The following is a 56,399-nucleotide window of genomic DNA, read 5'->3' on the forward strand; positions in this document are numbered from 1 at the left end:
GGCACCACGGTCGGGGGAAGAAAAAGCGCCCAGGGGATGTCGTCTGACTGCGAGGCGGGGGAAGCAGCAGCGGCACCCTGGGCGAAGGGGAACGCGGTATCGGTGGGGCATGGATCAGCCCCGGCCTGAATGTCGGCGGCGGTGACACGGCGATAGGTGCCATCGGTGTAGCAAACAAGGTTCCAGGTCCGGGCAGGGAAGACCCGATAGACGACCTTGGCGGCGGGCACAGTAGGCACGGGCTCAGGCGATGCGCATTCAGGAGTGAACACGAGATCGCGGGAGCCGTTGCCCTGGCTGGGGTCATTCCAGGTGCGCTGATCGATCAGCACGCGAGCCAGTGGACGCTGAAAGTCGGTGTCGCCCAGTAAGCGGCGATAGAAGGTGCTGGCGCAGGGCGAGTTGACGATAGCCCGAGCGCGAGACCTCAGTTGCCGGTAAGCCAGACGTAGAGCAAGCCGAGACACAAGACGTAGGGCAGCGGATCGATCAGCGACGACGACATGGCCGCGAGCCTCAAGAAAACGGGTAGGGCGCCAGAACGCGCGATGGAAGTCGACGGCGTGGGCTGCCGTGGGGGCGGTGTGCTTACGGATGACCCCCGCGAACTCGCCGTCGAGGTAAAAGGCCGTGCCCTTGGCTGGGTCATCAGCGACGAGGTTGGCGAACGTGACCTGGATCATCCCCAGTCATCCCCTTCCAGCAGCTCGGCCTGGAGTAGGGCGATGTTGATCATGCGGTGGCGGCCCAGCTTGTAAGAGGGCAGGTAACCACGGCGCAAGTGCCCCTCGATGATGTCGATGGAGAGGCCCGTGAGTAGCGAGAAGCGCTCTTTGGTCATCAGGGGCACGATGGCCGGGACCTGGGGCGATTTGCTGGGTTCCATTGTCGTAAGCCGCCTTTGTTGGTCTGTGATAGGCTTTTTTTGATGAGAGAAGGTGGGTTACGCAAGGTTGCGTAGCCTGTAAAGCTGAATCTACGCAGGGTTGCGTATAGTGTCAACCGACATTGGCGAAAAAATTCGGGGAATCCGAGAAGCTGAGGGGCTGAGCAGGAAGGAGTTCGCAGAGGCTGCGGGTATCAACGCGCGGTCACTTGAGAGAATCGAGAATGGTGGTAGCTGTTCGAAGGAAAACCTATTGGCGGTGTTGAAGCGGTTTCCTCATTACGCGGCTTGGTTGGCAGGTGCCGACATGAGCGAGGAAATCGTGCAGACCACGCCTGAGCTAGAGAGAACACGAGATCGGCTGAAGCCGACCGGAACGGATACAGAGTCGCGAGACAGGTAACGGCGCGCTGGTACCGGGGAACAGGGAATTAGTGTTGGGCGGGGAAAGGATAGCTAATAAAAGTCATTGTGTAGGGGTGAGCTGTGGCCGGCATAAATAATGTCATAGGGAGTGGTTTGTTCTCAGGCTACTTTTCAATTATTGGAGTGGTTGTTTCTGTCATTGGCTTTGCTTGGACGGTAGCTGTCGCGCTCGCATCAAAAGAAGCTGCACAAAGAGCCGAGGCAGAAATAAAAGAAACTGCAGGTAGAGTGACAAGTAGGCTTAAGGAAAGTGACTCTGCAAGTGACCTGGGTATGATTATAGGGGCTCTCAATGAAATAAAAGGGTTGCATGGTGTTAAAGATGTTTCTTATGAGCTGGTTTTGTTTAAGTATACAATGCTTAGGGCTAAGTTGGTAACTCTGATGTCTGGAGATATAGTTTCGGTATTAGAGGATGAGAAGTTGAAAGTGCAGGAAATAATAGCTGAGATAAGTTTGTTGGAAAGGTTGGTGAGCACTAAGGTAGTGAGGAACACTGATTTAGATGCAAAAGAGCTGGCAATTGAGGATTTGGTTTCTAGAAACCCCGCGCTGGCCGATCACGTAGACGCACTAAATGGTATTTTGACAAGGATTAAACAATCCGGAGGTGGTGGTAATGTCGGATGAAAAAATAAAGGCGATTGTGGACTCTTTGGTTGGAAAAACAGAGTCAGGTTTGGTTGCTTGGAAAGAAGTTGGAGGGACGCTGAAGTCAAACTCCTTTAAGGTTTCTTTTCCGAAAAGCACGGTTATAATTGAGGATATTAGCACTGATAACATGTTCGGAGTTGCCATTGCTAGAGCGGCTATGCCTTCATATAGGGTGAGTGTTCTTAACTGGAAGGGCGAAGAAGTAGATGGAGCCAAAGACACTGAATTGAACGGTGCCCCTCAAGGTTTGAATTTAAAGCCAAATGAATATACTGATAAGCTCGCGAAGCTGTTTGAGATGGCTCGTAGACAGGCTATGGGAGTGGATGATACTTTAGACGATATTTTGAAAGAGCTGAATAGTAGGGAGTTCTAAAAGAAGAAAAAAAGGTTGAAAATTACTCTTGAACAGGGTGTTGCAGGAATGTGGCCTGAGCCTAAAGATTTAGCTTTCGTGGTTGCTGCAGTCGTGGCTGGATTGTTTAGTTATATAGTTTCGCTAAACTCAAAAGACTCTGCTATTACAGATATTAGGGTGAAGTGGCTAGAAGAGCTAAAAGAAGAAACTGCTCAATTGATATCTTATTTCTATGCCCAGAGGCGTTGTAAAAGGGCTATATCTATAAACCTGGAAAAGTTAACAGGGGCGCGTAGGGAAGGCCTTTCAGAGGAAACTAAAAATGGGTTTCGAGAGGAGGTTAAACGAGAGAAAGATATAAAAAGGCAAAATCATAGAGAGCTTGTTAAGCGCTGGCACAAACTAAAGATTGAGCTCAATTCAAGAGATGAATGCTTTGCTATGCTTTTGAAGCATATTTCAAAGCTTGTTTCCTATATGGAGATTGGAGACTCTAAATATGACAAGGATGTGGCTTATAGGGCGAGGTGGAAGAATCGGCATATCACAAAGCTTTCAAGAATCGCATACAAGAATGAGTGGGAGAGGATAAAGCAAGGGGATGCTAAAATTGCGGCCAGTAGGAAAAGGGCTTACTGGTACATCACAGGCTTGGTGTTTTTATACTCTGTTTATATTTTTGTCCATGCGGCTTTCTTGAGCTCAGATGCCAAGGGTGGTGTTTTTTTTATGATTTTTGGCTGAGTTTAATATAAACCAAGTTGGTTCTTGGTTTGAAGTGTCGTTTTGGCTTTTCTTACTTGAAAGAAGAGTTGCACCTGCTGCAAGAAAATGCAGTGCTATACAATGTGTTGCAACTTCGAAGGTGTCAACCAACCGTCGACGGCATTGATGCTTAGAGACGTGTGTTGACGGTTTAAGAGCTACGTAAGTGGCTGTTTTTTGAGGCATAGACAGCCACTGACGTTCTCGCATTCGAATTCAAAATCAGCCGGTTTACATCTCTATCATCATGGGGGTCCTACCTGTAGACGTGTCAACCAACTGTCAACGGCGTTGACGCCTATAGACGTTCGTTGACGGTTTCAGTTTTCCTAACTGACTGTTTATGCTGATAAAGACGGCCAGTGACAGGCTTTTTACAGCTCTCATAATCCCTCGGCTCATGGGCTCTATCTTTACCGAGCCCGACATCGGATCGGTGATATAGCGCTTCCCGATACGGCTCTCTGCTACCCTTCCAGGCATTGCCTACACCTGTTCTTCGCGTGATTCCACCTACCCAATGGCAGCCACGCGCCGCAAACAGTGACTCAGTTGATCGGCGCTAATCCAATGCGTTTTATTTCTCCGAAGCCCATACCGCACTCATGTGTCCTTGGGATACCGATACCGACCAGGCTTCGCTTCCAACTCCTGCAGTCTATGGGCGGGCCTGGCGCGAGTGATGCTCAGTTTACGGGCGGCTTAGGAGACACGCCGCCTTAGGCACTACTCGCAAGAGAGCCCTGTTTACGGCGTTATCAGCGGTGTGACGTGTGTCATAGATCATGGGCAGTGGATGCCGAATGGTTCAAGACATCGGTCGCTTGGCTAGGCGCTTCCATGGAGTTGTACCTGGAGTTTGCCGGTCTCGCGGGGAGATCAGTCTTGTTCGTCGTCGTCATAATGGATGATGGATAGCAGCTGCAGAGGGACTTCATGCAGTTTCTCCGGCCCATGAGGGACTGCGGCATCGAAAGCCAGGCTGTCGCCTGGCCCCATGTCGTAGAACTGCTCGCCGTGACGATAGGTCAGCCGGCCCTTAAGCAGGTAGATGAACTCGTGGCCGGCATGGCTGAAGTTGGGGAAGACTTCGCTGGCGTCGTCCATGGTGATCAGGAAGGGCTCGTAGCGCTTCTTGGGTCCCTGGAGATAGCTAAGCAACTGGTAGGTATGCCCCACTTCGGTACCGGTACGGACGACTTCCATGCCTTCGCCGGCCTTGACATGCTGGGCGCCTCGCCCGACCTGGTCATAATCGCTGAACAACTTGGAGATGGGTAAGTCGATGGCGTTGCACAGCCGGCTCAGGGTATCGAGGCTGGTCGACACCTGGGCGTTTTCGACTTTGCTGATCATGCCCTGGCTAAGCCCTGCAATCCTTGCCACATCGGAGATCTTGTATCCCTGCGAGATACGCTTCTGCTTGAGTGCTCGAGCGATATGTTCTTCTAGACGCAGGCGGGTCTCGCGCCTGTCGGTGGTGATGGAATCGCTCATGACGGTCATGGCCTCGTCGACATTGGGAACTCCGTCAATTGTGCCAGAGGTAGGCCCAAAGCGGGACCTGAAGCGCCCGGTGCCTGATGATGGACACCGGGCAAAGGGCGCAGTCAGTCGGATGTGCAGGCTGCGGACAGAGCGGCAAGGCCTAGTGGACCGCCGTCAAACTCCTGCATGGCATCGAGCAGGGCCGGCCATAAATAGGCCGCCGAGGCACTATCCATCAGCAGGTGCAGGCAGGGCAGCTCGCCCAAGGCATCGCGGATGACGATGGCATCGATTCGGGCCACCGAGGTCTGGGCGATATGCCCTGCCGGGAACGCCGCTGCATCGAGATCGACGCCGCATAGCTTGGCCATCACCCTGGCGGTACTGGCACCGGTGAGCACCAGCCAGGCGTGGCTGTCCTGACGCGGTAACGGATAACAGCCGGGGGGCAGCGTTGCCCAATCTTGCGCGGTCATGGACACGCGCTGGCCAGCGTCCGTGAGGCTGCCCAGCAACAGATACTCGGTGGAGGAGAGTCGGGCCAGCCGGCTGCCGTCGTCCTGAATCCGGCAGCGATTGGGCTCATCGGGCAGGCGATAGCCGCGTTCTGCCAGTGCGGCGGCGGCCTGAGGGCCGCGCAGGCCGAAGCGCGGCAGCGCCGAGAGGTCAGCCAACCCGCAGTGGTCCAGGCGGAAGCCTTCGTCGGTTGGGCCGGAGAAGCGTGCCGGGGTCTCGGCATCGTCCAGCTGCTTCCACTCGACGCGAGGGCGCTCGGCATGCAGGCCATTGAGCGGAGGGCGCGATAGGCCAGTGGTCGCGTTTTGTGTGGTCATCTCAGAGCTCCTGGCGAGTATTGTCGGGGTCGAAGAAGGGTAGGGCGACCACCTCGGCGGTGATCTCCTGGCCGCCGTCGACGCGCAGGGTAATCTGGCTGCCGGGCGCGGCTTTCTCCGGCGCGGCATAGGCCAGGCCGATGACTGCGCCAAGCGTGGGCGAATATTCGCAGGAGGTGACGTTGCCGGTGATGGTCTCGCCTTCCAGCACCAGTTGTCCCTCCCGGGGCTTGGCGCTGGACGCCGGCAGCCGGAAACCGACCAGTCGGCGTTTCTGTGGTTGAGCGGCAAGAATGTCCACGGCACGGCGGCCGACGAAGAACGGCTTCTTGCGGTTGACTGCCCAGCCCAGCCCTATCTCTTCTGGATGGCTCATGCCGTCGGTGTCCTGACCGATGATCACGTGGCCCTTTTCCAGGCGCAGCAGGCGCTGGGCCTCGACGCCGAACGGCCGCAGGCCGAATGCGGCGCCGGCTTCCATCAGCCGGTCCCAGAGGGCCTCGCCGTAGCGCGAAGGCACATGGATCTCGTAGCCCAGTTCGCCGACGAAGCCGACCCGCAGCAGGCGTGCCGGAATGCCGGCAACATGGCCGGTGCGCAGCTCCAGATAAGGAAAGGCCTCAGCCGAGAGGTCAACGCTGTCGCACAGCGTCTCCAGCACCTGGCGCGACAGCGGCCCGGCCAGGTTGATGGCGGCGAACGCCGAGGTGACGTTGGCGATATCCACGTCGAGGCGCCAGCGGGCGTTCCACTGCAGCATGCTGCGATGGACGTTGGTCACGCCGCTGGTGGTGGCGGTCACGTAAAAGTGATCCTCGGCCAGCCGGCACGACACGCCATCGTCGATCACCACGCCCTGCTCGCTGGTCATGACCGCGTAGCGAGTGCGGCCCACCGGCTGCTTGAGAAAGCCGAAGGTATAGAGCCGGTTGATGAACTCGGCGGCGTCCGGGCCGCGGATCTCGAGCCCGCCAAGCGTCGAGACGTCGATCATGCCGACCTTCTCGCGCACCTGGCGCGCCTCCTCCTGCATGCAACGCTCCCGCGCCAGGCTGCCGTCGGTGGCGGGGTAGTAGGCGGGCCGGCGCCAGTGGCCGGCCGGCATCATGTGCGCACCCAATGCCTCATGGCGGCGGTGCATCGGTGTCAGGCGGAAGGGATCGAAGCCGCGCCCGGCGAGGTGGCCGAGGGTCTCGGCGGTGAACGGTGGCCGGGCGGTGGTGACGCCGGTTTCGCTGACGCTGCGGTCGGTGGCCCGGGCGACCAGTCTGGCGGTGGGCAGCGCCGAATGGCGCCCCTGCGAGGGCCCCATGCCCACCGTCGAGAAGCGCTTGACCAGTTGCACGTCCCGGTAGCCATGGCGGGTGGCGTTGAGGATGTCCTCGATCTGCAGATCCTCGTCGAAGTCGACGAAGGCCTTGCCCTTGGGATGCGGAAAGATCGGCCAAGGATGATTGACCCGCCGCGGGGCGGGCGCGGAGCGCTGCGGCATCGGGACATCATGGCCCAGCGCGCGCAGCGCCTCGGTGGCGGCACATACGCCATCCTCGCTGACGCGGTCGAGGTCGTGCAGCGCGTTGACCGAGCCTGCGATGTGCAGGTGGGCGGGCAGGCCGCTGATCGAGAATTCGGCGGCCTCGTCGTCGTAGCGCAGCCGGCCGCCGGCCTGGCACAGCAACTGGTAAACCGGCATGTAGCCGGCGGTCATGCAGAGCAGGTCGCAGTCGATCCGCTGGCCCTGGTCGGCCACATCGCCGGTGCCGACGATGCGCCGTAGCTCGACGCCGGTCACCCGGTGCAGGGACTTGTCGTGCAGGGCCTCGTAGACCGTCTGCTCGGCCCGCACGGGAATGCCCACTGCGGCGAGAGCCTCGGCCAGGGCCGGGTTCTCGGGCGACGGGCGCATATCGGCCAGGGCGGCCACCTCGACGCCCTGCTCGTGGAGGTCGAGTGCCGCCAGGTAGCCGTCGTCGTTGCCGGTCAGTACCACCGCCCGCCGGCCCGGCTTGACCGCATAGTGACGCATCAGCCGCTGGGCGGCACTGGCCAGCATCACCCCCGGCAGGTCGTTGTTGCGGAAGATCGCCGGCTGATCGAAGCTGCCCGAGGCCACGATGCACTCTTTGGCACGCACCTTGAACATCCGGCGACCCTGGATCACCGGTAGGTAGTTATCGGTGAACCAGCCGTTACAGGTGGCGTCGCACATGACGCGGATGCTGGGGTGGCGCGCCACCACACTCACTAGCTCGTCGCGCAGGCGCTCGCCGCGTCTGCCATCGATATCGAAGCGGGCATAGGTCAATGAGCCGCCGAGTTGCGGCTGCTGTTCGACCAGCAGCACCCGGGCACCGCCTTCGGCGGCGGTGAGCGCAGCGCTCAGCCCCGCCGGGCCACTGCCCACCACCATGACATCGGTGAACAGGTAGGCCTTGTCGTGATAGCCGCCGCGAGCGTCGAGGTCGAAGCGCCCGAGACCCGCCTTGCGGCGGATCAGCGGCTCCCAGCGCTTCCAGGCGCCCCTGGGCTTGTAGAAGGCGCGGTAGTAGAAGCCTACCGGCATGAAACGGGCGAACTTGCCGAGTCTCATGTCGCGGTCATGATCGAGGCTGCCGCTGTAGTTCTGACCCGTGACTGACAGGCCGTCCTCGAGACGGCGCGCGTCGGCCAGTACGTTGGGTTCGTCGGGCAACTGCACGAGGGTGTTGGCGTCCTGCCCGGCCAGGGTCAGCGCGCCCCGGGGGCGGTGGTACTTGAACGAGCGCGACAGTACCAGGCGCCCGTGGGCGGCCAGGGCGCTGGCGATGGAATCGCCGGCGAAGCCGCGATAGGTCTCGCCCTCGAAGGTGAAGCGCACCGGGCGTTCGCGGTCGATCAGGCTGCCCATCGGGGCGGGGAGGCGTGACGCGACAGCGTCGGCGGCGTCATCCAGGGGTTCGTAACGGCTCATGAGGGGGTCTCCGCGTGGGCAAATTCGACGCGTTGGCGGAACAGTTCGCCTGGGTCGAAGGTGCGTAGCACTTCATCGGTCAGGGTGTGGCGCTCGGCCAGGAACCAGTAGCCGCTGGCGCTGTGAAACCACCATTCGGTGACCACCGCCGGCAGGTTGTCGTGATAGAAGACGTAGTCGGCCCACTCGCGGTCGCTGCAGGTGGCTGGGTCGGGCATCGTCTTCAACTCCCCGCCGTAGATAAATTCACTGATGTTGCGTGGCCCGTTGAGCGGGCAGTGGAGGATCTTCATGGTGTGATGTCCCGTTCGGTCTGCAGTGAAGCGTCAGTGGCTGGCCGCCGTGGCGCCCATCTCGTTGACCTGCTGGAAGTTGGCGAAACGCGCCAGATGGAACGGGCGGATCAGTTCCGGCACCTTGCCCCCGCCGGCGATCAGCTCCGCCATGGTCTGGCCGCAGATCGGCGTGGCCTTGAAGCCCCAGGTGCCCCAGCCGGCGTCGAGGTAATAGTTCTCGACGGGGCTCTCGCCCATGATCGGGCTGTAATCCGGGGTCATGTCAGTGATCCCGCCCCACTGACGCATCAGCCGGGCCTTGGCCAGGAAAGGAAACATCTCGACGGCGCTGGCGATCAGGCTCTCTTTCAGCTCCAGCGTCGAGCGGGTCGCATAGAGCGGGTAGGGATCAGAGCCGCCGCCGAAGACCACCTCGCCACGGCTGGTCTGCTGTACGTAGCAGTGCAGCGCCGATGAACTGACCAGCGGGTCGAGGAACGGTTTGACCGGCTGGGTGACCATGGCCTGCAGCGGGTAAGAAACGATCGGCAGGCGAAAGCCGGCCTTGGCGGCCAGCACCGAGCTGTGGCCGGCCACGGCCTGTACCGCGCAGCCGCAGCGCACCGTGCCGCGGTTGGTCTTGACGCCGGTGAGGCGCCCGCCTTCGATGATCAGGTCTTCGACCTCGGTCAACTGATGAATCTCCACGCCGCGCTTGGCCGCCTCCTTGGCGTAGCCCCAGGCCACGGCGTCATGGCGTGCGGTGGCGCCATCCCGGTGCCAGAGACCTTCGAGCACCGGCAGATGGCCCGGGTCGAGGTTGAGCGTCGGCACCAGCTCGGCGATCTGCTGGCGGTCGATCATCTCCGTGCGCCCCCCGAAATGCTTGTTGACCTCGGCCCGCTGGCGGAAGGCGCGCACCGTGGCATCGGTGTGGGCCAGGGTGAGCTGGCCGCGTTCCGAATACATGATGTTGAAGTCGAACTCGTGGGAGAGGTTCTGGAACAGCTTCACCGACTCGGCATAGAAGCGGACCCCTTCAGAGGTCAGGTAGTTGGAGCGGATCACCGCAGTGTTGCGCGCGGTGTTGCCGCCGCCGAGGTAGGCCTTCTCCAGCACCGCGACTTTGGTGATGCCGTGGTACTTGGCCAGGTAGTAGGCAATGGCGAGGCCGTGTCCACCGCCACCGATGATCACCACGTCATAGCTGGCGGCGAGCGCCTTGGGCGGTGGCAGATCCTGTTCGGCGGGATAGTCGGACGACAGACCGTACTTCAGTAAGGCGAAAGGCATGGGGGACTCCCAGGAGATGGTCGCTCAGGCCGGTTCTGCGGCGGACGCCTGGTGGCGCTGTAGCCGCGTGGCGGTGACGGTGTTCTGCATCAGGTAGGCAATGGTCATCGGCCCGACCCCGCCGGGCACCGGGGTGATGGCGGATGCCACCTGGCTCGCGGCGGCGAAGTCGACATCACCGACCAGGCGCGTACGGCGTTCGCCGCCGGTCTCGGACTCGATGCGGTTGATGCCCACATCGATGACCACGGCGCCGGGCTTGAGCCAGTTGGCATCGACCATCCCGGGGCGCCCCACGGCGGCGACGATGATATCGGCCTGGCGGCACAGGGCGGCGGCGTCGCGGCTCTTCGAGTGCAGCAGCGACACCGTGCAGTCGGCATCGAGCAGCAGCGCGGCCATGGGTTTGCCGACGATGTTGGAGCGGCCGATCACCACCGCGTGCTTGCCGGTCAGCTCGCCGCAGGTCTCGCGCAGCAGCCGCAGGCAGCCGGTGGGCGTGCAGGGCGCCAAGGAGGGCAACCCCTGCCAGAGCCCACCGGCGTTCTGGCGATGAAAGCCGTCGACGTCCTTGGCCGGCAGAATGGCCTGGATCACCGATGCCTCGTCGATATTTGCCGGCAGCGGCAACTGCACCAGGATGCCGTTGACCTCGGGGTCGTTGTTGAGCTGGGCGATCAGCGCGAGCAGTTCCGCCTGGGGCAGGGTGTCGTCGAAGCGGTACTCCAGCGAACGGATACCGACCGCTTCTGCCTTGCGGATCTTGTTGCGCACATAGATCTGGCTGGCGGGATCCTCCCCCACCAGTATCACGGCCAGGCCGGGGATGATGCCTTCGTCGGCGAGACGGGCGACGTCGTCGGCGACCTCGTCGAGCACGCGCTCGGCACAGGCCTTGCCATCGATGGATGTCGTCAGGGGCGTTTCGGGCGTTGTCGTACTCATCGGAAGATCACCGTCTTGTTCTGGTCGAGAAAGACACGATGCTCAAGGTGGTAGCGGACCGCCTGGGACAAGGCGACGGTCTCGGTATTGCGGCCGACCGCGACCAGGTCCTCGGGGCGATAGGTGTGATCGACCCGCTGGACCTCCTGCTCGATGATCGGGCCTTCGTCGAGGTCCGAGGTTACATAGTGGGCGGTGGCGCCGATCAGCTTGACCCCGCGTTCATGGGCCTGGTGATAGGGCTTGGCGCCCTTGAAGCCGGGCAGGAAGGAGTGGTGGATGTTGATCGCGCGGCCGGAGAGCTTCTGGCACAGGTCGTCGGAGAGGATCTGCATGTAACGAGCCAGCACCACCAACTCGGTGCCGGTTTCCTCGACGATCTCCATCAGCGCCTGTTCCTGGCGCGCCTTGGAGTCCTGCGTGACTGGCAGGTAGACGAAACGGATGCCTTCACGCTCCGCCATCGGGCGCAGATCAAGGTGGTTGGAGACGATGGCGGTGATCTCCATGTCCAGCTCCCCCTTGCGCTGCCGGTACATCAGGTCGCCCAGACAGTGGTCGTACTTGCTGACCATCAGCAGCACGCGCATGGGTTGGGCATCGTGATAGATGGCCCACTCCATGTCGAAGTCCTCGGCGACGCCGGCGAAGTCGCCCTTGAGTGTCTCGATATCGCCCTTCACGCCGTCGTTGAAGCGAAACTTGGCGCGCAGAAAGAAGCGGCCTAGCGCCTCGTCGTCGTATTGGGCGAGCTCGCTGATATAGCACTGTCCCTCGGTGAGAAAGCAGGTCACGGCGGCGACGATGCCGGAAGTGGCGGGGCAGGAGATCTTGATGATGTAGCTGTCGTCTGTCGGGACCATGTGTTGCCTTCCTCTTGTCTTGGGCGGGACGTGGCCGGGGTGTCGGTATTGGCGCCCCGGCAGTGGATATCGGGCTCGGCCCTTGGCGATGCGCTCGGGTGTCTCGGTGATCTCGAAGGGCTCTCCGGGCCAGATGATGCGGTAATCGAGTTTTCCTGAAAAGAAAAAAAGATTCCCTTTAGTCAAGCAACAAGCTTGCCAGTTTCGTCGTGCCATATCGTTGGGTGTATACCGGAAACGCCCGTTAATCCCTGATAAACAAGTAGTTGCGGTTTTCATTCGGCCGATGAGGCACGTCTCCCTGGGCCGGAGGACGAGAGCGTGGGGCCTCGGCTTGAGCGATAAGGGTGCGTCAGGGCGCTGCTTGCACCGTCGTGAGGCGATGGCGAGGTCAATGCAGGTGGCAGAGACAGGAGAGCGAGAGCAGAGACGACCGCCAGAACCCACAGCAGAAACTTTTTACTGCCTGTAAATCAGGTTCCTAGCGGCCCTACCGTGAATTTTATCGGGCGCCGCAGCGGTTCTGGCATGCAAGGTGCTTTCTTAAAGAGAAATAAAATTTCTTGATGGGAATTGGGTGCGTGGCGTAGCCTGCATGGCGTCGGCAAAGTCCGATGGCTCAGGAGAGCGCCATGTCGTTCCCGGTACTCGCCACGCATGAAGGAGACCTGACATGACGCCTGAAGCCGCCAAGCAACTACTCGAGGAGCACGATGTCCGCTACCTGCTCGCTCAGTTCGTGGACATCCACGGCGCTGCCAAGACCAAGTCGGTGCCGGCCAACTGCCTGATGGATGTGGTCGAGAAGGGCGCCGGCTTCGCCGGTTTCGCGGTCAGTGGCCTGGGCATGGAGCCCCACGGACCTGACTTCATGGCCCGTGGCGATCTCGCGACCTTGTCGCTGGTGCCCTGGCAGCCGGGATACGCGCGATTGGTCTGCAACGGTCATGTCAACGATCAGCCCTACGAGTACGACAGCCGCGTGGTGCTGCTCAAGCAGCTGGAACGACTGGCAGAGAAGGGCTGGACGCTGAACACCGGGCTGGAGCCGGAGTTCTCGCTGTTCAAGCGTGGGCCGGAGGGTGAGCTGTTGGCGGTCGACGATAGCGATACCCTGGCCAAGCCCTGTTACGACTACAAGGGACTATCGCGTTCCCGCGAGTTCCTGGAACGCCTGGTGGAGGCGCTCCAGGCGGTCGATTTCGACGTCTACCAGATCGATCATGAGGACGCCAATGGCCAGTTCGAGATCAACTACACCTACAGCGATGCGCTGACCTCGGCGGACCGCTTTACCTTCGTGCGCATGGCGGCCGGCGAGATCGCCAACGATCTCGGCATGGTCTGCTCCTTCATGCCCAAGCCGCATGCCGATCGCCCAGGCAACGGCATGCACTTCCACCTCTCGATCAGCGATGGCGACGGACACAACGTCTTCGGTGACGACAGCGATCCCCAGGGGCTGGGCCTGTCGCGCACCGCCTACCACTTCCTGGCCGGGCTGCTGCATCACGCACCGGCGCTGTGTGCCTTTGCTGCGCCCACCGTCAACTCCTACAAGCGGCTGGTGAACGGCGGCTCCAACAGTGGCGCGACCTGGGCGCCGGTGTTCATCGCCTATGGCGACAACAACCGCTCGGCGATGGTCCGGGTGCCCTACGGCCGCCTGGAGTTCCGCCTGCCCGATGCCGGCTGCAACCCCTATCTGGTGCACGCCGCCTTGATCGCCGCCGGCCTGGACGGTATCGACCGCCAACTCGACCCCGGCAAGGCGCACAACATCAACCTGTATTCGCTGAGCGCCGAGCAGTGCCGGGAGGAAGGCATCGGCATTCTGCCCCAGTCGCTCAAGGAGGCCATCGACGCCCTGGCGGAGGACACCGTTCTGCGCGAGGTGATCGGACCTGGCTTGGTCGACGAGTTCATCGCCGTCAAACGCGAGGAGTGGACCGCCTATAGCCGCCAGGTCTCGGCCTGGGAGATCGAGCGCTACGCCGAATTCTTCTGATCAACGATAGACCCGAACTCGCCGCGAACGGCGAGCGCAGAGAGGACAATGCTATGTGTGGAATCGTGGGGCTCTACCTCAAGAACCCGTCGTGGGAGAGCCGCCTGGGTGCGCTATTCGAGCCGATGCTGGTCGCCATGACCGAGCGCGGGCCGGACAGCGCCGGCTTTTCGATCTACGGCGACGAGTACGACGCCGGCATCAAGCTGACGCTGCAGAGCGATGACGCCGACTACGACTGGGCCAATCTGGCCGACCGGCTGGGCGCGGCTTTTGCTGGCGTCGACGACTGGTATCGCAACGCCAGCGTGGCGGTCTTCAAGCTGGCCGCCCCTGAGGCCGAGCTGCGCGCCTGGCTCGCCGAGCAGGCGCCCGGGGTCCGGGTGCTGAGCGCGGGCCAGAGCATCGAGATCCTCAAGGGCGTGGGACTGCCAGCTACCATCGCCGAGCGCTTCAACCTCAAGGGCATGAAGGGCAGCCACGCCATCGGGCACACCCGCATGGCCACCGAGAGTGCGGTGACGCTGCAGGGCAGCCATCCCTTCTCGACGGGGCTCGATCTGTGCCTGGTGCACAACGGCTCGCTCTCCAACCACAACCGTCTGCGCGACAAGCTCCGGCGGGAAGGAATCGTCTTCGAGACCGATAACGACTCCGAGGTGGCGGCGGGGTATCTGACCTGGCGTCTGGCCAAGGGAGACTCCCTGAGTCAGGCGCTCAAGGGGGCCCTGAAGGATCTGGATGGCTTCTTCACGTTCGCCATCGGTACCCGTGACGGCTTCGCCGTGGTCCGCGATCCGATCTCCTGCAAGCCAGCGGTGATCGCCGAGACCGAGGACTACGTGGCCATGGCATCGGAGTACCGCGCCCTGGCCGGGCTGCCGGGTATCCAGCAGGCCCGGGTCTGGGAGCCCGAGCCGGCCACGATCTATGTCTGGGAACACGATGGCGCCAAGGTGGAGGCTGCATGATGATGAAGACCGTTGATCTTGCCGAACAGAGCCTGCGAGCGCTCAACCAGTCGCTGCACGATGGTGAGATGCTCAGCGACATCCGCGAGTGGCGGGTCACCAATACCGACGGTGCGCACAACATCGCCTGCGGGCTGAACGACGACATCAGTGTCGATATCGATGGCCATGCCGGCTACTACTGCGCCGGCATGAACCAGCGTGCCAGCGTCACGGTGCATGGCAACGTTGGGGTCGGCGTGGCGGAAAACATGATGTCCGGCACGGTGCGCGTCACCGGCGATGCTTCCCAGTCGGCCGGGGCCACGGCACACGGTGGCCTGCTGATCATCGAGGGCAATGCCGCAGCGCGCTGCGGCATCTCCATGAAGGGGGTGGACATCGTGGTCAAAGGCAATATCGGCCCGATGAGCGCCTTCATGGGGCAGGCCGGGCGTTTGGTGGTGTGCGGCGATGCCGGCGATGCACTGGGGGATTCGATCTACGAGGCGCGTCTCTACGTCAAGGGCCGGGTCGGCACGCTCGGCGCCGACTGTATCGAGAAGCCGATGCGCGCCGAGCATCAGGAGGAGCTGGCCGCGCTGCTCGAGCAGGCCGGTATCGACGAAGATCCCGCCGACTTCCGGCGCTACGGGTCGGCTCGCGAACTCTACCACTTCAAAGTCGACAACGCCTCGGCCTACTGATCAGGAGCCTGCCATGACCGATTACAGTTCCAACCCCACGCTGCGGGAGTCGGCCACCTACGGCCGAGACGTCATCCACGAGATCCAGCGCGCCGCCGAGACCGGGATCTACGATATTCGCGGCTGGGGCGCCAAGCGCAAGGTGCCGCATTTCGACGATCTGCTGTTCCTCGGCGCCAGCATGTCGCGCTACCCCCTCGAGGGCTATCGCGAGAAGTGCGACACCCGGGTCACGCTCGGCACCCGCCACGCCAAGAAACCGCTGGTCATCGAGACCCCGGTGACGATCGCCGGCATGAGCTTCGGGGCCCTGTCCGCCCAGGCCAAGGAGGCGCTGGGCCGCGGCGCCTCCGAGGTCGGTACCTCGACCACCACCGGCGACGGCGGCATGACCGCCGAGGAACGCGGTGAGTCGACCAAGCTGGTGTATCAGTACCTGCCATCGCGCTACGGGATGAACCCGGACGACCTGCGCAAGGCGGATGCCATCGAGGTGGTGCTGGGCCAGGGCGCCAAGCCCGGCGGCGGCGGCATGCTGCTGGGCCAGAAGATCTCCGACCGCGTGGCGCAGATGCGCACCCTGCCCAAGGGCATCGACCAGCGTAGCGCCTGTCGCCACCCGGACTGGACCGGCCCCGATGACCTGGCGATCAAGATCGCCGAGCTGCGCGAGATCACCGACTGGCAGGTGCCGATCTATATCAAGGTTGGCGCCACCCGCACCTACTACGACGTCAAGCTAGCGGTGAAGGCCGGGGCCGATGTGGTGGTGCTCGATGGCATGCAGGGCGGCACTGCGGCCACTCAGGAAGTGTTCATCGAGCACGTCGGCATTCCGACCATGGCGGCCATTCCCCAGGCAGCCCAGGCACTCCAGGAGATGGGCGTGCATCGCGAGGTGCAGTTGATCGTCTCGGGGGGGATTCGCAACGGCGCCGACGTGGCCAAGGCCATCGCCCTGGGTGCCGACGCGGTCGCCATCGGCACGGCGGCCCTGATCGCGCTGGGCGACAACCACCCGCGCTACGATGAGGAGTATCGCCAAATGGGTTCGGCTGCCGGCTTCTATGACGACTTCCAGGAGGGCAAGTGCCCGGCGGGCATCTCCACCCAGGACCCGGAACTGAGCCAGCGCCTCGATCCGGTGGCGGCCGGCAAGCGCCTGGCCAACTACCTGCGGGTGCTGACTCTGGAAGCCCAGACCCTCGCTCGGGCCTGCGGCAAGTCGCATCTTCATCATCTGGAGCCCGAGGACCTGGTGGCCCTCAACGTCGAAGCGGCGGCCATGGCGCGGGTGCCGCTGGCTGGCACCGACTGGGTCCCCGGGCAGCGTTTCTAGGCGACTCCGATATGCCTGCATGACCACCGTCAAGCACCGGGGGCAGAGATGCCTTCGGCGCTCAGGCGCACCGACCTTACCCCATCGATAGCGCTAGATAGTAACGCCCGATGACGCCCGCAAGAACGCCGTCGACCGGCTTGCCCGGCAACACCGCGATCCGGTTGTCGACTCTTGATACGAACAATGACAACTAAGAGGCACTGACAATGATAGATGCGACCCTGGAACTGGGCTACGCCCTGGATACCTTCTACTTTCTGATGTGTACGGCCCTGGTCATGTTCATGGCCTGCGGCTTCGCCATGCTCGAGTCGGGTCTGGTGAGGTCTCGCAACACGGTAGAGATCCTGACCAAGAACGCCCTTCTGTACGCCATCGCCTGTTTGGTGTTCCTGGTGGTCGGCTACAACGTGATGTATCCGTCCGAGGCGATCAGTAGCGTCATTCCGGGCCTGCAGTTCATGCTCGGTGGGGACAATACGCTGGCGGACATCTCGGCTGGGGAAGGCGCGCCCTACTATTCCGGCATGGCTGACTTCATCTTCCAGGCGGTGTTCGCGGCGGCGACCATGTCGATCGTCTCCGGGGCGATCGCCGAGCGCATGAAGCTGTGGCCCTTCCTGATCTTCGCCGTGGTCATGGTGGCGGTGATCTATCCGGTGGAAGGCTATTGGAAGTGGGGCGGCGGTTTCCTCGATGCCATGGGCTTCCAGGACTTCGCCGGCTCGGTGGTGGTGCACATGGCGGGCGCGGCGGCGGCGCTGGCAGCGGTGATCTTGGTTGGCCCGCGCAAGGGGCGTTACGGGCCGAAGGGCGAGGTGCGGGCCATTCCCGGTGCCAACCTGCCGATCGCCATGCTGGGTATGTTCATCCTCTGGATGGGCTGGTTCGGCTTCAACGGTGGCTCCATGCTCAAGATCGCCAGCCTCGACGACGCCAACGCGGTGGCGCGGATCTTCGTCAACACCAACTCCGCCGCGGCCGCCGGCATGGTCGTCGCGGCCCTGGTATCACGCGCCATGTTCGGCAAGACCGACATGACCATGATCATCAATGGTGCCCTTGCCGGGCTGGTCTCCATCACCGCCGAGCCGCTGCTGCCGTCGGCGGGGTTGGCGGTGCTGATCGGCGCCGTGGGTGGTGCTCTGGTGGTGATGTCGGTGGTGGGCCTGGATCGCTTGAAGCTCGATGACCCAGTGGGCGCCATTTCCGTGCACGGCACGGCGGGCATCTGGGGCATCCTGGCCGTGCTGTTCTCCAACCCCGAGGCGACGCTCTCCGTGCAATTGATCGGCACCGTGGTGATCTTCGCCTGGATGTTCGGTGCTAGTTTTGCCGTCCTATGGGTTATCCGGGCAGTAGTGGGGCTACGTGTCAGCGAGCAGGAAGAGCTGGAGGGCATGGACTTGCATGAATGCGGCATGCTGGCCTATCCAGAGTTCGTTGCGGCGAGCGCCCAGGAGACCGGCACGTCTGGTCCGGGCAGGCGCTCTGCCGCCGCTGGGGGCGGCGTGATGGCCGAGCAAAAAGGCGCCTGAGCTGGCAGGGGCGCGGGTGGCGGGCAAGGTCCGCTACCTGCGTCTCTTGCTCATGAGTGGAGGAGGGCGCTATCGACGATCCGGTCCAACAAGTGACCCTCCGTTAGGCATGTTGCCATGCCTCACATGGCGTGAGGCTACCTACCCACAGGCCGCCACGCGCCTGCCTCAGCGGCTTTGCTGATCAGCGCCAGGCCAATTCACCTCATCTCGTCGGCAGCACATCGCGTCCCCGCTCATGTGTCATTGGGGTACCGGTACCGACTGGGATCCAGCCCCAGCTTCTGCAGCCGATAGGCCAGCTTGGCCCGGGTGATGCCCAGGTCGCGGGCGGCCCGGGAGACGTTGCCTTCGGCATTGCCGAGCACGCGCTCGAGTCGCTGTATTTCCCGCTCTTTCTCGGCGTCTTCGGTGTGGCTCGCGGTAGGGGTTCCCGGGGAACGGGGTAGCGAGACAGCTTCGCGCTCGGCGGTCTCGAGATCGCCCGCGGCGTTGATTCTGAGCTTGGCGCCGGGGCTGGAGGAGAAGCCGGCGTCCTCGAACAGATGAAAGGCGTCGATCGGCCCGCCATCCAGGGCGTTGATCACCCCGCGCTCCACCAGGTTCTGCAGCTCGCGCACATTGCCGGGGTAGTCGTAGGCGAGCAGGGCATCGGAGGCTTTGCGCGTCAGGCCGGTGATCGCTTTCCGGTAGCGCTCGGCGTAGTGGCGCGAGAAGTGCTCGACCAGCAGCGGAATATCGTCGCGTCGCTCCCGCAGTGGCGGCAGTCGGATCGGGAAGACGTTGAGGCGGTAGTAGAGGTCCTCGCGGAAGCGCCCGGCCTGCACCTCCTGGAACAGATCCCTGTTGGCGGCGGCGACGATACGCACGTCGACCCGGATCGGCTGGCTGCCACCGACCCGTTCGATCTCGCCATCCTGTAGCGTGCGCAGCAGCTTGCCCTGGGCTTCCAGGCTCAGCGAGGGGATCTCGTCGAGAAACAGAGTGCCGCCGTCGGCGCGTTCGAAGCGCCCGGGGCGGCTGCGCTCGGCGCCGGTGAAGGCGCCTTTCTCCACGCCGAACAGTTCGGCTTCGATCAGCGTATCGGGAATCGCCGCGCAGTTGAGCGCGACGAAGGGGCCTTCGGCCAGCAGGCTGCTGCGGTGCAGGGCGTTGGCGAAGAGGTCCTTGCCCACCCCCGATTCGCCGTTGAGCAGCACCGTGGCCGGCGTGGGGGCGACCCGCTCGATCTTCTGCAGGGCGATGCTGACAGCAGCCGAGACACCGACGATCTGCTGGGCGTTGCTTTCAGGGACGTTGCTTTCAGGGGCATTGGCCCTGGTGGCGGCCCCCCGGGGCGCGGAAGAGGGCGCTGCGGGGGGCCGGCGTGTGGCTCGGCTCGATGTTGCGGCGGTCGGCAGCCGCTGGCGGTCGAGCCGCAGCCAGTCGAGATCGTCGTTCGCTTCCATGCGCTCACTGGTCGTCTCCCCCACGATCCGGCAGTGCGCGGCGCCGCAGCCGGCGCACTCGAGCTCCCGGTAGATCACGCGCTTGCCGTAGAAGGCGCTGGCATAGCCGCTGGCATAGCCGAGTTGCATCCAGCACACCGGTTCCGCGGAGAGCCCGTGCGCCTTGAGGTGCTCGGCGGCCTCGACGGAGTCGTGCCACAGGAACTCGGCATTGAAGGTGCCGTTGGGGATGTCATGGTCGCGGCGGATGGTCTCGACCTTCACCATGCCCATCACCGCGTGCAAGCGCTCACCCGCACTCAACACCCCAGCATCGTCGCTATCCGCCCAGTGCTTGCGCACGAAGGCGGCATCCGAGGCGCCGGCCGAGAAGCCGACGCGCATCAGCAGGTCGCGTGCCCCCGCAGGGCCCAGGGTTTCGATCAGCTCGCGCCGCAGGGCGCCGAAGGAGTGGGCGCCGAACAGCAACATGCGGCGGGTATCGAACCAGATCCGGCCATCGTTGGGCGTAAATCGCAAGCTCTCTGTCAGGTCGTATAACGTCGGCGGATCTCCGGCATGCAGCGTATCTTTTATAGATTTTTCTTGATCAGTTATTTCCGTTATTTCCGAGAGACGCAGTTTCCTTGGCATGAATTTACCCTACCAAAGTCGCAGAAAATGGGCGTGATTTTCGATTTTCATCTGTCGTTTTTTATAAAAATGATGAATTTTATCAATCTTAATAAAATGCGCGACGTGCCGCCGTTATCCATTGGTCTTTTGAGTGGGGTGTTTTTTGCTTATCTTGCGGCGGCTTAGACGGCGTACCTAGACATAGGTCTACGCCTGTACGTCGATGGCATGTGGCTTGCTCCGTGTTGATGGGAAGCAGACCGATTCCATCATGAGAGGAGAAAGACCATGTCCAACGCACCTGCCAGCACGGCTTATCGCATCGTCGAAGTACCGGAACCGATGAAAGCGATGCAGGATCGCTTCGGGCGCGAGGGGAGCTATGTCGGACTCTCGGAGGCGGAGAGCCCCTGGGTTCCCTTTGGCGATAACGCCGCAATTCGCCATCTCGCGTTCGATGTTCGCAACAACGTCTACTGCAATATCCTGTGGATCAAGGGCCCGGGCGTGATCGGTACGCACCGCCACCGTGGCATGGTCTGGGCAGTGGGCATGGAGGGGACTTTCCGCTATCTGGAGTACGACTGGGTCTGCGGCCCCGGCGAATTCATCACCGAAATGCCCGGCCAGGCGCATACCCTGGTGACTGACGAGCCGAACGGCATGAAGGCGCTGTTCTGGATGCAGGGGGCGAATGAGTTCTTCGATGAACAGGGCGAATGGGCAGAGACCCTGGACGTTTTCTGGTTCATCAATCACTACGTGACCTACTGCGAAGCCCACGGCATTCCCATCAACGAACAGCTGTTTCTGTGAGGGAATGCCCATGCGCTTTTTCGAACAGTTCAGCGTCGAGGGGCGTTCGGCGCTGGTTACAGGTGGCGCCTCGGGTCTGGGGCTGGCTTATGTCGAGGTGCTGGCGGAAAACGGTGCCAGCGTCACCCTGGCGGATATCGATATCGACGCCGCGGAGCGTGAAGCGGCGAGGCTAAGGGAGCAGGGTTTCACGGTGCAGGCACAGGCCCTCGATGTGGCCGATAGGGCGCAGAGCGCCGAGGTGTTCGAGGCTCATGTAAGGGGCTTCGACGGCCTGGATATCGTCTTCGCCAATGCGGGGGTCGACCCCGGCGCCGGGTTCTGGAACCCGGGTGGTTGGCGCAACGAAGAGGGGCAGGTCGATACCTTCGACCCCGAGCGCTGGGATCGCACGATCGCGATCAATCTGACCGGCACCTTCAATACCCTGCGCCTGGCGGCGACCTACATGAAGCCCCAGCGCCGCGGTGCCATCGTCGTCACCTCGTCGAATGCCGCCATCATCACCGAGCCGGTGGTGGGGCTGCCCTATATGCCGGCCAAGGCCGGTGTCTCCCATATGGTGCGCCAGCTGGCGCTGGAGCTCGCCGAGTTCGGCATTCGCGTCAATACCATCGCGCCGGGTGGCTTCGTCACCAATATCGGCGGCGGCTGGCTGAAGGATCCGGAGGTGCGCCGGAGCTGGGATGCCAAGGTGCCGCTGGGGCAACTGGCGGAACCCGAGCAGATCAAGGCGCTCGCCCTCTATCTGGCCTCGGATGCCTCCTCGTACATGACGGGGGCGCAACTGGTCATCGATGGCGGGACCTCACTGGGGAGGGTCGGCTGATGCGTGCTGCCGTCTTCAACGAATTGCATCGGCCGCTGGAGATCCGGGAGCTGCCCGACCCCACGCCGAGCCCTGACCAGGTGGTCGTCGAGGTGCAGCGCTGCGGCATCTGCGGCTCCGATCTGCACATGACCGAAGATGCCGTGTTCGGCCTCTGCCCTGGAGATGTGCTGGGCCACGAGTACGCCGGCGAGATCGTCGCCTGCGGCAACGAGGTGACGACATTGCGCCCGGGGCAACGGGTCTCGGTGATGCCGTTTCGCAGCTGCGGGCGCTGTCTCTCCTGCCTCTCCGGGGAGCCGGCCTGGTGTCAGCAGATGGTGCTCGAGGGTGGGGGGTATGGCGAGTATGCGGCCACTGCAGCGCGCCAGTGCATCCCGCTGCCCGAGGGCGTGAGCACGAGTGACGGGGCGATCGTCGAGCCGCTGGCGGTGGCGCTCCACGGGGTTCGCCTTTCCGAGATGCGCCCCGGTGATCGCGTGCTGATCATCGGCGCCGGCCCCATCGGCCTGGCGGTCGCGTTCTGGGCGCGCCGCTTCGGGGCAAAGCAGGTGGTGGTCCAGGATATCGCCCGTTATCAGGAGGCGCGGGCCGGTGAGATGGGCGCTACCGGCTTCGTCTGTGCGCCGGATGAGCCGGTGGCCGCGGCCACACGCCAGCTCGGCGGTGAGGCGGATATCGTCTTCGAGTGTGCCGGCGTGCCCGGGCTGATTGCCCAGTCCATCGAACAGGTCAGGCCCCACGGCACCATTCTGCTTCTCGGCCTCTGCACCCGGCCGGATGCGTTCGTGCCCTTCGCCGCTCTGTCGAAGGAGATACGCCTGCAGACCGCTGCCTTCTTCTCCCGACGTGAATACGAAAGTGCCCTGGATGTGCTCGATGCCGGCGCGGTCGAACCGCGTCATCTGATCACCGAGACGGTGCCGCTCGCCAACGTGCCAACGGTATTCGAGGCCCTGAAAAGCCGTACTCGCCAATGCAAGGTGCTCATCAGCCATGAACAACAACAACGCTGACATCACGACTGACGTTTCACCCAATGCGCGCCGCAGTTCCCGCTATCAGATCCTGCTGGTGGGCCTGCTGAGCTTGAACTTCGGTATCGTCTTCTTCGACAGGAATGCGCTCAATTTTCTGATGCCGTTCGTCCAGCCCGATCTCGGGCTGTCGAATACCGAAATCGGCCTGACCGCTTCTGCGCTCTCGATCACCTGGGCCATTTCCGGCCTGATCTTCGGGGCGATATCCGACCGCAGCGGGCGGCGAAAGATCTTTCTCGTGATCGCCACGCTCATCTTCTCCCTCTGCTCCTTCCTGACCGGGCTCGCCACCTCCTTCCTGCTGCTGCTCGGTGCGCGGCTGCTCATGGGGATCGCCGAGGGGCCCATCCTGCCGATCTCGCAGACGGTGACAGCGATAGAAGTCTCTCCCAAGCGTCGCGGCGTGGCCATGGGGGTGATGCAGAACTTCGGCTCCAACCTGCTCGGCTCCTTTGCCGCGCCGGTGGTGCTGGTTGCCGTCGCCACGGCCTTCGGCTGGCGCGAGGCGTTCTTTCTCGCCGGCGTGCCCGGGCTGCTCGCCGCCGGGCTGATCTGGTGGTTGATGCGCGAGCCCGGCACGGCATCGGTGCCGGCCACCGTGGCCGAACGGCCGGCGCCACGTCGGCCGAGTATCCGCGAGATGCTCGCCCATCGGAACATGCTGATCTGCTCGCTGATGGCGATCCTGCTGATCGGCTATCTGGTGGTCTGTTGGTCCTTCATGCCGATCTATCTCACCAGCGTGCGCGGCTACTCGCCCCAGGAGATGGGCTGGTTGATGGGTGTGCTGGGGATCTCCGCCGCCGTGGGCAGCTTCGTGGTCAGCGGGATCTCCGACCGGATCGGTCGCAAGCCGGTGATGATCATCACTCCGTTCATGGGGCTGATTCTGACCCTGGGCGCCATGTACTTCCAGGGCAGTGCCTTCATCCTCGCCATTCTGTTCTTCTTCGGCTGGTCACTGAACGGCATCTTCCCGCTGTTCATGGCCATCGTCCCCTCCGAGACGGTAGATCCGCGCTATATCGCCACGGCGCTCGGTTTCGTCTGCGGGGTGGGTGAAGTGCTCGGCGGCGGCATCCTGCCCACGGTGGCCGGGGCTGCGGCGGATATCGCCGGGCATGCGGCGCCGCTCTGGCTGATGAGCGTTATCTGCGTCGTGGCCGGTTTCCTCGCCATGGGGCTCGAGGAGACGGCGCCGGTGGTGTTGGCCCGGCGGTCCCAGGCCGCGCTCGCCTAGGTTTTGCGCGAAAACTGCCGGCGCTCGCCGAGTTTTCGTAAAGCCTAGGGCATGTCTAAAGCCCGGGCCGTATTTGAAAACTTTTGCGCTCGTCAGTGCTGCGTTCAACGCAACTCAATCGATGACAAGGATAATAATAATGTCCTCACCTTATGCACGTCTTCACGCCAATCACCAGCGCGGCCTCGAGGCTCGGCCCGCGTCGCTCTCCCGCATGATGACGCTGGCCAAGCCGATGCTCTCGGCAGCCGTGATCATGGCTTTCTCGTTCGATGCCTGGGCACAGCAGTCGGAAATCTCGGCGCGGCTCGACGATAATCAGAAGGCGCCGCGTTATACCCAGGGAAAACCCATCTTCAGCGATCTGGGCAGTGGGCTGGAGGCTGCCGGTATCACGCCGCATCTCTCGCTCTGGTCCCTGTGGGTCGGCAACCCTTCTACTGGACCCAGACAGGGTAGCCACGCCGTCACCAACAATATCTTTGCAGGGGCCGACTTCGACCTGCAGCGGATGCTGAATATTCCCGATGCGACCTTCCATCTGGAATATACGTTCTTCCCTGGCAACCATAACGTCGGACAGCCGACGCCGCCTGCGTATGCCGGGGCGGCGGGGAGCTATTTTGGTGGAGCGCCGGCGCGCAACGATATTTCCAGCGGCTATCTGTCCGAATTCTCTTATGAGCAGAACTACTTTGGGGGGAGGTTGAAAGCCGTGCTGGGGCGTACCAATGCCCGACGCTACTTCTTCGAAAACAACTGCTCCAGTGTCGTGGCGTGCAATGACCCCATCTGGGACTTTGCGACCGGCTCGCTGCCGCCACCCTATGCCTCCTGGGGCGCCTTCGGGCAGCTTCAGCTCGGCAACCACAAGAGTCTGAAACTGGGTGTCTTCGAATCCGACCCGCAGCAGTACCTGGACAAGGGGCATGGCTTCGACTGGAACCCTTCGGATTCAGCGGGGGAGAGCATTCTTGCCGCGATAGGGCACGAGACGACCTTCTCGGATGAGGCGTATCCCGGCCGCTACGAGCTCATCGGTTTCTACAACACCAGTGATCAGTACGACCCGCGTAGCGGCGAGCGCGATGGCCGCGGCACCGCCGGTGCCATGTTCAAGTTCCGCCAGGCGTTCTGGCGTCCTGATGGTGGCCGGGGCGGCAGCGAAGATCCCCAGGCGCTGCTGGTGTTCGGTTCGCTAGAGGCGGCGCCCGGTGATAACCAACCCTACCAGGCGTTCATCGAGACCGGGCTCACCTACTTGAAGCCCTTCGATAGAGCCGCTGACATGGCCAACATCAAGGCCAGCTACGCGCGCCTGGGCAGTCGCCAGATCGAGGCGCAGCGCGAGGCCCGCGTGGCCAATGGCGGCACTGCCGAGCGGGGCTCCCGAGACGTGTTTCGACTCGAGACGAACTACCATCTCGGCCTGCCGGCTTACATGTTCCTGGAGCCCTCGGTGCAGTACATCATCAACCCCAGCAACTTCTTCAATCCGGCAGCCCCGCGTCTCAACGATGATGGAGTCGTGGTGGCGCTGCAGTTCGGCATCGATCTGGGCAAAGCCATGGGGCTGAGCGCAGCCGATTGAGCTGTGACAGTCACTGTCTCATCGGAAAACCCGCCAGGGGCGATGGTTGAAAAAAGAGCCAGCCATCAAGCGGCCGCTTGATGGCTGGCTCTGTTGCTGACTCGTTGTGTCTTGGATCAGCTCTGGGCTTGTTCACCGTAGCAGCGTTCCAGCTCGGTGAACTGGTAAAAGTAACTGCCGGGTTGGATTGGCTGGCACTGGCTCGGGAACGGAATTTCTTCTTCGTTGTACAGCATTCTGACTAGCAGAGTGCCAGCCTTGTTCTGATACACGTCCCACTGGATATTGGCGCTGTACGGAGACACCCAGTCGCCGCGCCATGGATTGTTTTCGTAGCTGTATAGCTGGCCTTTCGCAACGCCTTCAGTGCTGCCCTTCAGGCGCATTTGGGCGGCAAAGGGTATCACCGTTTCGGCATGCGCGAAGCGGATTTTTGCCGCTTTCTTGTTGGTGCCATCTTGAATGCCTTTGATCTCCTTGAAGAAGTCATCTTCCAGGACTTTTGCCATGCGATAGGTGATGTCTGTGCCCTTGAAGCTGGGGCCTTTCTCGTAGAAGTGTTTGCCATCGAGCACATAAGTGAACCATTGTGACTCGGCGGGGGTGACAAAATCGATGAACTGCCAAGGTTGCTTGCCCGCCTCATAAGAAAGCCCGGGCGCTGCCAAGTACAGGTTGAATAGCTGTATCGCCGCGTCAACGTCGTTGTAAACGACGGGCTTTTTCTTGTTTTTCGGCAGGAAGGAGAGTTTCCCCGCCGTTAGCTGCGCCACGAAGGCCGGCGTATAAATCCGCTCCAGCATCTGTTGTGCCATGTCATGCGTTTCAGGCAGGTTCATCAACTGCTGGATGGTTGCCCGCAGGTCTGGGTCCTTTTTTTTGTAATCCTGATAATACTGGTTGCTTTCCTGTTTGTGAAAGTAGAGCTGGGCTTTGTCGATGATGGGCGGGCTGGTCAAGTCGCCTATGGCGGGGTTTTCGTATTCCATGCCCGAGATAAAGGCGAGGCCGCTGTCTTTTGCGCGCTCCCTGCCTGAATATTCCATATCAATGGGGCGGTTGTTGTGTACCGCGTTGTCGAACAGGTGCTTGTCTCGTGCGACAAGGCGAGCGCCAATCATCGTTTGCTCTAGTTTGCCGCGCTCGGATAAATTGCCGTATCCCAGTTTTTGGTTGGCTGCCATAAAACGCTCTATTTCCGGCCCAAGACGTTCACCCAATGGGGTCAAGGCGTGTTGTGCCTTGGCGGCTTGCCAGATTTGCAGGCTGATGACGTCATATTTGGGGCTGGATAACGCTCGTGATCCATGGCGGGAAAGCAGTTCGGTATAAACGATATGATAGCCGCTGGGAATGGGCTGGTAATTGGCCGGCGAGGCATGCGGCTGATAGGTGGATTTGGTGCCATACGCGTACTGCTTGGATGAAGATTCCTGCCGCTGCTCCAGTGCACTGCAAACAGAGAATGGCAGAAGAGTCAGGAGTAGAAAAATTAGAGGTTTTTTCATCAGAAATTGCTCTTTTAGTCTCTTGCTGGTTGGGTGATTGCATGGAGGGGCAATAAGTTCGCCAAGCCTAGGGTGGCCCAATTTCACTTTCATGACGCTGGGTAAGAACAGAGACGGATGTCAGCAAGAGACGAGACACGGCACCGTGGATGATTTACCACGAGGTAATAAAGAGACGGACGCTACAGAGGCGTGAAGTTTGCGATCACGAAGACGATCCGCAAGATCGAGAGGCCCGATTGGGTGGGCATCTCCCCTAGAGCTCGCCTCTGACCGACCACAGTTCCGGGAAGAACCGTAGCGCCAGCGCTTTCTCGAGATAGGCCACACCCGAGGTGCCGCCGGTACCGCTGCGCTGGCCGATGATGCGCTCGACTGTCTTCATGTGACTGAAGCGCCACTTGTGGAAGTTGTATTCGGTGTCGATCAGCTTCTCGGCGAGTTCGTAGAGATCCCAGTAGCGCTCGGCGTGGCGATAGATGGTCGACCAGGCGGCCTCGACCTCGGGCGAGGGGGTATAGGGCGTCGACCAGTCACGCTGGAGCGTCGCCTCGGGTAGCTCGAAGCTGCGTCGTGCCAGCAGCTGCAGGCAGACGTCGTAGAGGCTGGGGGCGTCGAGCACCTCGTGTAGCCGCTGGTAATGGACGGGGTGGCGGCGGTGCGCCTCGGCCAGGCGCGGGTGCTTGTTGCCGAGCAGAAACTCCAGCTCGCGGTACTGATAGGACTGAAAGCCCGAACTCTGGCCTAGGCTGTCGCGGAAGGCGAGATAGTCGGACGGTGTCATGGTGGCGAGCACCTCCCAGGCATTGATCATCTGCGCCTGGATCCGCGCGACCCGGGTGAGCATCTTGAACGCCGGACGCAGCTCGTCGGCGCTGATTGCCCGCGCCGCCGCGTGCGCCTCGTGCAGGCACTGCTTCAGCCACAGCTCCGAGACCTGATGGATGATCACGAACAGCATCTCGTCGTGTTGGTCGCTGATCGGGTTCTGGCAGGCGAGCAGCGGTGCCAGGTCCAGGTACTCGCCGTAGCTCATGGTCGGGTCCCAGTGCACCTGCTGCTCGTTACCCAGATCGACGGCGCTGCGTTCGCGCGGGGTCGAATTGTCGTCGTGCATGTTGGCTACCCTTGTTCGTGTGTTGTTGTCGGGTGTCGTCGTCAAATGTCGCTACCAGGCGTCGCTATCGAGCGTGGTTGCGTCGTGCAAACAGCCTGCGTCAGGCAGTTAGTGGGCGTCAGGCTGGCCTAGGTCCAGCGCCTTGTCGGCATACTCGAGGATGTCGAAATGGTCGAGGCCCGGCAGCAGAGTCACCGTCGCCGGCACGCCATCGCGTTCGGCCCGGGCCGCGAGCGCCTCGCCCTGATGATGAAACACCGGCGGGTCCTGCTCGCCGTGGACCAGATCCAGCGGTGGCAGGCCGGTCAGCGGCAGGCACAACGGGCTCAGGCGCTCGGCGCGGGCTTCGTCCAGGTCGAGAGGCTCAGCGATCGAGGTGCCGAGCAGCGGGCGCAGGTCGTAGACGCCGCTGATCAGCCATAGCGCCTCGATCGCCTTCGGGCACTCCGCCGCGAGGCAGCTCATCAGTGCGAGATGTGCGCCGGCGCTGTGACCGCCGAGACGCACTCGGCCGCTCAGGTTGAGCGCCTCTTGTTGCGCCAGCAGGTAGCGCACCCCGCGGGTGCTCTCTTCGATCAGCGTCTCCAGCGTGGCGGCGGGGGCCAGCGGGTAGTTCAGCGAGGCGAAGGCCCAGCCGCATGCCAGCCAGTCTGCTGCCATGAAGTCGGTGGCGGTGGCGTCCAGTGCCTTCCAGTAGCCGCCGTGAAGAAAGATCATCAGCGGCCAGGGGCCGTCGCCCTCCGGCAGATGTAGATGGAGCCAGGCGTATTCCGCGTCGCCATAGGCGAGACGTTGCGGCGGACGCGACTCGCGCAGCCTGCGCCCCAGCTCGGCCTGGTGGGCCAGGGTGCTTTCGGCATCTCGCGCCCAGCGTCTTGGCGAGTGGGCGTGCTCGCGGGCTTCGATACGCTGTCTGTCTGGCATCAGGTCACCTCCGTGCGGGTCTGGAAACGTGGGTTGCGGTACTCAGCGCTCTCCACCACCTCGCGGAACTGCTCGGCGGCGTGCCAGACATCGACATGGCTGAGATAGAGCGGGGTGAAGCCGAAGCGCATTAGCCCCGGTTCGCGGTAGTCGCCGATCACGCCGCGCGCGATCAGCGCCTGGACGATGGCATAGCCGTGCTCGCGCTGGATCAAACCGACCTGGCTGCCGCGCTGCGCCGGGGGCGGAGTGATGTCCTCGATACCATGTATCTCGAACAGGTCGGTGAGGCAGGCACGGAAGAGGTCGGCCAGTGCCAGGCTCTTGGCTCTCAGTGCCGCTATGTCCACCTCCTGCCATAGCGTCAGTGAAGCTTCGAGCGGGGCATAGGCCAGCGCCGAATGGGTCCCGGTGCGAAAGCGCGTCATCCCTGCGGCGGGGGCGTAGTCGGCTTCGAAGGCGAAGGGCTGGGTATGGCCATGCCAACCGGATAGCGGCTGCCATGCCGCCCGCTGGCACTCCCCGCGGACGTAGAGAAAGCCGGGCGCTCCCGGACCGCCATTCAGATACTTGTAGGTACAGCCGACCGCGTAGCGGGCACCGCTGCCCTGGAGGTCGACCGCCAGGGCGCCCGCCGAGTGGGCCAGATCCCAGATCACCTCGGCGCCCTGGGCGTGGATGCGGCGGGTGGTATCGGCCATGTCGCGCAGCTGGCCGGTGCGATAGTTGACCTGGCTCAGCACCACCACCGCTACCTGAGTATCCAAGTGCGTCTCCAGCGGTGCCCCCTCGGGCAGGAGGCGATGTTCGAAACCGGCGCTACGGCAGAAGCCTTCGGCAATATAGCCATCGGCGGGGAAGTTGCCGCCTTCGCTGAGGATGACTGGCCGGGCGCGTCCCTGGCACTCGGTGATATAGCCGAGCAGCTTGAACAGGTTGAGGGTGATGCTGTCGCTGACCAGTACCTCACCCGCGCGGGCGCCGATCAGCGGCGCCAGCAGGTCACCGAGTCGCTCGGGGGCATCGAACCAGCCCTGGTTCCAGCCACCGACCAGGGCATCGCGCCACTGATCCCGGGTCGCATCGAGCGCGTCGCGGGCGGCCCGCGGCTGGGCCCCCAGCGAGTTGCCATCGAGATAGAGCATGCCGTCGGGCAGGGCGAAGTGGGCCTTGAAGGCAGCCAGCGTGTCCCGGCTGTCCAGGTCCCTGGCCTCGGTGAGCGTCGGGCGCATTGGCATCTCCAGTCATGTTGAAGAGAGTTCACGCGTAGCGTAAGCCGATCAGCCCGCTTCGGGGTTGTGTTCTCTTGCGTATTTTCGGCATAAAGTGCAAAAGACACTCTTTTTCAGAAGGTTTATGCAATATGGATGCGCTGGATGCCTTCGACCGTCGTCTGCTCCATGCGATGCAGCGTTCACCGCGTCAGACGCTGACCGAGCTGGCCGAGCGTGTGAGTCTCTCGCCCAGCCAGTGCTCGCGGCGGATCGCCCGGCTCGAGGCGAGCGGGGTCATCCAAGGTTATGCGCTGCGCCTGGCACCCGAGGCGCTGGGGCTCATGGTGACCGCTTTCATCGCCGTGTCGATGGAGAAGTCGCGGCTGGGCACGCCGCGGGAGACGATCGCCTCGCTGTTGGCCTGTGACGAAGTGATCGACTGCCACTCGACCACCGGCAGTCACGATTTCATTCTCAAGGTGAAGGTGGCGGATCTCGCCGCGCTCTCACACTTTCTCTCCTCGGTGGTCAGTCCGATGCCGGGGATTCGCGACGTGTCCACCCAGGTGGCGCTGGAGTGCTTCAAGGAGGCCGGGCCGCTCAAGGTGCAGGGTTGAAGGCCGTACACGGGGAGGCATTCACGGTCGCGCGGCCGTCGAGCCGGGCGTGATATTCGACAGGATGAGGGCGTAGGTCGCTGGGAAAGCATGAAAAAATCCCGGCCGACGCAGACCCGAAGGTCAGCACCCAAGCCGGGCAAAAGAGGGGCCTATTGCTACCCATCACGAATGAAGGGAAATAGGAGACACGTGACTTCATTGGCCAAGTCACAGGCTCAGGATGGCGTAGTTCTAAAATATTAGTAAGATCTGAATTGAAGTCTTTTGTAAGCTTCGGTGAGGCGCGTGTCAGACCAAAAAAGACCCGATAAGGGCGGACGGGGTTGCCCGTGCGACCAGTCGGGTCGAGGCGGTCGCAGGGAGCAACCCAAAGCGTGCGGCCGAAGGTCCCTCTCGGCCCTGTTGGGCGTCCTCGGGGTAAGGCTCCACACGGGAGATGCGCCGAGGTTGCCGCGTATCTCTAACAACGTGATGCCTTTATCGGCGGTGGGCGCGAGAAGTTAAGGTGTGTGATTTGCTTTTTCTCGAGGCAGCCGAGGGCCTCTCGCTGCAAACGGCGGACTGCGATAAAAGTTGTAGACGGCAAATCTTTGCATGAAAACGCTGCGAGCGGTTCATGACGCCCCACAGCGACCGCTCAGAGGGGGGCCAGGAAGCCTGCCGGGGGGAGGGCGGGCTCACAAAACCGCCGGGAGCGGTTTTTGACGTCGCGCAGCGACGGCGAGCACAAAAAAACGCCCGGTAGCAGGAGTTGCCTGCAGCCGGGCAGAAAGATCGCGAGATCGCGACCATGAACCTGGTGGGGCGACGGTCACGGCTATCGTCGAAATACTACAAAAGTGTAAGCCGTGTAATACCGTACCGCTTCTATCGCATCTTACTTAATAATAGAAATCGCAAAACGGAGGAAAGAACACTTAAACACCCGTTTATTGACGCAAGGCTAACAGTGTTTTCACGGAAAGAAAAAAAGAATATCGATGCTTGTTTGGGCGAGCGTGCCAAAAATCAGCGCCCGCCGGCTCGGCCGGAGCGTATCGATAGTCCCAACCGACAGGGATCAGCGTAGCTGGCTATCCTTGCTGCCGCGACGGTTGTAACCGGACTGGTGGGTGTGGCGCTTGTCGGCCTCGGCCTGGCATGCCACGCAGAGCCTGACACCCGGCACGGCTTCGCGCCGCGCCGGGGGGATCGGTTCTTCGCACTCTTCGCAGTGGGTCAGGCTCGGGCCTTGCCGTTCGAGCCGCCTGCGTACCTCATCGATGCCGTCGTTCACGGTACTGTCGATCTGGTCCTGTACCGCGCCGTCGTGTGCCCAGCCTCCGGCCATGGTGATACCTCCTCTCCGAACTCGCCGATCTCTTGCTCAACCGCCTTATGACAAGATGGTGGCGAATCGCCCCCGCGACAAGCCTTACGCGAGCCACGGGGGCGGTATCAGACCGGCTGGCCCTCTGCGGCGTGGGCGTGCTTGCGCGGTGGCTCGTGCACGCAGAGCACGCGGCAGGGGGCGAGATGGGTCACCTTGTGCGAGACGCTGCCCATCATCAGCCCCTGTAGCTGGCCGAGACCACGGCTGCCCATGACGATGGCGTCGACGCCCAGGCGCTCGGCCACGGTGACGATCACCCGGGTCGGGTAGCCCTGCTCGATCAGCAGGTCGAATTCGCCGTTGTAGCCGGGGAAGGAGGGCAGGGTATCGAGGGCGGCGTCCAGTACCGCACGGCCTTCGCGTTGCGCCGTCTCCACCGAGGCGGCCTTGAGCGCCGCCTCGACGCTGATCAGTTCCCCTTGGTGCATGGGCGGGAAAGGCTCACGTACATTGAGCAGGTGCAGCTTGCCCTGGACCGGTGCGGCCAGCTGGCAGGCGACGTTCAGCGCGATATGGGAGTCCGGCGATCCGTCGATGGGAATCAGCAGTGACTTGAACATGACGACCTCCTTGCAGGCCCGAACGGGTCGGGCGGGGTCAGATCTGGCGCCGGGGTTCGGCTGCCGTGGCCGCGGGTGCACCCGCTATGGCCACGATAGGCCACGCGGGGGCGCCCGCCCAGTGGGCGATTGTCGCACCCGTACGCGGAAACCCGACACCCGTGGCCGTGTCGATGAGAGATCGCCTGGCACTATCGTTGGTGGCGATAGCGCAGGGCTCAGCCACCACCGAGATGGCGGGCGGTGTCGACCTCGTCGAGCCAGCCCCGGGGGCCGACGCTATCGATCACCCGCAGATGCTCGCCGCTGCCGCGTGCGCTGAGCGGAGCATCGGTGGCCACCAGTACGCTGCCGGGCACCAGCAGCGGTAGCAGGTGCGCCTTGAAGGCGTCCGGCAGGCTGACCTGATTGACCACGCTGGCGGGTACGCGCTGGCCGGCGTGCTGCTCGGCGCCGGGTACACCGATCGCGATCCAGCTCGGCATCGCCGGCGTGCTGGCCGGGGTGGTCGAGGTCTGTGTCGCCGTCGGAGGCGCTGTGCTGGCCGATGCCCCGGTGGCGCCACCCTCGACGATATAGGCACGGGTGCCGCCATGCTCGTCGGGGCGGGCCAGCTCGACCCGGGAACGCCCGATCTCGATGCCGTTGCGGTAGACCACCAGCATCCGGTCGCTGCGGCTGAGGATCATCGAGATCGGCCCTTCAGTGGGAGGCGAGAGTGCCCACGCCCAAGGCTGCCCGTTGGCCAGCGGCGGGCTGTCGATATCGGCGCCGGTATGCGGGTCGATGGGGCTGGCGGGGCCGGGGTGGACCAGCGAGACCGGCGCCTCGCCGGCCTTGGCCACCACTACCGTCATGCCCAGATTGGAGGCGTCGAACAGGTGGCGGGCGAACTCGCTCGGCAGATGCACGCAGCCGTGGGACTCCGGGTAGCCCGGCAGGCCGCCGGCGTGCAGCGCGATGCCATCCCAGGTCAGCCGCTGCTGAAAGGGCATCGGCGCGTCGTTGTAGAGGTTGGAGTGATGGTCACGATCTTTCTGCAGCACCGTGAACACGCCGGTGGGCGTGTCGTAGCCGGGGCGGCCGCTGCTGATCGTGCTCACGCCGATCAGCACGCCGTTACGATAGACGTAGGCGCGCTGCTCGGTGAGGCTCACCACCACCGCCATGGGGCCGCCACGTTCGTCGTCTCCGCCCCAGATCCAGGCGCCGGGGGGCAGGGCGTCCAGTGGAGTGTCCACCGGGCTCGACTGGCGCTCGCCCCAGAACGGCGCGGCCAGACTCGGCAGCGGCAGTGCGAGCAGGGCGACCAGCAGCCCCGCGGTGATCCTGCGCGGTAGCGCTGCGGCGCTCCGGTACCTTCCCATGTCGTGACTCCACACCTGTGATGGGTGACTCAGGTTTCGTTCTTCACTCTGATACGCCAGCGCACGCCCCGCAACTCGGGATTGGCGCCTCGCCGATCACCTGCCGGGCTCACTCGCTCGTTGCCGCTTTCGGCGCCGGCTCAGCGTGCCCCGATCAGGCGCTCGTGGCTTTCGGTGCGAGCCACCTGGGCCTGGCCGCAGCGGGTCAGGGCGGCATGCAGCAGCCAGTCGCGCTGGGGATAGTAGGCGAACACGAACTGGCCCTCCTTGAGTACGTCGATCACGCCGCCGGCGACCGCCGGGCGCAGCGCCGGACAGCCCCAGCTGCGGCCCAGGCGGCCCTGGGCGGCGTCGCGGGCCGGGTCCACATAGCTGGCGCCATGCATCACGATCGCCCGGCTCATGGCGGCGTCGTTGAAGCCGGGTTCGAGCCCGTCCAGGCGCAGCGAGTAGCCGTTCTTGCCCTGATAGGTGTGGCGGGTGACGAAGAGCCCGAGGCTGGAGGCGTGGGAGCCATCGCGGTTGGAGAAGTGCTCTGGGATATCGCCGCCGGAGCCCTGGCCGTGGGCCACCACCTCGCGATAGAGCAGGCGCTGGCGGGTCAGATCGAACACCCACAGACGCGGCTCGAGGGACGAGCGGCTATAGTCGATCACCGCCAGCCGGGTGGCGTCCTCGGCGACGCCATGATGCTGTGCGCACTGCATGGTGGCGAGCCCCAGCGCCAGCACCTCGGGGTCGGCATCCGGGGCCAGACGCGCGAGTGTGTCGGCCGAGAGCTGAGGCACGGTGGCGGCGCGGGTGAGCAGATCGGGAGCCGGCGCCGCGAGCGCGACGGGGGCGAGAGGCAGCAGCGCCAGCAGCAGCGCGGTCAGTGAGATTTTCATCGGCGGGAAGCGTGGGCGGTCGCGGAAAGCGCCAGCATGCGCGAGAAGTGCCAGGGAGACAAGCCGGCAGCGGCGTCCTCGGCGTGGGTGGCTACCACTAAAGTCTAGCTGCTTTCATTTCGTTACCTCCGTAGATTGAGCCCCGACCGGGCTGTGGCCGCATTGGGCCGCGCATGACTCCCGCCAGGCGCTCACGAGGCGTTCTTTCCGTACCAGGGGCCACTCATGATCACATTCATCGCATCGATCCTGCTCTTGATAGCGGGCTATTTCACCTATGGGAAATTCGTGGAGCGCGTCTTCGTCGCCGACCGCAAGCGGCGCACGCCGGCCTTCACGATGCGCGACAACATCGACTACGTGCCGATGAATACCACGCGCAACTCGCTGATCCAGCTGCTCAACATTGCCGGGGTGGGGCCGATCTTCGGGCCGATCCTGGGGGCGCTCTACGGGCCGGTCGCCTTCGTCTGGATCGTCATCGGCTGCATCTTCGCCGGTGCCGTTCACGACTATCTCACCGGGATGATCTCGATCCGTAACCACGGTGCGCACCTGCCGCAGCTGGCGGGCAAGTTCCTGGGCAAGGCGATGAAGCATGTGGTCAACGGCTTCGCCATCCTGCTGCTGCTGCTGGTGGGGACGGTCTTCGTCACCTCGCCGGCGGCGCTTTTGGCCAACATGACGCCGCTCTCGATCACCCTGATCACCATGGTGATCTTCGCCTACTATCTGCTGGCGACGCTGCTGCCGATCGACAAGATCATCGGCCGCATCTACCCCTACTTCGGCGCGCTGCTGCTGTTCAGCGCCCTGGGTATCGGCCTGGGCATGGTCTTCACCGGTGCGCCGATTCCGGAGCTGTCGTTCGAGAACATGCATCCGCAGCACGCGCCGATCTTCCCGCTGCTGTTCTTGACCATCTCCTGCGGTGCGCTCTCCGGCTTCCACGCCACCCAGACCCCGATCATCTCGCGTACCACCGAGAATGAAGGCAGCGGGCGCAAGATCTTCTACGGCATGATGATCACCGAAGGGGTCATCGCCATGATCTGGGCCGCCGCCGCGATGAGCCTGTTCCACGGCGACCATACCCTCTCCGACGTGCTCGCCGCCGGCGGCCCCGCGGCCGTGGTCAGCCAGGTCTCCACCACCATGCTCGGCGCCGTCGGTGGTACCCTGGCGGTGCTCGGGGTCATCGTGCTGCCGATCACCTCTGGTGATACCGCCTTCCGCAGCGCGCGCATGATCATTGCCGACTACCTCAAGATCGACCAGCGTCCGCTGGTGCGCCGTCTGCTGATCGCCGCGCCGCTGTTCGTGATCTCCTACGCGCTGACCCATATCGACTTCACCCTGCTGTGGCGCTACTTCTCCTGGGCCAACCAGACCACCGCGGTGATCGCGCTGTGGGTCGCCACCATGTACCTGGTGCTGTCGCGCAAGCCTTACCTGATCACCCTGATCCCGGCGCTGTTCATGACCATGGCCACCTTCACCTATCTGGCCTATGCGCCGATCGGTTTCGGCCTGACGCTGCAGGTGAGCTACGTGGTCGCAGCGATCGGCACGCTGATCTGTGTGGCGCTGTTCATGAAGCGCGTGCGCCGTCTGAGCGGCGGTATCTTCGCCGTCGACGAGCCGGAGACGCCACGCCGCCAGGCCAACGGCCGGATCGGCGAGCTTGCCACCGACTGAGCCCGCCCCTGCTGCCGAGGGGCTCGACAGAGACTCGGCCGCAGGGCGCTCAGGCGAGCGGTACCCACGCAAACGGGCCCGTGCCAATGGCACGGGCCCGTTTCTATGGGGTCATCCTGTTTTTGAGGTCACCCTGGTCTTGAGATCACCCCAGGATGAGAGCGCCGGCAGCGGGCCGCCGGCGCGCGTGCCTCAGGAGGCCTTGTAGAGCTTGTTCAGCGCGGCGTTGAGGGTCTGGCTCGGGCGCATGGCCTGGCTCGCCAGTTCGCGGCTGGGGTTGTAGTAGCCCTTGATGTCGACCGGACGCCCCTGGACTGCATTGAGCTCGTCGACGATGGTCTTCTCGCTCTCTTCCAGGGTCTTGGCGATCTCGGCGAACAGCGACTTCAGCTCGTCGTCTTCGCTCTGGGCCGCGAGCTGCTTGGCCCAGTAGAGCGCCAGGTAGAAGTGGCTGCCGCGGTTGTCGAGCTCGCCGACCTTGCGCTTGGGCGACTTGTCGGCGTCCAGGAACTCGCCGTTGGCCTTGTCCAGGGTCGCGGAGAGCACCTTGGCACGGGCGTTGTCGAAGGTATTGCCGAGATGCTCCAGCGACGCCGCCAGGGCCAGGAACTCGCCCAGCGAATCCCAGCGCAGGTGGTTCTCTTCGAGGAACTGCTGCACGTGCTTGGGTGCGGAACCACCGGCACCGGTCTCGAACAGGCCGCCGCCGTTCATCAGCGGTACCACCGAGAGCATCTTGGCGCTGGTGCCCAGCTCCATGATCGGGAACAGGTCGGTGAGGTAGTCGCGCAGCACGTTACCGGTGACGGAGATGGTGTCTTCGCCCTTGCGGATACGCTCGAGGGAGACTTTCATCGCCTCGACCGGCGCGAGGATGCGGATATCCAGACCGCTGGTGTCGTGCTCCTTGAGGTAGGTCTCGACCTTCTCGATCAGGCGCGCGTCATGGGCGCGGTTGGCGTCGAGCCAGAAGATCGCCGGGGTGTCGCTGGCACGTGCGCGGGTGACCGCGAGCTTGACCCAGTCCTTGATCGGCGCGTCCTTGGCCTGGCACATGCGCCAGATGTCGCCGGTTTCCACGTCGTGGCTGAACAGGGTGTGGCCGTGCTCGTCGGTGACCACCACGGTGCCGTCGGCCGGGATGTGGAAGGTCTTGTCGTGGGAGCCGTACTCCTCGGCCTTCTGCGCCATCAGACCCACGTTGGGCACGCTGCCCATGGTGGTCGGGTCGAAGGCGCCGTGCTGCTTGCAGTCCTCGATCACGGTCTGGTAGATGGTGGCGTAGCAGCGGTCCGGGATTACCGCCTTGGTGTCGTGCAGGGCGTCATCGGTGCCCCACATCTTGCCCGAGTCACGGATCATCGCCGGCATCGAGGCGTCGATGATCACGTCAGACGGCACGTGCAGGTTGGTGATGCCCTTGTGCGAGTTGACCATCGCCAGCGACGGACGCTCCTGGTAGAGCGCGTCGATGTCGGCCTTGATCGCGTCCTGCTGCTCGCTCGGCAGCTTCTCGATCGCGCTGTAGAGATCGCCGATGCCGCTGTTGGGGTTGAAGCCGGCCAGCTTGAGCGCGTCGGCGTGCTTCTCCAGCGCCTCCTTGTAGAACTCCTCGACCACGATACCGAACATGATCGGGTCGGAGACCTTCATCATGGTCGCCTTGAGGTGCAGCGAGAAGAGCACGCCGCGCTTCTTGGCATCCTTGATCTCGCTGTCGATGAAGTTGCGCAGCTGGCGGCTGCTCATGACCGCGGCGTCGACCACTTCGTCGGCCTGGACCGCGAGGCCCTCCTTGAGCACCTGGCTACTGCCATCCTTCTGCTTGAGTTCGATCTTGAGCTTGCCGGCCTTCTCGATGATCGCCGACTGCTCGCTGCCGTAGAAGTCGCCGTCGCTCATGTGGGAGACGTGGGACTGCGAGTCACTGCTCCACTCACCCATGCGATGGGGATACTTGCGTGCGTAGTTCTTGACCGACTTGGGCGCGCGACGATCGGAGTTGCCTTCTCGCAGCACCGGGTTGACCGCGCTGCCCTTGGCCTTGTCGTAGGCTGCCTTGATCGCTCTCTCTTCGTCGTTCTTGGGCTCTTCCGGGTAGTCCGGCAGCGGGTAGCCCTGGCTCTTCAGCTCCTTGATGGTGGCCTTGAGCTGCGGGCCGGAGGCGCTGATGTTGGGCAGCTTGATGATGTTGGCTTCCGGCGTCTTGGCCAGCTGACCCAGCTCGGCGAGGTCGTCGCTGACGCGCTGGCTGTCGTCGAGCAGGTCGGGGAACTGTGCCAGTACGCGGCCGGCGAGCGAGATGTCGCGGGTCTCGACGGTGATGCCGGCGGTGCCGGTGAAGGCTTCGATGATCGGCAGCAGAGAGTAGGTGGCCAGTGCCGGCGCTTCGTCGGTCAGGGTATAGATGATCTTCGGCGTATTGGACATGTCTGTTCGTTAACCTCTCTTTGGCGATTGCACGTTGGCGATGGCACGGGGTGTCGAGCGCGGGCGGGAGCGCCGGCTACGCTGCGATCCAGAGCCCGTCGAGGCACCCGGCATCGCGATACGGACGATGCCACGCGCGTAAAATCGGCGGCCTCGGCTGTCGATGCGCGCCCCGGGGTGATGAGCGTGGGGCCGTGCATGAGTTGTCGACAACCTGGCGGATCGGGGCAGAGTATACCAGCGCCCGATGAAGGACGCATTCACACGGGTGCGCCAGGGCGGCGGCTGCGAGGCACGCCTGGCGCGCCCTCGCAGCCCCTGGGCGGCCTGTGCGGCGCCCGGGCGATCTCCCGGTTTCACCTCAGCGCGGCAGGGTGACGATCTCGACCCAATTGGCCTTGGTGCCGGCCGGGGCGTCGCTGGCATGGCTGAGCTCGCCGCTGGCGGCATCCACCCGGTAGAGCGCGAGATGATCGCTGCGCTCGCCGGCGACCACCAGGAACTCGCCCTGGGGGTCGATCTCGAAACCGCGCGGCTGGGCCACCGTGGCCTGATTGGCGACGAAGGTCAGGCTACCGGTCTCGGGGTCCGCGCGCAGGGTACTCAGGGTGCTGGTGGTGCGCTCCGAGAGATAGAGGTGGCGGCCATCGGGACTGATATGCAGGTCTGCGGCCCAGATCCGCGGGGTGTCGTCGCCGTCGGGAATCTCCTCGCGCGGCATGCCGCGGGTCAGTTCGCTCTCCGGCGGCAGGCCGGCACACACCGAGCGCCGGCTCAGGGTGCCGCTGTCGGCATCCAGGGCGAAGGTGGTGACGCTGGCATCGAACTCGCCGAGGACGTAGACGAAGCGCCCGCAGGGAGAGAACACGAAATGACGCGGGCCGACGTCGGGGTCGGTGGCGGCGGCGTCCGGGGTGTTGGCGCTCAGTTGGCCATCGAAGCGGAACTGCGCCAGGCGGTCGTCGCCGAGATTGGTGGCGAGGACATGGCGGTCATCCGGGGTGGCGAGGATGGCGTGGGCGTTGCTGCCGGTGGGGCAGGTCTGGGTGACGTCGCCGACCACGCCGTCGGCACCGATCGGGCTGACGCTGACCACACTGTCGCCGTAGGAGGCGGCGAGCAGATGGCGCCCGCTGCGGTCGGTCGAGATATACGCCATGCTGCCCTCGAGGCGGCCGCTGCCCAGCGGCGTGAGCGCGCCGTCGTCTTCGATCCGGTAGCTCAGCACGCGCAGCGGCTGGCTGCGGATGGCAGCGTACAGGAAGCGGCGATCCGGGCTCAGCGCCAGCGGCATCACGTTCTCCGCGGCCGGCGTGGTGGCGAGCGGCTCGAGCCGGCCATGCTCCCGGTGCAGGCGATAGCTGCCGATGGTGCCGTCGCCGGCGTTGGCCACGTAGACGACGGTATCGAAATCGGATGACGACATGCGCGCTCCTCGAGTGGGCGAAAAGGGTTCTTGTTTTAGCATCGCACGTGCCTCGGCGTCGATTGGCGACTCGGCGGGGGCAGGGCGCTCACGCCCCTTCCCGCTTCAGGCGGCTGCGCAGCAGCTGGAGAATGGCACGCTCGTCGGGGCTGGTCAGCGCCTCGGCCTGTTCCAGCTCGGCGTCGACCAGCTGACGGAAGTGCGACAGCGTGCGTCCATCCAGATAGCTCTCCACTACCCGCGGGTCGATATAGCTCGCCTTGGCGATACTGGGGGTGTTGCCGAGCCGCTCGGCCACGCGCGCCACCGCCTCGCGCACGTTCTTCTCGCTGCTCTGGTCATCCTCGCCCAGGCCCAGCTCGTCGAGGGCCAGGGCGGCGATCGAGGTGCCCGCCCAGGTGCGGAAGTCCTTGGCGCTGAAGCGCTCGCCCATCACCTGGTGGATATAGTCGTTGAGATCGTGGCTGTCGACGCGGGTCTTGTGGCCGGCGTCGTCGAAGTACTTGAAGATCTCGTAGCCGGGAATATCGTCGAGCTCGGCGACGATTGCCGCCAGGCGCCCATCCTCGACCACCCGGTGCTGCTGCTGGCCGCTCTTGCCCTGATAGTCGAAGATCAGTTCGTCCCCCTCGATGGTGAGATGCCTGGAGCGCATGGTGGTGAGCCCGTAGGAGTCGTTCTCCTGACGGTAGCGCTCGCTGCCGGGACGAAAGTAGGCGCTGTCGATCAGGCGCACCATGCACGCCAGCACCTTGTCGCGGGGCATGCCGTCGAGGGTCAGGTGCTGCCCGGTGACCCGGCGCATGCGGGTCAGTCGGCTGGCGAACTCGACCATGCGGTCGAACTTCTCGAACTCGCGCTGCTCGCGCCAGGCGGCGTTGTAGATGTACTGCTTGCGCCCGGCGCTGTCGCGGCCGGTGGCATGGATGCGGTGGCGCTTGTCGAGAATCACCTCCACCTCTTGCCACGCCGGCGGGATGGCGAGTCCGGCGATCCATTCGCGCCAGCGCTTGTCCTTGAGGGTGGTGCCGTCGGGGGTGCGATAGGTGAAGCCTTTGCCGCAGCGGTGGCGGGTGACGCGCCGCGGGGTCGAGCGGGACATGGCAAGCTCCTTTTGCCGGTGACGAGGGCGGAGGGTAGCGGGTGGCGCCGACTCCCTGTCGGCCACACCGCTGCGCTGATTACAGGATAGTCGGCGTCGGCGCGCTCGGTATCTGAAGGGATAGTGTCGGCATCGGCGGATGAGCCGGGCCGCGTGCCGTCGGGGCTGGGTAATCGCCGCCGTGTGGGGTAGTCTCGGACACGTCGCGGCCTGAGCGCCGTATTCGGTCAGGAGCTGAGTAGCGGTGCCAGAGGCTGTGTCCCAGACGCCCAGCGAGGGTGGCGAATTCCGTCTCGGGGTGATGATGCTCGCGACGCGATTTCCGCGCCCGCTCGGCGATATCGGCAATCCCGCCAGTTTCGCGTATCCGGTACGCCATGTGACCGTGGCCGCGGCCAGTGTGCCCGCCGTGGTCAGTGCACAGATCGCCGAGCCGGTGGTGGCCGCCTTCGTCAGCGTTGGCCAGCAGTTGATCGACGAGGGCGTCGACTGCCTGGCGACCTCCTGTGGGTTCGTCTGCGCCATTCACGATCGCCTGCAGGCGCGGCTGCCGGTGCCGCTGGTCTCCTCGGCGCTCAATCTGCTGCCGTGGCTGCACGCGCGACATGCCGCCGAGGGGCCGATCGGTATCCTCACCTTCGATGCCGATACCTTGAGCCAGGCCCACTTCGGCCGTTTCTGGCGCGAGGGCTGTGTCATCCACGGCCTGCAGCACAGCGCCCACTTCTATCCCACCATCCGCTATGACCGCCCGCAGTGGGACGCCGAGCAGGTGGCGCAGGAGGTGGTCGAGGCGGCGCTGGCGCTGCACCGGCGCCAGCCCGACATGACGGCGCTGCTGCTCGAGTGCACCAATCTGTCGCCCTACCGGCAGCGGCTGGCGGCGGCGCTCGAGCTGCCGGTCTACGACATCCACGACGCCATTACCCTGGCACGGCGGGGTGACGCGGCATGAGCCGTTCGCGCGCCTTGGCGCCAGCGCCCACTGTCTCGGGCCACGTCGACACCGCGCTGTGCGCCGAGGCCCTGCCTGGCACTACCGACTTCGCACCAGACTTCCCAACAATAAAAGGATGCTTTCGCCATGTGGCTGGTACTCATCCCGATGGCCCTTCTGTTCGCCATCATTCTGCTGCCGATCCCGCGTATCGGCGGCAATGTCATGCTGGGGCTGCTGGCCGCGGCGCTGGCCGCCGCGCTGCTCGGCGGCCTGGGGCCGATGGCAATGATCGCCGCTGCCATCAGCGGCATCGACAAGCTCTCCTGGGTCATCATGCTGTCGATCTTCGGCAGCCTCTACGCCGAGGCGCAGGTGCGCATCGGTGCCATGCAGACTGCCCTGGATGGCTTTCGCGCGCTGTTCGGACGCTCGACCACGGGCCTGGTGTGTGCGGTGATCCTGACCCTGGTGCTGAGCGGCTCGCTGCTGGGTGATGCCATCGCTGCGGCGACCGTGATCGGCTTGCTGGTGGTGCCGACGCTGGTCTCGCTCAAGCTGAGCGGTGAGCGCATCGCGGTGATTATCGTGATGGGGGCGGTGATCGGCTCCGGCATGCCGCCGATCTCGCAATCGTTCTTTCTGGCGGCATCGCTGACCGGTATCGAGCCGGGCCAGATCCTGGGCTGGGCCTACGCCACCATGAGTGTCAGCGTGGTACTGGCGATGTTCGTCGGCGCCTGGCTGGCGCGGGGGCACACCTCGGCTGCGCTGCTGACGGCCCCCGAGCCGCTGCTGCGGGTGCTCGGGCAGCGCTGGCGCACGCTGATTCCGATGGCGGTGCTGCTGGTGATCGTGATCGCCGCCTCGCTCGGCTTCAACGTGTTCGAGCGCACCCCGGGGCTGGCCGAGCTGGTCGCCTGGCTCAAGGGCATTCCCATCGTCAAGGGGCTGGCGTTCCGGGTGGTGATGGCGGTGATCGTGGCCCTGGCGGTGAGTTTCGCCTTCCGCGCGGTGCGCCAGCAGGCCGGGGCGGTGGTCTCCTCGGGCCTGAAGAACGTCGCCAAGACGGTGCAGATCCAGCTCTGCGCCGGGGTCATGGTGGGGGTGTTCTACCAGGCTGGCCTGATCGACCTGGTGCAGCAGGCCACCGCCCACCTGGCAGCCCACTGGATGGCCGCCGCCGGTGGGTTGGCGACGATCGCCGTGGGCATGCTCACCGGCTCGCAGACCACCTCCCAGACCATGATCGTGAGCATGATGGCACCGGCGCTGACCCATCTCGGCAATGATCCGACCCATGTGGCGGTGGGCGCGGCGCATCTGGCCATGGCCGGGCAGTCGATGCCGCCGGTGGGGCTGACCACCTTCGTGGTGACGGGGCTGGTGGGCGGTATCGTGGGGGTCAAGGTCGACCCGGTGAAGACCATGCTGATGGCGCTGCCGGTGACGATCTACTTCACCCTGGTCGGGTTCGCGTTCTGGTTCATGGGGTAGAGACGATGCGTAGGATGGGATGGGGGCGCCAGCGGACAGGCGGGATGAGGCGACGGAGCGAACGATGAACACACGCACAATCGCGGTGATCGGCGGCGGTATCGTCGGCCTCTGTACCGCGCTCTCGCTGCAGCAGCGTGGTTTCGCGGTGACCCTGGTCGCCCCCGAGACCTCGCGGGAGATGACCTCCTACGGCAACGCCGGCGTGATCACCCAGGCCTCGGTCATTCCGCTCAATATCCCCGGGCTACTCGGCAAGGTGCCGCGCTATCTGCTCAACCGCGACCCGGCGCTGCGCATTGCGCCAGCCTTTCTGCCGCGGGCCACCCCCTGGCTACTGCGCTTCATGCGGGGTTGCCAGGCGGAATCGGTGGCCAGCCGTACCGCCTCGCTGGCGCGCCTGATCCGGCCCGCGCTCGCGGCACACCGGCACTGGGCACGGGAGGCGGGCGCCGAGTCGCTGTTCCACGAAACCGGCTGGACCAAGCTCTACCGCCACCCGCAGGCGCGTGAACGGGTGAGCCTGGAGTGCCAGCTCTGGGACGCCAACGAGGTCGCCTACGAGCCTCTCACCGGGACGGCGCTGGATCAGGTCTTCGACGGCGCCTCGCGTCACTACACCCTGGGACTGCGCATTCCCGAGACCGCCTATGTGGATTCACCCGGGGCGCTGGTAGCGCGCTATCGCGACCTTTTCCTGGCCCGCGGCGGGCGCTGGCAGTGCGCCAGCGTGGCAGGCATCGAACCGGTGGCCGGGGGCTTTCGGCTGCAGGGCGGTGACACCCGCTACGCCCAGGTGGCCGTCTGTGCCGGGCCCTGGTCGCGGGAGCTGGTGGCACCCTTGGGCTATCGCCCGCCGCTGGCGTTCGAGCGCGGCTATCACCAGGAGTTCACCCTTGGCGCCGGCCAGGGGCTGGCGATGCCGTTCCACGACGTCGAGGGAGCCTTCGTGTGCACACCCATGAACGGTGGGGTGCGCGTGCTCACCGGGATCGAGTTCGACGCCCGCGACCGCAAGCCGACGCCGCGCCAGCTCCAGCGGGTGCTGCCGCGGGTCCGCCAGGTGCTGGCGCTGGGCGAGGCCCAGGGGGAGCCCTGGCTGGGCCGTCGCCCCTCGCTGCCGGACGGGCTGCCGATGATCGGTGCCGCGCCGCGCCACCCCGGTCTCTGGTTCGCCTTCGGCCACGGCCATATCGGGCTGTCGACGGGGGCGGTCAGCGGCGAGTGGCTGGCCGACGATATCCTGCGCGGCCGTGAGGATCCCCAGCGCGGTGCCTTCAGTCCGGCGCGCTTCGTCTAGCGCTCTCGGCTACGCTATGAGCTAACGGCGAGCGCGATAGGGCTGGCCGCAGGCCAAGCGGACAGCCGTGTCCGCAGAACGGCGATACCAGGGAGTGGCAGCGCATGATCGGGCGGTTTCAGTGGGTCTGGCGGCGGATGCACCGCTCGCTGTGGTATCGAGCATCCCTCTATTCGCTGGCCGGGGTGGTAACTGCGCTGATCGCCTGGGTGGCGACGCCGTGGCTGGCGCTGCCCGAGGTCTTCACCATCGGCGCCAGGGCGGTCGACAGCATCCTCGACATCATCGCCTCGAGCATGCTCGCGGTGACCACCTTCTCGCTCAGCGCCATGGTCACCGCCTACGGCTCGGCGACCAGCAACGTCAGCCCGCGGGCGACGCTGCTGCTGATCGAGGATCGGGTGACCCAGAACACCCTGGCCACCTTCATCGGCGCCTTTCTGTTCAGTCTGGTGGGGATCGTCGCGCTGGCCGCCGGGATCTACGACGCCGACGGGCGCACGTTGCTGTTCGCCGCCACCCTGGTGGTGATCGTGCTGGTGGTCTATCAACTGATCAAGTGGGCCGGCTACCTCACCCGTCTGGGGCGAGTGCGCGACACTATCGGCAAGGTCGAAAGCGCGGCCAGCGCCGCTCTCGGTGCACGCATCGAAAACCCCTATCTCGGTGGCGAAGCGATGCCCGCCGTGCTGCCCTCGGGGCTGAGCACGGTGCGGGCGGGGCAGGTGGGCTATGTGCAGCATATCGATACCGCGCATCTCGGTAGCCTGGTCGAGGACGCCGGGGAGGCGATCTATGTGCAGGTGCTGCCGGGCAGCTTCGTCGATCGCCACGCCGTGCTGGCCGCCAGCGCCAAACTCGACGAGGCGCGCATCGACGCGATCCAGGCCGCCTTCACCATCGGCCCGTTGCGCCACTTCGACCAGGACCCGCGCTTTGGCCTGATCGTGATGGCCGAGGTCGCCTCGCGCGCGCTCTCGCCGGGCATCAACGACCCCGGTACCGCGATCGATGCGATTGGCTGTGCGGTGCGGACGCTGACGCCCTGGGTCGAACACGCCACGGGTGGCATCGGCGAGCCCGAGTCGCCGGTCCGCCACGTGCATGTCGAGGCGCTGTCGACCCAGGATCTGTTCGATGACTTCTTCACCCCGGTGGCGCGGGATGGTGCCGGTAGCGTGGAGGTCTGCATCCGTCTGCAGAAGGCGCTGCGTGCGCTGGCGGTGGCGGGGGATGTGCGGATTCAGGCGCTGGCGCGGGAGCATATGCAGCTGCTGGTGGCGCGCTGCGAGCACGCCATGCCGCTGGAGGCGGACAGGGCCAGGGTGAAGGCGCTGCTCGACCCCGAGCCCGCCCGTTACACCTGATACTCGATATCCAGGGCCGCGAACCGGCGCCCGGTCTGCCCTTCGGGCGGGGGCGCCGGCCGCGGCCGTGGTGGTTCAGTTGAGGCCGAGCAGCCCACGCAGGGTCGACAGATCCTCCGCCAGCACGTTGACCGGGCCGGTCAGGGCGCGGCGGTCGGCGTCGCTGACCTTGTCGTAGGAGACGAAGCCCTTCTTGGGATCCTGGGGATCGACCCGGTAGTCGGCCAGGATCGCCTCGACGTCATCGAAGTTGCCCTGCACGCGCTTGACGAAGCCGGCGTCTTCCTCGGCGGCCAGCGGCTTGAACAGCTCGAAGATCTCCTGGGCGCCATCCACGTTGGCCTGGAAGTCCCACAGGTCGCTGCGGCTGTAGCGGTCCTCTTCACCGGAGACCTTGGTCGCCGCGACCTCCTCCATCAGCGCCGCGGCGCCACCCACCACGGTCGAGGGCGGGAAGGTGAGCCCTTGCACACGCTGGTCGAGATCGTCGACGTCTTGCATCAGCCCCTTGGCGTAGGGAGCGAGCCCTTGGGTGCTTTGGGCCTTGAAGAGGCCATACTCGAGGCGGTGGAAGCCGGTGAAGTCGGGGTCCTTGACGCCGTGCTCATAGTCGTCCTCACGCGCATCGATGCTGGCGTCGAGGTCGGCGAACATCTCGGCGATCGGCTCGATGCGCTCGTAGTAGACGCGGGTGGGGGCATACAGCGCCTGGGCCTTGTCCAGGTTGCCCTGTTCGATCGCCTGGGTGAACTCGCGGGTATGGGCGACCAACTGTTCCAGATTGTCGAGTACGTAGAGCTTGTACTCGGCGATCGGACCGACCAGCGCATCGGCGGGGACGGCGGCCTGGGCGGGGGCGTTGAGCGCCATCAGCGCCAGGGCGCTGACACTGATCCAGCGGGAGAGCGGTTGCATGGTGAAGCTCCTTTCGATGATCCGTGGTGAGGATTGTCTGGACACTACCTGGGGCAGCGTCGGGTCGATGCCGTGTTGCTAGTCGTGTGGTCCTGGCCTGGGCCCGTCTTTGCGGGCCTTGTCCGCGAGGGTACGAGCCCCCTCAGGCGGTGGCTGCCATCAGCCCGCGCCCCAGGTAGTCCTGCTCATCCCGCGCGCCGGGCAGCACGAAGAAGTAGCCACCGCCGACCGGCTTGATGTACTCCTCCAGCGGTTCGCCATCCAGGCGCTTCTGCACCGTGATGAAGCCCTCCTGCAGATCCGCCTGGAAGCAGATGAACAGGAGCCCCATGTCGAGCTGGCCGTTGGGCTCGACCCCGTTGGAGTAGTTGAACGGGCGGCGCAGGATACGGTTCTTCTCGGTCGCCGGGGTGCGCGGGTTGGCCAGGCGGATATGGGCATCGAGCGGGGTGATCTTGCCTTCTGGGTCGCTGGCGTAATCCGGCACGTCCTGCTCGACCCCGCCGGAGAGCGGCGCACCGCTCATCTTCTCGCGGCCGAAGATCGCCTCCTGTTCACCCAGCGGGGTGCGATCCCAGCGCTCCACGTAGTTGCGGATGATGCGCACCGCCATGTAGCTGCCGCCCACCGCCCAGTCGGGCTCGTCGCGCTGTGGGTCGACCCAGATCAGCTCGTCCATCAGTGCCGGGTCCTGGGCACTGGGGTTGGCGGTACCGTCGCGGAAGCCGAGGAAATTGCGCGCGCTACCGTCGATGTCTCCCGGTGAGGGCGGCAGCAGCGGCACGTTGCCCTCCTGTTTCCAGCGCACCAGCAGGCTTCCGGGGGTGTGCTTGATGATGTCGCGCAGCGCGTGATAGGCGGTATCGAGGGTGTTGGCGCAGATCTGCAGCGCCAGGTCGCCGTGGCAGCGGGCGGCATCGAGGGCGTCGTTGGGAAACCCCTGCATGCGCTCGAGATGTCGGGGCCGGGCGGGGGCGAGGCCGAAGCGGTCGTCGAACAGCGAAGCGCCCAGCGCCACGGTCACGCTCAGGCCGTCGGGGGGGATACGCGGGCCGAGGATGCCGGAGTCGGGCGGCGGGAAGCGTGGGTCGCGCTGGGGGTAGGCGCCGCCCTGGGTCAGAAAGGCGATACGCGTGGTCAGCGTGCGCAGCAGTGTATCCAGTCCCTCGCGATCGCGCGCCAGCACGTCGAAGGAGACCAGCATGCCGCTGGCCTGGCGCGGCGTGGTGATCCCCTGCTGATGCGGGCCATGGAAAGGGTAGGTGAGTTCGGGGTCCTGGGTCAGCGGGGCGCTGGTGACTTCTGCACTGCGCTGGGTGTGGCCGGCGGCGTCCGCCTTGGCCGGCTCGGCCAGCGCCTGGCCGGGGCAGAGGCCCGCGAGTCCCAGGCCGAGGCCGGTGACCCCGGCGCCGCGGAGGAAGCCGCGGCGGTCCAGGCGGGTGTCGCTATGGGTAGAGAATCCAAACGGGCAGCGGGAAGATGGCTGATCACTCATGGCTGTTTGACCCTATACGGTAACGATTGACGATGAACTCATCCGCTCAGGGCGAGCGCGTGGTTGACGGCCGCCAGCGCCTTGGCCAGCGCCTCGCTGTTCGCGAGCAGACGCTGTGCGGTGGCGGCAGGTACTGCGCCGGCGTCGAGCAGCGCCTGGGGCGCATCGGGGGCCGCCGACTCGGCTGTCGACGTGGTGCCATCGGCCCCTGGCTGCGCGGCTTCGGCCAGAGACTGCTGCAGAGCGGACAGGGCCTGATCGAGCTGGCGCTGGAGTGCCGGCGCCTGACGGGCCAGCAGCGGGTCGATCAGCGTCACGATCTTGGCACTGCCCTCGGTGATACCGGCCAGGTCATTGAGCGCCAGTGGCGTCATCTCGCCGTCGGTGGCGCGGTCATGCCAGGTCTGCAGCGCGCGGGCGCTGCCGTTGGCCAGCTGCGCCGGCGGCACCGAGGCCTGGGCGAGGCGCTGGGAGAGGACATCGAGATCCGCCATCAGTTGCTTGGCCACCGGCGCCAGCCCGGCGGTGGAGCCAGCGCTGAACAATCCCTGAGCCAGCCGTGGGAAGCCGCCGAAATCCGGGTCCTTCTCGCGCCCGGCGTAATAGTCGGCGGGGGCGTTGAGGCGCTGGTCGAGATCGCCGAACAGGCCGATCGGCATCGCCAGGCGCTGGTCGATGCGGCGCGCCTGGAGATAGGCCGTGCGCGCCGCCGTCAGGTCGCCGGCGTTGATCGCCTGCGCGAGCGCCGCACTGGCGCGCTCGAGCTTGCGCATCTGCAGCGTGGTGTAGACGCGCAGCTCGGCCCGCGCGCCGACGAAGTCGTGCGCGGCCAGCGCCCGGGCCGGGGCGGCATTGCCGTTCGGCGTCACATGCAGCTCGCCGTGGGGGTTGCTCAGCAGACCGCAGGTCATGGCGTAGTCGCCCGGTGCCAGGTCGACACGCAGCGGCTGGCGCATCCCGGGGGCGATGTTCTCGCGCTCGGCCAGTACCATGACGCCGTCGATCACCTCCCACTCGATGGCACGGTCCGAGCGGTTGACGATGGTGAAGGTGCGCTCGCCGGCGGGCACCTCGACCCGTGACGGCTGGCAGCCCCTGGCGCCGATCTCGATCAGCGTGCCGTCATCGCTGCCGCTCTCGACGGCGCGCAGCGACAGCGCGAACACCCCGAATGCGATCAGCATGAGTAGAAACGAGGCCACCAGGCCCAGGCGCATCAGGCGCGGCGAGGGAGCGTGGTGGGCGTTGCTCGGGGTGGCGTGGGTCGAGTTCATCCCTGGCTCCCCGCGGTGGCTGCGGTGTGCGTCTCGCGCCGCGGGCGTAACAGCCACAGGGCGATCAGCAGATAGCCCAGGTAGGCGACGACCTCACTCAGGGTGGGCGCCGGCTGATAGCCGAAGATTCCGGCGAACAGCGAACCCAGCGGGGTGTCCAGCGGCAGCACGTTGCTGAGATCGAACACCACCTGCTGGGCGTGGTTCCACAGCCCCGCCTCGTGCAGCGCGCGCACCGAGCCGGCGAGCAGCCCGGCGGCGACCAGCAGGATGAAGACCCCGGTGGCGCGGAAGAAGTGGCCCAGCGGCAGGCGCAGGCTGCCGCGGTAGATCGCCAGGCCCGCAATCACCGCGACGGCGATACCCAGCAGCGCACCCAGCGGGGCGGCACTGCTCGTGCTCTGCTGAAACACCGCCAGGAGAAAGAAGATCGACTCCAACCCCTCTCTCGCCACCGCCAGGAAGACCATGCCGATCAGCGCCCAGGTGTGACTTCTGCCACTGAAGGCGTGATCGAGCGCCGAGGTCAGGTCGCGTTTCATGCCAGCGGCGGCGCGGCGCATCCACAGCACCATCCAGGTCAGCATGCCCACCGCGAGCAGCCCGACCACGGCTTCGAACAGCTCCTGCTGGCGCTGGGGGAATTCGGCACTGGCGAACTGCAGGCCGGCACCCACCAGCAGGGCCAGTGCCACGGCCAGGAAGATGCCGGTCCAGACGGCAGGCATCCAGGCCTGGCGTTGGGTCTGATGCAGATAGGTGGCGATGATGCCGACGATCAGCGCGGCCTCGAGGCCTTCACGCAGCATGATGAGAAAAGGGATGAGCATGAGTCGAACCTGACGCGGGTGAAGAGGACGAATGATAAGAGAGAAACACTTCGTTGCGCGAATGATACTTGTTTTCAAATTCATGAGGTAACAGTTTGTTGCCGGTTGCGCAAGCGGACGCTGGCTGGCGGCGGGCAATATCGACGCTGAGAGCAGGGGGTGTGGCGTGATCGGGAGCCCGAGAGCGACCTCGACTGCGCTCATGGCGCAGAAAGTGTTCCAGAAGCGACACCTTTCGTCCTGTGGGCGGTTATGTTGTCGCAGACAGATAAAAAAGCATGCGTCGCGTTGTCACACGATTTAGAGTCGATTCAAGGCCGAAAAACGATCCAGGAAGTGCAAAGATACGGCCAGCTTCAGCATCTCCTCAGGGCTACCGCCGAGCCAGGCAGACGGTGCGATGCGCCTGAAGGAGCGACCGACGCCAGGGACGCGCGATAACAACAACCACCTGACATTGTGATGGAGTAACCTGACATGGCGATTTCTTCCGTTTCTCGTGAGCGGGACCTCGGCGTATCCGAGCCCCAGACCCTCGGCTTCCTGTTGCTGGACAACTTCACCCTGATCTCCCTGGCGTCGGCGATCGAACCCCTGCGCATGGCCAACCAGCTGGCCGGTCGCGAGCTCTACCGGTGGTACATCATCACCCTGGACGGCGCGCCGGTGCGTGCCAGTGATGGCATGCAGGTAACCCCCGATGCCAGCACCCAGGCGCCCTTGAACCTCGACTGGCTGGTGGTGTGCGGCGGTGTGGCGCCGCAGCGCGCGGTGTCGCCGGCGCTGCTGAACTGGCTGCAGAGCCGCGGGCGCACGCTGCGGCGTGTCGGCTCGGTGTGCACCGGCAGCTGGGCGCTGGCCCAGGCCGGTCTGCTGGATGGCTACGAGTCGAGCATCCACTGGGAGTGTCTGGCGGCGATGCAGGAGGCCTATCCGCGCACCGCCTGGAGCACGCGTCTGTTCTCGATCGACCGCGACCGCTTCACCGCTTCCGGCGGCACCGCGCCGCTGGACATGATGCTCAACCTGATCGGCCGCGATCACGGCCGCGAGCTGTCGGCGGCGATCTCGGAGATGTTCATCTGCGAGCGCGTGCGCGGCGAAGAGGACCAGCAGCGGGTGCCGCTCAAGCATGTCCTCGGGACCACCCAGCCCAAGCTGCTGGAGATCGTGGCGCTGATGGAGGCCAATATCGAGGAGCCGATCGAGCTCGACGAGCTGGCCAGCTATGTCGATGTCTCGCGGCGCCAGCTCGAGCGCCTGTTCCAGCGCCATCTGCACTGTTCGCCGTCGCGCTACTATCTCAAGCTGCGCCTGACGCGGGCACGCCAGCTGCTCAAGCAGACCCCGCTGCCGATCATCGAGATCGCCTCGGCCTGTGGCTTCGTCTCCACGCCGCACTTCTCCAAGTGCTACCGCGAGTACTTTGGTACGCCGCCGCGGGAGGATCGTGGCGAGTCGGTCAAGATCCGGCGTCTGGAGCCGATCCTGCGCCAGCCGACTGCGGAAGACGCACTGATGCAGTTCAGCAGCGCCAGCGTCGCCCTCAATCACGCTCGCGGCGAGCCCACCTACGCCAGCATCGCGCTGAGATAGCGCGGCCCGCTCCCGGCCGCTGCGACAGCGCTGGCGGCCGGGCGTGGAGGGCCGGGTCGGTACGCCTGCATGGCGCGCCGGCACCGGCCCTTCGCTTCTGCGCTTTCCCCACCTTCCCCGTACGTTTTCATAGGCTGCGACAACCCGTCGCGGCTGGCGTCATCTCACGCCAGCCGGGGCCTGTGGCGTATTTGTTAGCCTAAGAATATTTAGGGTGCTCAAATTTGTCGCGAATCGGCCGTTGTTGTTGGCAAGCCGTTTCCCGCAAAGGAGTCCCCGATGAATCCCTCGACGCTGATAGGCATCTTCGCCAGCGTACTGCTTCTGGTCTGCGTGCTGTTCTTCACGGCCGAATCCCCGGACAGTTTCATCAATCTGCCGGGGTTGGCGCTGGTCGTCACCGGGACCCTGGCGGCGACCTTCATCAGTTACCCGCTCAAGGAGGTCGTTCGCGTCGTGCGTCTGGTCGGCGTGGTGTTCAAGCGCGAGGACAGTTTCGTCCGCGACGATATCGACGAGCTGGTGGCGCTGTCGCGGCTCTGGACCAAAGGCGACGTCAGAGCGGTGGAGGGCGAGCTCGAATACGTGCGCAATCCATTCCTGCGTTCCGGGGTGCAGCTGCTCATCGCCAATACCAAGGAGGAGGAGATCTTCGACGTGTTGCAGTGGCGCATCACGCGGCTCAAGGCCCGGGAGCAGGCCGATGCGCAGATCTTTCGTACCATGGCGACCTACGCGCCGGCCTTCGGCATGATCGGTACGCTGGTGGGGCTGGTGAATATGCTGGGGGTGGTCGATGCGGGGAGTCTGGATATCATCGGGCCGCGCATGGCGGTGGCGCTGCTGACCACCTTCTACGGCATTCTGCTCGCCAACCTGGTGTTCAAGCCGATCGCCGTCAAGCTCGAACGGCGCACTGAAGAGCGCTTGATCACCATGCACATGGTGATGGAGGGGATCTCGCTGATGAGCAAGCGACGGCTGCCGTCGTTCATCGAAGAGACGCTGAACTCCTTCGTCGTCAACTACCGCGATGAGATCCGCGACCCCAACGTCAAGCCACGTCACGCTGCGGCGACGCCATCCGCCACCTCGGAGGAGTAGCCCCATGCACCAGCGAGAGATGCAGAACCTGCTGACGCCGCCGGTCGCGGCAGGCGCGGAGGACGAGGGCTGGCTGACGAGTTACCTGGATGTGCTCACGCTGCTGCTGACGCTGTTCGTGCTGCTGCTGTCGCTCATCCCCCGGGGGGAGTCGCAGGCCACCCAGGCCGGGGGCACGAACACCACGGCCAGTGTCTCGTCCCCGTCGGGCCTGAAGCCGCTCAACGACGGTCTCGACCCTCGGCTGGCGGGGATCAAGATACCGGGTGTACACGTGATGAAGGGGCAGCAGGGGATCACGCTGCGGATCGACGACGACCTGCTGTTCCCCAGCGGCAGGGCGACGCTGACCGCGGGAGGACGTGAGGTGCTCGCCAGCCTGGTCGCTGATCTCGAGGCTTTCGAGGGCGAGATATCGGTGGAAGGACATACCGACGACGTGCCGATCTCGACGCCGCGCTTCCCCTCCAACTGGGATCTCTCCGCTGCGCGGGCGATCGCCGTGGTGCGCTATCTGGCCGCGAGGGGGATCGCGGATACCCGCCTGCGGGCGATCGGCTACGGTGCTACCCGTCCGACCGCTGACAATGCCACGGCGGCGGGCCGCGCCGCCAACCGCCGCGTCGATATCCTGTTGCACCGGCCGGTCGCCGGCTCGGCTGCGGCTAGATGAGCCCCGTTTCGTGGCGCAGGCGCGACTGAATCAGGTCGACGAAGGCGCGGGCGCGGGCGGTGATGCCGTGGCGGTCAGGGTGAATGGCGATCACCTCCAGCGGCGCCGGGGCGAGATCGAGGTCGAGCGGCACCAGCTCGCCGGCATCGATCCAGGCCTGGCAGAAATGGCGCGGGATGATCGCAAAACCGATGCCCGCCCTGGCCCCCGCGATCAGCAGGGTGCTGCTGTCGACGCGATAGCGGGCAGGGACCTTGAGCGAGATCGGACGGCCCGAGTCGTCGATGAAGTGCCATGGGTTCGCTTCCAGGGCGGTCAGCGTCGACAGACAGGGTAGTGCGGAGAGCTCCCGCACCGAGCTGGGACGTCCATGCTCGGCGATCACGCGCGGTGCGGCGACCACGACGCTCTCCATCGTCACCAGCGAGCGCACCACCATGGCGCTGTCGGCGAGCCTGCCCCGGTGGTAGCTGATCGAGACATCGACCTCGCGTTTGACCGGATCCAGCGGTGCCATGCTGGTGATGCAGTCGAGATGGATGCCGGGATGCGCTGCCACGAATTCCGCCACGCAGTCGCTGAGCCAGCGCACCGCGAACTCGGAGGGGATCGCCACGGTCACCTTGCCGCTCAAGGTGTCGTCGCGGCCGTCCAGCTCATGCGAAAGCTCCTCCAGGGCGGCGATCAGATGATGCGCGCGCTCGTGCAGGCGGCGGCCATCCGGCGTCAGGCGCAGGTGACGTGTGTTACGCAGCACCAGCGGCTGGGCGAGTTCGCTCTCGAACTGGGCGAGCTGGCGCGCCCCGGTGACTGAGCACGGTAGGGCAGTGACGCCTTCGTTGGGGCAGCCGTTCAGCGTCTGCCGCTGGCCAGTCGACGTTCAACCGAGCATCGGTCTGACCAGGGTCATCACGCCGAAGGTGGCGACACCGACGATCACCGGCAGGCCCAGTGATCGGGTTCGCCGCCAGGTCAGCAGTGTGGCGGCGAGCCCGACGAGCGTGGCGATCCAGCCCGTGGCGTCAGGCACCCTCGGCACCAGCGACACCCCCAGCACGGCGGCAATCATCATCGGCCCGAGCACGCCGAGCCATGCCGGCATCGACTCCGTGCCCGCACGCTCGCGGGAGTGGCGCAGTCGGCGCTGCATCCAGAGCAGCGGCAGCAGCCGGATGAGGTAGGTGCCGAGGGCGCCGGCGAGCAGGGCGATCCAGAGTTCGACACTCATCGATGAGCTCCCGGCAGGCGCGGGGCCCGCAGTGTGAAGAAGCAGAGACCGCCGAGGGCTGCCGCCAGCGGGATACCGACGTTGGCCAGACCGCCCAG

The 56,399-nt window shown here is 64.5% G+C and carries 51 protein-coding genes (1 of these 51 running past the window's edge); 23 read left to right on the forward strand and 28 right to left on the reverse strand.

Features of this window, described 5'->3' with window-relative positions; genetic code table 11:
- Both DOM67_RS09330 and DOM67_RS09335 read right to left on the reverse strand, forming a co-directional pair.
- Window positions 1–683, reverse strand: a 683-nt coding sequence (locus tag DOM67_RS09330; protein ID WP_157958824.1) for a hypothetical protein, incomplete at its 3' end; no start/stop codon positions are given.
- A complete protein-coding gene (locus tag DOM67_RS09335) occupies window positions 680–886 on the reverse strand; it encodes a DNA-binding protein (RefSeq protein ID WP_110675377.1) in 207 nt (68 codons plus the stop codon). The genes DOM67_RS09330 and DOM67_RS09335, both read right to left, overlap by 4 nt.
- A gap of 519 nt (window positions 887–1,405) precedes the next feature.
- Here DOM67_RS09335 and DOM67_RS19795 point away from each other — a divergent pair.
- Genes DOM67_RS19795 through DOM67_RS19805 form a run of 3 tightly spaced genes read left to right on the forward strand, consistent with a single transcriptional unit; the run spans window position 1,406 to window position 3,068 of the window.
- Window positions 1,406–1,942: a hypothetical protein gene (locus DOM67_RS19795; RefSeq protein WP_157958825.1), complete on the forward strand. Its 537-nt coding sequence runs from the start codon at window positions 1,406–1,408 to the stop codon at window positions 1,940–1,942.
- On the forward strand, window positions 1,932–2,342 hold the full coding sequence (locus DOM67_RS19800; RefSeq protein ID WP_157958826.1) for a hypothetical protein: 411 nt from the start codon (window positions 1,932–1,934) through the stop codon (window positions 2,340–2,342). Before DOM67_RS19795 ends, DOM67_RS19800 begins: the two co-directional genes overlap by 11 nt.
- Before the next feature lie 15 nt (window positions 2,343–2,357).
- Window positions 2,358–3,068 (forward strand): hypothetical protein, encoded by a 711-nt coding sequence (locus DOM67_RS19805; protein ID WP_157958827.1) that lies wholly within the window; start codon window positions 2,358–2,360, stop codon window positions 3,066–3,068.
- Between the two features lie 900 nt (window positions 3,069–3,968).
- On the opposite strand, the gene DOM67_RS09350 is transcribed toward DOM67_RS19805, so the two are convergent.
- The 7 genes from DOM67_RS09350 to purU form a co-directional block, all read right to left on the reverse strand.
- Window positions 3,969–4,586 (reverse strand): XRE family transcriptional regulator, encoded by a 618-nt coding sequence (locus DOM67_RS09350; protein ID WP_110675580.1) that lies wholly within the window; start codon window positions 4,584–4,586, stop codon window positions 3,969–3,971.
- A 113-nt stretch (window positions 4,587–4,699) separates the two neighbouring features.
- Window positions 4,700–5,410 (reverse strand): sarcosine oxidase, encoded by a 711-nt coding sequence (locus DOM67_RS09355; protein WP_110675379.1) that lies wholly within the window; start codon window positions 5,408–5,410, stop codon window positions 4,700–4,702.
- Window position 5,411: 1 nt separating this feature from the next.
- Window positions 5,412–8,360, reverse strand: coding sequence for a 2Fe-2S iron-sulfur cluster-binding protein (locus DOM67_RS20210; protein WP_198651774.1), 2,949 nt, complete (start codon window positions 8,358–8,360; stop codon window positions 5,412–5,414).
- Window positions 8,357–8,653, reverse strand: a complete 297-nt coding sequence (locus DOM67_RS09365) for a sarcosine oxidase subunit delta (RefSeq protein ID WP_110675380.1) — start codon at window positions 8,651–8,653, stop codon at window positions 8,357–8,359. The genes DOM67_RS20210 and DOM67_RS09365 overlap by 4 nt, the downstream gene beginning before the upstream one ends.
- Before the next feature lie 33 nt (window positions 8,654–8,686).
- On the reverse strand, window positions 8,687–9,928 hold the full coding sequence (locus DOM67_RS09370; RefSeq protein ID WP_110675381.1) for an FAD-dependent oxidoreductase: 1,242 nt from the start codon (window positions 9,926–9,928) through the stop codon (window positions 8,687–8,689).
- Window positions 9,929–9,952: 24 nt separating this feature from the next.
- Window positions 9,953–10,873, reverse strand: a complete 921-nt coding sequence (gene folD / locus DOM67_RS09375) for a bifunctional methylenetetrahydrofolate dehydrogenase/methenyltetrahydrofolate cyclohydrolase FolD (RefSeq protein ID WP_110675382.1) — start codon at window positions 10,871–10,873, stop codon at window positions 9,953–9,955.
- Window positions 10,870–11,736 (reverse strand): formyltetrahydrofolate deformylase, encoded by an 867-nt coding sequence (gene purU, locus DOM67_RS09380; protein WP_110675383.1) that lies wholly within the window; start codon window positions 11,734–11,736, stop codon window positions 10,870–10,872. The genes folD and purU overlap by 4 nt, the downstream gene beginning before the upstream one ends.
- A gap of 673 nt (window positions 11,737–12,409) precedes the next feature.
- Between purU and glnT the strand changes: the two genes are divergently transcribed.
- From glnT to DOM67_RS09405, 5 genes are all read left to right on the forward strand, one after another.
- Window positions 12,410–13,744, forward strand: coding sequence for a type III glutamate--ammonia ligase (gene glnT / locus DOM67_RS09385; RefSeq protein ID WP_110675384.1), 1,335 nt, complete (start codon window positions 12,410–12,412; stop codon window positions 13,742–13,744).
- A 53-nt stretch (window positions 13,745–13,797) separates the two neighbouring features.
- Window positions 13,798–14,715, forward strand: coding sequence for a glutamine amidotransferase family protein (locus DOM67_RS09390; RefSeq protein ID WP_110675385.1), 918 nt, complete (start codon window positions 13,798–13,800; stop codon window positions 14,713–14,715).
- On the forward strand, window positions 14,715–15,401 hold the full coding sequence (locus DOM67_RS09395) for a protein glxC (protein WP_232825197.1): 687 nt from the start codon (window positions 14,715–14,717) through the stop codon (window positions 15,399–15,401). Before DOM67_RS09390 ends, DOM67_RS09395 begins: the two co-directional genes overlap by 1 nt.
- 13 nt (window positions 15,402–15,414) lie before the next feature.
- A complete protein-coding gene (locus DOM67_RS09400; RefSeq protein ID WP_110675386.1) occupies window positions 15,415–16,740 on the forward strand; it encodes an FMN-binding glutamate synthase family protein in 1,326 nt (441 codons plus the stop codon).
- 209 nt (window positions 16,741–16,949) lie between these two features.
- The gene (locus tag DOM67_RS09405; protein ID WP_110675387.1) at window positions 16,950–18,281 is read left to right on the forward strand and encodes an ammonium transporter; all 1,332 of its coding nucleotides are present in this window, start codon (window positions 16,950–16,952) and stop codon (window positions 18,279–18,281) included.
- Window positions 18,282–18,517: 236 nt separating this feature from the next.
- On the opposite strand, the gene DOM67_RS09410 is transcribed toward DOM67_RS09405, so the two are convergent.
- Window positions 18,518–20,362, reverse strand: a complete 1,845-nt coding sequence (locus DOM67_RS09410; RefSeq protein ID WP_110675388.1) for a sigma-54-dependent Fis family transcriptional regulator — start codon at window positions 20,360–20,362, stop codon at window positions 18,518–18,520.
- Between DOM67_RS09410 and DOM67_RS19990 the strand changes: the two genes are divergently transcribed.
- From DOM67_RS19990 to DOM67_RS09435, 6 genes are all read left to right on the forward strand, one after another.
- The gene (locus DOM67_RS19990; RefSeq protein WP_198651776.1) at window positions 20,288–20,530 is read left to right on the forward strand and encodes a hypothetical protein; all 243 of its coding nucleotides are present in this window, start codon (window positions 20,288–20,290) and stop codon (window positions 20,528–20,530) included. The two genes, DOM67_RS09410 and DOM67_RS19990, sit on opposite strands and share 75 nt — an antisense overlap.
- A 102-nt stretch (window positions 20,531–20,632) precedes the next feature.
- Window positions 20,633–21,160, forward strand: coding sequence for a 2,4'-dihydroxyacetophenone dioxygenase family protein (locus DOM67_RS09415; protein ID WP_110675389.1), 528 nt, complete (start codon window positions 20,633–20,635; stop codon window positions 21,158–21,160).
- A 10-nt stretch (window positions 21,161–21,170) separates the two neighbouring features.
- Entirely contained in the window at window positions 21,171–21,989 is an 819-nt protein-coding gene (locus DOM67_RS09420; RefSeq protein ID WP_110675390.1) for an SDR family NAD(P)-dependent oxidoreductase, read from the forward strand.
- Window positions 21,989–23,005 (forward strand): alcohol dehydrogenase catalytic domain-containing protein, encoded by a 1,017-nt coding sequence (locus DOM67_RS09425; RefSeq protein WP_110675391.1) that lies wholly within the window; start codon window positions 21,989–21,991, stop codon window positions 23,003–23,005. Before DOM67_RS09420 ends, DOM67_RS09425 begins: the two co-directional genes overlap by 1 nt.
- Window positions 22,986–24,269, forward strand: a complete 1,284-nt coding sequence (locus DOM67_RS09430; protein WP_110675392.1) for an MFS transporter — start codon at window positions 22,986–22,988, stop codon at window positions 24,267–24,269. Before DOM67_RS09425 ends, DOM67_RS09430 begins: the two co-directional genes overlap by 20 nt.
- Before the next feature lie 214 nt (window positions 24,270–24,483).
- Entirely contained in the window at window positions 24,484–25,860 is a 1,377-nt protein-coding gene (locus tag DOM67_RS09435; protein WP_157958828.1) for a carbohydrate porin, read from the forward strand.
- Window positions 25,861–25,976: 116 nt separating this feature from the next.
- Here the strand turns inward: DOM67_RS09435 and DOM67_RS09440 are convergent, their stop codons facing one another.
- The 4 genes from DOM67_RS09440 to kynU form a co-directional block, all read right to left on the reverse strand.
- Complete coding sequence (locus tag DOM67_RS09440; protein ID WP_110675394.1) at window positions 25,977–27,368, reverse strand: histidine-type phosphatase; 1,392 nt, start codon at window positions 27,366–27,368, stop codon at window positions 25,977–25,979.
- A gap of 256 nt (window positions 27,369–27,624) precedes the next feature.
- Window positions 27,625–28,485 (reverse strand): tryptophan 2,3-dioxygenase family protein, encoded by an 861-nt coding sequence (locus DOM67_RS09445; RefSeq protein WP_110675395.1) that lies wholly within the window; start codon window positions 28,483–28,485, stop codon window positions 27,625–27,627.
- 108 nt (window positions 28,486–28,593) lie between these two features.
- Window positions 28,594–29,409, reverse strand: a complete 816-nt coding sequence (locus DOM67_RS09450; protein ID WP_110675396.1) for an alpha/beta hydrolase — start codon at window positions 29,407–29,409, stop codon at window positions 28,594–28,596.
- Window positions 29,409–30,641 (reverse strand): kynureninase, encoded by a 1,233-nt coding sequence (gene kynU / locus DOM67_RS09455; protein WP_110675397.1) that lies wholly within the window; start codon window positions 30,639–30,641, stop codon window positions 29,409–29,411. Before kynU ends, DOM67_RS09450 begins: the two co-directional genes overlap by 1 nt.
- A gap of 131 nt (window positions 30,642–30,772) precedes the next feature.
- Here kynU and DOM67_RS09460 point away from each other — a divergent pair, with 131 nt between their 5' ends.
- Window positions 30,773–31,240 (forward strand): Lrp/AsnC family transcriptional regulator, encoded by a 468-nt coding sequence (locus DOM67_RS09460; protein ID WP_110675398.1) that lies wholly within the window; start codon window positions 30,773–30,775, stop codon window positions 31,238–31,240.
- Between the two features lie 1,063 nt (window positions 31,241–32,303).
- On the opposite strand, the gene DOM67_RS09465 is transcribed toward DOM67_RS09460, so the two are convergent.
- The 4 genes from DOM67_RS09465 to DOM67_RS09480 all read right to left on the reverse strand — a co-directional run bounded on the left by DOM67_RS09465 (window position 32,304) and on the right by DOM67_RS09480 (window position 35,429).
- The gene (locus DOM67_RS09465; RefSeq protein ID WP_110675399.1) at window positions 32,304–32,573 is read right to left on the reverse strand and encodes a DksA/TraR family C4-type zinc finger protein; all 270 of its coding nucleotides are present in this window, start codon (window positions 32,571–32,573) and stop codon (window positions 32,304–32,306) included.
- A gap of 107 nt (window positions 32,574–32,680) precedes the next feature.
- Entirely contained in the window at window positions 32,681–33,175 is a 495-nt protein-coding gene (locus DOM67_RS09470) for a universal stress protein (protein WP_110675400.1), read from the reverse strand.
- 218 nt (window positions 33,176–33,393) lie between these two features.
- Complete coding sequence (locus DOM67_RS09475) at window positions 33,394–34,542, reverse strand: L,D-transpeptidase (RefSeq protein ID WP_110675401.1); 1,149 nt, start codon at window positions 34,540–34,542, stop codon at window positions 33,394–33,396.
- Window positions 34,543–34,682: 140 nt separating this feature from the next.
- Window positions 34,683–35,429, reverse strand: a complete 747-nt coding sequence (locus tag DOM67_RS09480; RefSeq protein ID WP_110675402.1) for a murein L,D-transpeptidase catalytic domain family protein — start codon at window positions 35,427–35,429, stop codon at window positions 34,683–34,685.
- A 225-nt stretch (window positions 35,430–35,654) separates the two neighbouring features.
- On the opposite strand from DOM67_RS09480, the gene DOM67_RS09485 reads away from it, so the two are divergent.
- A complete protein-coding gene (locus tag DOM67_RS09485) occupies window positions 35,655–37,127 on the forward strand; it encodes a carbon starvation protein A (RefSeq protein WP_110675403.1) in 1,473 nt (490 codons plus the stop codon).
- A gap of 192 nt (window positions 37,128–37,319) precedes the next feature.
- Here the strand turns inward: DOM67_RS09485 and DOM67_RS09490 are convergent, their stop codons facing one another.
- From DOM67_RS09490 to DOM67_RS09500, 3 genes are all read right to left on the reverse strand, one after another.
- Complete coding sequence (locus DOM67_RS09490; protein WP_110675404.1) at window positions 37,320–39,557, reverse strand: NADP-dependent isocitrate dehydrogenase; 2,238 nt, start codon at window positions 39,555–39,557, stop codon at window positions 37,320–37,322.
- A gap of 361 nt (window positions 39,558–39,918) precedes the next feature.
- Window positions 39,919–40,983: a beta-propeller fold lactonase family protein gene (locus tag DOM67_RS09495; protein WP_157958829.1), complete on the reverse strand. Its 1,065-nt coding sequence runs from the start codon at window positions 40,981–40,983 to the stop codon at window positions 39,919–39,921.
- 88 nt (window positions 40,984–41,071) lie between these two features.
- On the reverse strand, window positions 41,072–42,085 hold the full coding sequence (locus DOM67_RS09500; protein ID WP_110675406.1) for a DNA topoisomerase IB: 1,014 nt from the start codon (window positions 42,083–42,085) through the stop codon (window positions 41,072–41,074).
- 244 nt (window positions 42,086–42,329) lie between these two features.
- On the opposite strand from DOM67_RS09500, the gene DOM67_RS09505 reads away from it, so the two are divergent.
- The 4 genes from DOM67_RS09505 to DOM67_RS09520 all read left to right on the forward strand — a co-directional run bounded on the left by DOM67_RS09505 (window position 42,330) and on the right by DOM67_RS09520 (window position 47,186).
- Window positions 42,330–43,040 (forward strand): aspartate/glutamate racemase family protein, encoded by a 711-nt coding sequence (locus DOM67_RS09505; protein ID WP_157958830.1) that lies wholly within the window; start codon window positions 42,330–42,332, stop codon window positions 43,038–43,040.
- Between the two features lie 129 nt (window positions 43,041–43,169).
- A complete protein-coding gene (locus tag DOM67_RS09510) occupies window positions 43,170–44,519 on the forward strand; it encodes a TRAP transporter large permease subunit (RefSeq protein ID WP_110675408.1) in 1,350 nt (449 codons plus the stop codon).
- A gap of 64 nt (window positions 44,520–44,583) precedes the next feature.
- On the forward strand, window positions 44,584–45,819 hold the full coding sequence (locus DOM67_RS09515) for an FAD-dependent oxidoreductase (RefSeq protein ID WP_157958831.1): 1,236 nt from the start codon (window positions 44,584–44,586) through the stop codon (window positions 45,817–45,819).
- A gap of 104 nt (window positions 45,820–45,923) precedes the next feature.
- On the forward strand, window positions 45,924–47,186 hold the full coding sequence (locus tag DOM67_RS09520) for a DUF2254 domain-containing protein (protein WP_110675410.1): 1,263 nt from the start codon (window positions 45,924–45,926) through the stop codon (window positions 47,184–47,186).
- A gap of 75 nt (window positions 47,187–47,261) precedes the next feature.
- On the opposite strand, the gene efeO (DOM67_RS09525) is transcribed toward DOM67_RS09520, so the two are convergent.
- The 4 genes from efeO (DOM67_RS09525) to efeU form a co-directional block, all read right to left on the reverse strand.
- Window positions 47,262–48,101, reverse strand: a complete 840-nt coding sequence (efeO, locus tag DOM67_RS09525) for an iron uptake system protein EfeO (RefSeq protein WP_110675411.1) — start codon at window positions 48,099–48,101, stop codon at window positions 47,262–47,264.
- A gap of 142 nt (window positions 48,102–48,243) precedes the next feature.
- A complete protein-coding gene (gene efeB, locus DOM67_RS09530; protein ID WP_110675412.1) occupies window positions 48,244–49,596 on the reverse strand; it encodes an iron uptake transporter deferrochelatase/peroxidase subunit in 1,353 nt (450 codons plus the stop codon).
- Window positions 49,597–49,634: 38 nt separating this feature from the next.
- A complete protein-coding gene (gene efeO, locus DOM67_RS09535; protein ID WP_110675413.1) occupies window positions 49,635–50,870 on the reverse strand; it encodes an iron uptake system protein EfeO in 1,236 nt (411 codons plus the stop codon).
- Window positions 50,867–51,700: an iron uptake transporter permease EfeU gene (gene efeU / locus DOM67_RS09540; protein ID WP_110675414.1), complete on the reverse strand. Its 834-nt coding sequence runs from the start codon at window positions 51,698–51,700 to the stop codon at window positions 50,867–50,869. The genes efeO (DOM67_RS09535) and efeU overlap by 4 nt, the downstream gene beginning before the upstream one ends.
- Before the next feature lie 477 nt (window positions 51,701–52,177).
- Between efeU and DOM67_RS09545 the strand changes: the two genes are divergently transcribed.
- From DOM67_RS09545 to DOM67_RS20215, 3 genes are all read left to right on the forward strand, one after another.
- Window positions 52,178–53,296, forward strand: a complete 1,119-nt coding sequence (locus tag DOM67_RS09545; RefSeq protein WP_110675415.1) for a GlxA family transcriptional regulator — start codon at window positions 52,178–52,180, stop codon at window positions 53,294–53,296.
- Window positions 53,297–53,575: 279 nt separating this feature from the next.
- Window positions 53,576–54,400, forward strand: a complete 825-nt coding sequence (locus DOM67_RS09550) for a MotA/TolQ/ExbB proton channel family protein (RefSeq protein WP_110675416.1) — start codon at window positions 53,576–53,578, stop codon at window positions 54,398–54,400.
- Between the two features lie 4 nt (window positions 54,401–54,404).
- On the forward strand, window positions 54,405–55,073 hold the full coding sequence (locus tag DOM67_RS20215; protein ID WP_110675417.1) for an OmpA family protein: 669 nt from the start codon (window positions 54,405–54,407) through the stop codon (window positions 55,071–55,073).
- Here DOM67_RS20215 and DOM67_RS09560 read toward each other — a convergent pair.
- From DOM67_RS09560 to DOM67_RS09570, 3 genes are all read right to left on the reverse strand, one after another.
- Window positions 55,066–55,830, reverse strand: a complete 765-nt coding sequence (locus DOM67_RS09560) for a substrate binding domain-containing protein (protein ID WP_157958832.1) — start codon at window positions 55,828–55,830, stop codon at window positions 55,066–55,068. The two genes, DOM67_RS20215 and DOM67_RS09560, sit on opposite strands and share 8 nt — an antisense overlap.
- Before the next feature lie 123 nt (window positions 55,831–55,953).
- Complete coding sequence (locus DOM67_RS09565) at window positions 55,954–56,301, reverse strand: AzlD domain-containing protein (protein WP_106418273.1); 348 nt, start codon at window positions 56,299–56,301, stop codon at window positions 55,954–55,956.
- Window positions 56,298–56,399 carry the 3' portion of an AzlC family ABC transporter permease gene (locus DOM67_RS09570; RefSeq protein ID WP_110675419.1) on the reverse strand. Its footprint extends 627 nt past the window's final position, so only the last 102 of its 729 coding nucleotides appear in the window; its start codon lies off the right edge, out of view — the gene reads right to left on this strand; it ends in the stop codon at window positions 56,298–56,300. The genes DOM67_RS09565 and DOM67_RS09570 overlap by 4 nt, the downstream gene beginning before the upstream one ends.

This window comes from Salinicola sp. RZ23, from assembly GCF_003206675.1.
Lineage (GTDB): Bacteria > Pseudomonadota > Gammaproteobacteria > Pseudomonadales > Halomonadaceae > Salinicola > Salinicola endophyticus.

Excerpts from the sequence above, each read along its gene's own strand:
- DOM67_RS09335 (WP_110675377.1), bottom strand. The coding sequence starts at position 886 with ATGGAACCCAGCAAATCGCCCCAGGTCCCGGCCATCGTGCCCCTGATG.
- DOM67_RS19800 (WP_157958826.1), top strand. The coding sequence starts at position 1,932 with ATGTCGGATGAAAAAATAAAGGCGATTGTGGACTCTTTGGTTGGAAAA.
- DOM67_RS09350 (WP_110675580.1), bottom strand. The coding sequence starts at position 4,586 with ATGAGCGATTCCATCACCACCGACAGGCGCGAGACCCGCCTGCGTCTA.
- DOM67_RS09355 (WP_110675379.1), bottom strand. The coding sequence starts at position 5,410 with ATGACCACACAAAACGCGACCACTGGCCTATCGCGCCCTCCGCTCAAT.
- DOM67_RS20210 (WP_198651774.1), bottom strand. The coding sequence starts at position 8,360 with ATGAGCCGTTACGAACCCCTGGATGACGCCGCCGACGCTGTCGCGTCA.
- DOM67_RS09365 (WP_110675380.1), bottom strand. The coding sequence starts at position 8,653 with ATGAAGATCCTCCACTGCCCGCTCAACGGGCCACGCAACATCAGTGAA.
- DOM67_RS09370 (WP_110675381.1), bottom strand. The coding sequence starts at position 9,928 with ATGCCTTTCGCCTTACTGAAGTACGGTCTGTCGTCCGACTATCCCGCC.
- folD (WP_110675382.1), bottom strand. The coding sequence starts at position 10,873 with ATGAGTACGACAACGCCCGAAACGCCCCTGACGACATCCATCGATGGC.
- purU (WP_110675383.1), bottom strand. The coding sequence starts at position 11,736 with ATGGTCCCGACAGACGACAGCTACATCATCAAGATCTCCTGCCCCGCC.
- glnT (WP_110675384.1), top strand. The coding sequence starts at position 12,410 with ATGACGCCTGAAGCCGCCAAGCAACTACTCGAGGAGCACGATGTCCGC.
- DOM67_RS09390 (WP_110675385.1), top strand. The coding sequence starts at position 13,798 with ATGTGTGGAATCGTGGGGCTCTACCTCAAGAACCCGTCGTGGGAGAGC.
- DOM67_RS09395 (WP_232825197.1), top strand. The coding sequence starts at position 14,715 with ATGATGAAGACCGTTGATCTTGCCGAACAGAGCCTGCGAGCGCTCAAC.
- DOM67_RS09400 (WP_110675386.1), top strand. The coding sequence starts at position 15,415 with ATGACCGATTACAGTTCCAACCCCACGCTGCGGGAGTCGGCCACCTAC.
- DOM67_RS09405 (WP_110675387.1), top strand. The coding sequence starts at position 16,950 with ATGATAGATGCGACCCTGGAACTGGGCTACGCCCTGGATACCTTCTAC.
- DOM67_RS19990 (WP_198651776.1), top strand. The coding sequence starts at position 20,288 with ATGCAGCGTATCTTTTATAGATTTTTCTTGATCAGTTATTTCCGTTAT.
- DOM67_RS09410 (WP_110675388.1), bottom strand. The coding sequence starts at position 20,362 with ATGCCAAGGAAACTGCGTCTCTCGGAAATAACGGAAATAACTGATCAA.
- DOM67_RS09415 (WP_110675389.1), top strand. The coding sequence starts at position 20,633 with ATGTCCAACGCACCTGCCAGCACGGCTTATCGCATCGTCGAAGTACCG.
- DOM67_RS09420 (WP_110675390.1), top strand. The coding sequence starts at position 21,171 with ATGCGCTTTTTCGAACAGTTCAGCGTCGAGGGGCGTTCGGCGCTGGTT.
- DOM67_RS09425 (WP_110675391.1), top strand. The coding sequence starts at position 21,989 with ATGCGTGCTGCCGTCTTCAACGAATTGCATCGGCCGCTGGAGATCCGG.
- DOM67_RS09430 (WP_110675392.1), top strand. The coding sequence starts at position 22,986 with ATGAACAACAACAACGCTGACATCACGACTGACGTTTCACCCAATGCG.
- DOM67_RS09435 (WP_157958828.1), top strand. The coding sequence starts at position 24,484 with ATGATGACGCTGGCCAAGCCGATGCTCTCGGCAGCCGTGATCATGGCT.
- DOM67_RS09440 (WP_110675394.1), bottom strand. The coding sequence starts at position 27,368 with ATGAAAAAACCTCTAATTTTTCTACTCCTGACTCTTCTGCCATTCTCT.
- DOM67_RS09445 (WP_110675395.1), bottom strand. The coding sequence starts at position 28,485 with ATGCACGACGACAATTCGACCCCGCGCGAACGCAGCGCCGTCGATCTG.
- DOM67_RS09450 (WP_110675396.1), bottom strand. The coding sequence starts at position 29,409 with ATGCCAGACAGACAGCGTATCGAAGCCCGCGAGCACGCCCACTCGCCA.
- kynU (WP_110675397.1), bottom strand. The coding sequence starts at position 30,641 with ATGCGCCCGACGCTCACCGAGGCCAGGGACCTGGACAGCCGGGACACG.
- DOM67_RS09460 (WP_110675398.1), top strand. The coding sequence starts at position 30,773 with ATGGATGCGCTGGATGCCTTCGACCGTCGTCTGCTCCATGCGATGCAG.
- DOM67_RS09465 (WP_110675399.1), bottom strand. The coding sequence starts at position 32,573 with ATGGCCGGAGGCTGGGCACACGACGGCGCGGTACAGGACCAGATCGAC.
- DOM67_RS09470 (WP_110675400.1), bottom strand. The coding sequence starts at position 33,175 with ATGTTCAAGTCACTGCTGATTCCCATCGACGGATCGCCGGACTCCCAT.
- DOM67_RS09475 (WP_110675401.1), bottom strand. The coding sequence starts at position 34,542 with ATGGGAAGGTACCGGAGCGCCGCAGCGCTACCGCGCAGGATCACCGCG.
- DOM67_RS09480 (WP_110675402.1), bottom strand. The coding sequence starts at position 35,429 with ATGAAAATCTCACTGACCGCGCTGCTGCTGGCGCTGCTGCCTCTCGCC.
- DOM67_RS09485 (WP_110675403.1), top strand. The coding sequence starts at position 35,655 with ATGATCACATTCATCGCATCGATCCTGCTCTTGATAGCGGGCTATTTC.
- DOM67_RS09490 (WP_110675404.1), bottom strand. The coding sequence starts at position 39,557 with ATGTCCAATACGCCGAAGATCATCTATACCCTGACCGACGAAGCGCCG.
- DOM67_RS09495 (WP_157958829.1), bottom strand. The coding sequence starts at position 40,983 with ATGTCGTCATCCGATTTCGATACCGTCGTCTACGTGGCCAACGCCGGC.
- DOM67_RS09500 (WP_110675406.1), bottom strand. The coding sequence starts at position 42,085 with ATGTCCCGCTCGACCCCGCGGCGCGTCACCCGCCACCGCTGCGGCAAA.
- DOM67_RS09510 (WP_110675408.1), top strand. The coding sequence starts at position 43,170 with ATGTGGCTGGTACTCATCCCGATGGCCCTTCTGTTCGCCATCATTCTG.
- DOM67_RS09515 (WP_157958831.1), top strand. The coding sequence starts at position 44,584 with ATGAACACACGCACAATCGCGGTGATCGGCGGCGGTATCGTCGGCCTC.
- DOM67_RS09520 (WP_110675410.1), top strand. The coding sequence starts at position 45,924 with ATGATCGGGCGGTTTCAGTGGGTCTGGCGGCGGATGCACCGCTCGCTG.
- efeO (WP_110675411.1), bottom strand. The coding sequence starts at position 48,101 with ATGCAACCGCTCTCCCGCTGGATCAGTGTCAGCGCCCTGGCGCTGATG.
- efeB (WP_110675412.1), bottom strand. The coding sequence starts at position 49,596 with ATGAGTGATCAGCCATCTTCCCGCTGCCCGTTTGGATTCTCTACCCAT.
- efeO (WP_110675413.1), bottom strand. The coding sequence starts at position 50,870 with ATGAACTCGACCCACGCCACCCCGAGCAACGCCCACCACGCTCCCTCG.
- efeU (WP_110675414.1), bottom strand. The coding sequence starts at position 51,700 with ATGCTCATCCCTTTTCTCATCATGCTGCGTGAAGGCCTCGAGGCCGCG.
- DOM67_RS09545 (WP_110675415.1), top strand. The coding sequence starts at position 52,178 with ATGGCGATTTCTTCCGTTTCTCGTGAGCGGGACCTCGGCGTATCCGAG.
- DOM67_RS09550 (WP_110675416.1), top strand. The coding sequence starts at position 53,576 with ATGAATCCCTCGACGCTGATAGGCATCTTCGCCAGCGTACTGCTTCTG.
- DOM67_RS20215 (WP_110675417.1), top strand. The coding sequence starts at position 54,405 with ATGCACCAGCGAGAGATGCAGAACCTGCTGACGCCGCCGGTCGCGGCA.
- DOM67_RS09565 (WP_106418273.1), bottom strand. The coding sequence starts at position 56,301 with ATGAGTGTCGAACTCTGGATCGCCCTGCTCGCCGGCGCCCTCGGCACC.